This window comes from Bacteroides sp. AF32-8BH, from assembly GCF_003435205.1.
Taxonomy (GTDB): Bacteria; Bacteroidota; Bacteroidia; order Bacteroidales; family Bacteroidaceae; genus Bacteroides; species Bacteroides ovatus.
The window spans coordinates 57,672-115,342 of the sequence record NZ_QVLZ01000010.1 but is presented as its reverse complement, the minus strand read 5'-3'; the positions used below and the strand labels follow the sequence as shown (position 1 = coordinate 115,342).

The following is a 57,671-nucleotide window of genomic DNA, read 5'->3' as shown; positions in this document are numbered from 1 at the left end:
CATTCCGTAAAGAACGGGCTGGCACTGGTGCAAGAGCCGGGATTGGTGGGAGTGCATGATGGAGTACGCCCGTTTGTATCAGTAGAAGTGATTCGCCGTTGTTATGAGTTGGCAGAGGTGCAAAAAGCAGTGATTCCTGTGGTGGATGTAGTAGAGACGCTTCGCCATTTGACAGATGCCGGAAGTGAAACAGTCAGCCGGATTGATTATAAACTGGTGCAAACGCCGCAAGTGTTTGATGTAGAGTTGCTGCAACAAGCCTATGCCCAGGAATTTACCCCCTTCTTTACAGATGATGCTTCCGTTGTGGAAGCGATGGGAATGCCCGTTTATCTGGCAGAAGGCAACCGTGAAAATATAAAAATAACAACTCCTTTCGATTTAAAAGTAGGGAGTGCTCTTTTATAAATGTTCGATTTAGCCACACGCGACATAAAATTTATCTCCGGTGTAGGCCCTCAAAAAGCCGCTGTATTAAATAAGGAGTTGGAAATCTATTCCTTGCACGATTTAATTTATTATTTCCCTTATAAATATATTGACCGGAGCCGCATCTATTACATTCATGAAATAGATGGCAATATGCCGTATATCCAGTTGAAAGGAGAAATCCTCGGTTTCGAGACCATTGGTGAAGGACGGCAGCGCCGTTTGACAGCGCATTTTTCGGATGGTACAGGAGTCGTGGATTTGGTGTGGTTTCAAGGTATAAAGTGCATCTTGGGAAAGTATAAACTTCACGAGGAATATATTATTTTCGGCAAACCTACTGTTTTCAACGGACGTATCAATGTGGCGCATCCTGATGTAGACAAACCGGATGATTTGAAACTTTCCTCGGTGGGGCTGCAACCTTATTATAGTACGACGGAGAAGATGAAACGCAGTTTCCTCAACTCTCACGCGATTGAGAAGATGATGGCAACGGTGATTCAGCAGATACAGGAGCCTCTACCTGAAACACTTTCTCCCAAGTTGCTGACGGAGCATCATTTGATGCCTTTGACGGAAGCGCTCCGGAATATCCACTTCCCAACCAATCCTGACGTCCTCCGTCGGGCACAATACCGTCTTAAATTTGAAGAACTGTTTTATGTTCAGTTAAACATTCTCCGATATGCCAAAGACAGGCAGAAAAGGTATCGTGGATACATCTTTGAAAAAGTGGGAGATGTGTTCAATACATTTTATGCAAAGAATCTTCCTTTCCAACTGACGGGTGCGCAGAAACGGGTGTTGAAAGAGATACGGAACGATGTCGGCAGTGGCAGACAGATGAATCGCCTTTTGCAGGGAGATGTAGGAAGCGGAAAAACACTGGTTGCCTTGATGAGTATGTTGCTGGCATTGGATAATGGCTATCAGGCTTGTATGATGGCACCTACCGAAATCCTGGCAAACCAGCACTACGAAACCATTAAGGAACTGCTTTTTGGCATGGATATTCGTGTTGAGCTACTGACAGGTTCTATTAAAGGAAAAAGGAGAGAAGCGATTCTGGCCGGATTGCTGACAGGAGATGTGCAGATATTAATAGGAACACATGCCGTTATTGAAGATACTGTCAATTTCTCTTCTTTAGGCTTCGTTGTGATTGACGAACAACATCGTTTTGGCGTGGCTCAACGTGCCCGTCTTTGGAGTAAGAATGTTCAACCTCCGCATGTACTTGTAATGACTGCCACTCCCATTCCCCGTACGTTGGCGATGACTTTGTACGGTGACTTGGACGTGTCTGTTATCGATGAACTTCCACCCGGAAGAAAACCGATTACTACCATCCATCAATTCGACAATCGCCGGGAAAGCATGTATCGTTCGGTACGTAAGCAGATCGACGAAGGACGCCAGGTTTATATTGTCTATCCGCTGATTAAAGAGAGCGAAAAAATTGATTTGAAGAATCTTGAAGAAGGGTATCAGCATATTCTGGAAGAGTTTCCGAAGTGTACGGTTTGTAAAGTGCATGGTAAAATGAAACCAGCCGAGAAAGATGAGCAAATGCAGCTTTTTGTCTCGGGGAAAGCGCAGATCATGGTAGCTACCACCGTCATTGAAGTGGGAGTGAACGTTCCGAATGCTTCGGTTATGATTATTGAAAATGCAGAACGTTTCGGGTTATCACAGTTACATCAGTTGCGCGGTCGGGTAGGGCGTGGAGCAGAACAGTCTTATTGTATTCTGGTGACGAATTACAAGTTGACGGAGGATACCCGGAAACGATTGGAAATCATGGTGCGCACCAATGATGGTTTTGAAATAGCGGAGGCCGATTTGAAACTGCGTGGTCCCGGTGATCTTGAAGGTACACAGCAAAGCGGTATCGCTTTCGATTTGAAGATCGCGGATATTGTCCGCGACGGTCAACTGTTGCAATACGTTCGTGCTATAGCTGAAAGTATTGTAGAACAAGACCCTGCAGCACAAAGTCCGGAGAACGAAATCTTATGGCGACAGCTTAAAGCCTTACGGAAAACGAATGTTAACTGGGCTGCCATAAGCTGAAAAACGGTTAAACATGCAGTTTATTTGCGTAAATGTGTTGCAAAACATATTTCGGCTCTATTCTCCCTATTTATAGGAGTTTAACGACCTGATTCCTCTTCCTTTTCGTTCTAAGCTTCTGAAAAATAGTTAATAACTTCCTTGCCATTTCGTAGGAAAACACTATCTTTGGAAGAATTTTTTTAGTAAATGTATTGTTTAACCATTTGCAAAGTCGAGTATTATGCTTGAAAAAACGCTGGTCATTTTAAAACCGTGTACCCTTCAACGGGGATTGGTTGGTGAGATTACTCATCGCTTTGAGCGTAAAGGATTACGGTTGGCTGGCATGAAGATGATGCAACTGACTGATGAATTGTTGAGCGAACATTATGCCCACCTTAGCGGCAAATCCTTCTTTCAGCGTGTGAAAGATTCGATGATGACAGCTCCTGTCATTGTTTGTTGTTTCGAAGGTGTGGATGCTATTCAAACAGTCCGTACGTTGGCGGGACCAACTAATGGACGTCTGGCTGCCCCGGGTACCATTCGTGGGGATTACAGCATGAGCTTTCAGGAAAATATAGTTCATGCTTCTGATTCTCCGGAGACTGCGGCTATTGAATTAAAGAGATTTTTTAAACCGGAAGAAATATTCGATTACAAGCAGGCGACATTTAACTACCTGTATGCAAATGACGAATATTAAATAGAATTGATAAAAAAGGAATGAATTTCAATTGCATTATTAAAACAGGATTGGTCGCTGTTGCGGCTATGGTCAGCTTGAGCTCTTTCTCACAAGACCTGATTGCCCGCCAGGCACCGATAGACAAAAAATTAAAATCAGTAGATTCTTTGGCATTGCAGAAGCAAATCCGTGCCGAACAATCCGAATATCCCGCTTTAAGTCTTTATCCGAATTGGAATAATCAATATGCGCATTCTTATGGAAATGCGATTATTCCGGAAACATATACAATTGACCTGACGGGTTTTCGTATGCCGACTCCGAGTACAAAAATAACTTCGCCTTTTGGCCCGCGTTGGAGAAGAATGCATAATGGCCTTGATTTAAAAGTTAATATCGGTGATACGATTGTTTCTGCTTTTGATGGTAAGGTACGTATTGTGAAATATGAACGCAGAGGGTACGGTAAATATGTAGTCATTCGTCACGATAATGGATTGGAAACTATATATGGACACTTGTCTAAGCAGTTGGTTGAAGAAAATCAGTTGGTAAAAGCTGGTGAACCGATCGGGTTGGGTGGTAACACCGGACGTTCTACAGGTTCGCATCTTCATTTCGAAACCCGCTTCCTGGGAATTGCAATTAATCCGATTTATATGTTTGACTTTCCAAAACAGGATATCGTTGCCGATACTTATACGTTCCGCAAAACAAAAGGTGTGAAACGTGCAGGCTCTCATGATACCCAAGTGGCTGACGGTACTATCCGTTATCATAAGGTGAAGAGTGGCGATACATTGTCCCGCATTGCTAAATTGCGTGGCGTATCAGTCAGCACGCTTTGCAAACTGAACCGTATCAAACCGACCACTACTTTGCGTATCGGACAGGTTTTGCGTTGTTCATAAAAAATATAGCTTATAAAACAGTAATACAATATCTTTAGGAGAGGGCACTTTAATATAATTTAGAGTGCCCTCTTTCTGTTTTTACTTAATTATTGTTACCTTTGCGCACTATTTGGAAGAAGATGAAAGATACCAAGCAACAATTTGAACATGTCATCGCTTTGTGCCGTGACTTATTTTCCAAGAAGCTGCACGATTACGGGCCTGCATGGCGTATCCTGCGTCCGGCTTCGGTGACTGACCAGATTTTTATTAAAGCCAATCGGATTCGTAGTATTGAAACCAAAGGAGTGACCTTGATTGATGAGGGAATCCGTGCTGAATTTATTGCGATTGTCAATTATGGCATTGTCGGGCTCATCCAGTTGGAACTGGGTTATGCCGAGTCTGCCGACATCAGCAATGAAGAAGCGATGGCTTTATACGATAAGTATGCAAAAGAGGCATTAGACCTGATGCTTGCCAAAAACCATGATTATGATGAAGCCTGGCGGAGCATGCGTGTCAGCTCTTACACAGACTTGATCTTGATGAAGATTTACCGTACCAAGCAGATTGAGAGCCTGGCCGGCAACACATTGGTGTCAGAGGGAATTGATGCCAATTATATGGATATGATTAATTACTCTGTTTTCGGACTGATTAAGATAGAATTTGAAGGATAAGAACTTACATATCATTCAGGAGGTAGTGGCGAATACGTGTCGCTTTCTTTTGGCGGCATCGTTCATCTTTTCCGGATTTGTAAAGGCAGTTGATCCACTGGGGTTCCAGTATAAGATCCAGGATTATCTGACCGCATTCGGAATGGCTTCCTGGTTCCCTTCATTCTTCCCTTTATTGGGAGGCATCATCTTGTCAGCCGTTGAGTTTTTTATCGGTATCTCCTTATTTTTTGCTACCAGAAGAACATTGGCTACTTCGTTGGCTTTGATGCTGATGATTTTCATGACACCACTGACCTTGTATCTTGCCATCTTTGATCCGGTTTCGGACTGTGGCTGTTTTGGAGATGCATGGGGGTTGACGAACTGGGAGACATTCGGTAAGAATATAGTTCTGCTGTTTGCAGCAATGATGGCTTTCCGTCACAGAAGAATGCTGGTTCGTTTTATCAGTGTGAAAATGGAGTGGCTAGCTTCTCTCTACACGTTGTTCTTTGTATTTACTTTGTCGTTCTATTGTCTGGACCGTCTGCCTGTTTTAGACTTTCGTCCTTACAAGATCGGAAAGAATATTCTGGAAGGAATGACAATGCCCGAAGGAGCGAAACCGAGTGTATATGAAAGCATCTTTATTCTGGAAAAGAACGGAGAGAAGAAAGAATTTACGTTGGATAACTATCCGGATAGTACCTGGACATTTGTCGACACACGGACAATCCTGAAGGAAAAAGGATATGAACCGGCTATTCACGATTTCTCTATGATTGATCTGAATACGGGCGAGGATATAACAGACGATGTATTGACGGATATAGGATACACCTTCCTGTTGGTTGCCCATCGGATTGAAGAGGCGGATGATAGTAACATTGATTTGATTAATGAGATATATGACTATTCGGTGGAGCATGGCTATAAGTTTTATTGCCTCACTTCTTCACCGGAAGAACAGATCGAATTGTGGAAGGACAAGACGGGAGCCGAATATCCTTTCTGTCAGATGGATGATATTACATTAAAGACGATGGTTCGTTCCAATCCGGGATTGATACTGATTAAGAACGGAACAATTTTGAATAAATGGAGCGATGAGGATATACCGGATGAATATGTGCTGACGGACAAACTGGAAAATCTGTCGTTAGGAAAGCAGAAGGTGAGCAGTGACACTCATACGGTAGGATATGTATTCTTATGGTTTGTTATTCCATTGTTGTTAGTGCTTGGGGTGGATGTTTTGGTCGTTCGCCGCAGAGAACGGAAAAACGCGAAGCGGAAGCAACAAGAGGAAGAGATGAAAAGCAAAGAATTAAAAACGGAGAATCCGAAAATAGAAGAACAAGAATAAAAAAAATAAATGATAACGAGCGGCCTCTGTAACGAACGCTAATTCCGATCGTTCAATTGTCAATCGTGAAATCGTAAATTTATTAACCCTTTAAAATAAAAAACAAAATGAGAAAGAACATTGTTGCAGGAAACTGGAAAATGAACAAAACCCTTCAAGAGGGTATCGCTTTGGCTAAAGAATTGAACGAAGCATTGGCTAACGAAAAGCCTAACTGTGATGTAATCATCTGTACTCCGTTTATCCACCTGGCTTCTGTTACTCCGTTGGTAGACGCTGCAAAGATCGGTGTAGGTGCTGAAAACTGTGCAGACAAAGCTTCAGGTGCATATACAGGTGAAGTTTCAGCTGAAATGGTTGCTTCTACAGGTGCAAAATATGTAATTCTGGGACACTCTGAACGTCGTGCATACTACGGTGAAACAGTTGCTATCCTGGAAGAAAAAGTAAAATTGGCTTTGGCTAACGGTCTGACTCCGATTTTCTGTATCGGTGAAGTGTTGGAAGAACGCGAAGCTAACAAGCAGAACGAAGTGGTAGCTGCACAGATGGAATCTGTATTCTCTCTGTCTGCTGAAGACTTCTCTAAGATTGTATTGGCTTACGAACCGGTTTGGGCTATCGGTACAGGTAAAACTGCTTCTCCTGAACAAGCACAGGAAATCCATGCTTTCATCCGTTCTATCGTAGCTAACAAGTATGGTAAAGAAATCGCAGACAATACTTCTATCCTTTACGGTGGTAGTTGCAAACCTTCTAACGCTAAAGAACTGTTCGCTAACCCGGACGTTGATGGTGGTTTGATTGGTGGTGCTGCTTTGAAAGTATCTGATTTCAAAGGTATCATTGATGCCTTCAATTAAATGATAGTTGATAAATGATAGTTGATAAATGATAGTTGATAGTTGCTATGTAGTATAGCCTGCTATCGACTATCGTTTATCTTTTCAACTATCATTTTCCGACTGTCATTCTCTAACTGTCATTTATCATTTATCAACAATCAACTGTTTAATAATGAAAGTTTTACTTACCCTATTGTTTGTTTTGACAGCTACTTTTGCGCAAGCGCAAAGTATTATCAAGAGTTTGGAACGTAACATTCCGGGGCAAGGAAAGGTGACTATCCATCAAGATCCCCGCATCGAGGCTCTGATAGGTATGGAACGTCCTGCAACAGGTGAACAGAAAGTAATAAAGACTTCCGGATTCAGAATCCAGGCGTATGCCGGTAACAATACTCGTCAGGCGAAGAATGATGCTTATCATGTAGCATCGCGTGTGAAAGAGTATTTTCCTGAATTGACGGTATATACTTCGTTCAATCCGCCTCGTTGGCTTTGTCGTGTAGGTGATTTCCGTAGCATTGAAGAAGCGGACGCAATGATGCGTCGGTTGAAAGCTACCGGTGTGTTTAAAGAGGTTTCTATTGTAAGAGACCAGATCAATATTCCTTTATAATTGTATCATGTTAGAAAAAGAAGAAATTGTTTCTCCGAATCTGGAGGAGTTGAAGAGTCATTATCGTAGTATTATAACTTTGTTGGGTGAAGATGCCGAAAGGGAAGGGTTATTGAAAACTCCGGAACGGGTGGCTAAGGCGATGTTAAGCTTGACGAAAGGGTATCACATGGACCCTCACGAAGTGCTTCGCTCCGCTAAATTCCAGGAAGAATATAGCCAGATGGTGATTGTGAAAGATATCGATTTCTTCTCTCTTTGTGAACATCACATGTTGCCGTTCTACGGAAAGGCGCACGTGGCTTATATTCCTAATGGCTATATCACAGGGTTGAGTAAGATTGCCCGTGTAGTCGATATATTCTCTCATCGTCTGCAAGTGCAGGAACGCATGACACTGCAAATCAAAGAGTGCATTCAGGAAACGCTGAATCCACTGGGAGTAATGGTGGTGGTGGAAGCCAAACACATGTGTATGCAGATGCGTGGTGTAGAAAAACAAAACTCTATTACTACTACTTCTGACTTTACCGGAGCTTTCAATCAGGCAAAGACTCGTGAAGAGTTTATGAATCTGATTCAACACGGAAGAGTATAATCCGTTTTCTGCTTACTAAACAAATAAGCTTATCGTAAAACGACGCGATCTCCCAACCGCTTTGCCATGATGCTTTGTACGGTTCTCAACTCATTATAGCGTTGCATAAGTGAGTCGCATTTCTCATTATCATGGGCAAGAGCAGGATCTTGGAGGGCATAAAGCATGTGCTTCAATTCCTCTGTTACGATTGCATACTTGAAGTTAATCATTAACATCGGAACCATTTCATAGAGCCGCTCTTCATCCGTCACAATCTTTTGGGACTTGGAGTGATATTTACTAAGCTGATAACGCACATTAATCAAGTCTACACTCAATTTACTGATTACCGGATCAGGATGTGCCAGGAAATAACGTTCGGCAATGAAGTTGGAATCGTGCATGTGTGCAGCAGCTTCCGATAACATTTGGCGGTGCAGCGGATTATGGAAGGCTAACTCATCCTCTTTCAGATCATTAACCACATATTCTATGACGGTTACCGGAATTTCGTTTCCTTCTTCATCGGTCAGGTTACACATGATTTTCTCTCCATAACGAACTACCGCCTGTAATATCAGTCGCTCGAATTTGTAGAATTCCTGCCCTTCCTTTCCTTCCTGCGGAATAAAGGAAGCATAACTGTCTTCCTGCAGAGCAGGAGGAACATCTGTATATCCGCCATCCACTTCAGGAGGTAACGGAATATCTCCATTAGGTATTGGAACATCTTCAGGAGGTGTGCTGCCCTGTGACATCATAGCCGTTCTTTCAGCCATCCGGCGTTCCCGTTCCGTTTGTTCAGCTCGCTTCTCTGCTTGAGTTTCCCGTCTTTTGGCAACTTCTGATACTAGCAGCTTATCTTCTACATGAAGTAGCTGCGCGCATTCTTTGATATAGACGTCTCTGACAATTGCTTCAGGGATGACAGAAATACTTTGCACCAGATTACCAATCAGTTCCGCACGCTTGATGGGATCTTTTCCTGCATCCTCCAGTAGCAAGTTCGTTTTGAAGCGGATAAAGTCCGTTTCATGTTCCGAGATAAAAGTCTGAAATTCCGTTGAGTTGTGCTTGCGGGCAAAAGAGTCCGGGTCGTCCCCATCGGGAAGAAGACAGACTTTGATATTCATACCTTCCTCCAATAACATGTCAATTCCCCGGATAGAAGCCTTGATACCTGCTGCGTCGCCGTCGTAAAGCACAGTCATGTTGTTGGTGAACCGGTGAATCATACGGATTTGTCCCGGTGTAAGGGCTGTTCCCGAGGAAGCAACCACATTCTCTATGCCGGATTGATGCATGGAGATTACGTCCGTGTAGCCTTCAACCAAAAAGCAACGGTCTTGTTTTACAATAGCCTGTTTGGCAAAATATATACCGTATAACTCGTTACTTTTGTGGTAAATTTCCGATTCGGGCGAATTGACGTATTTGACTTTAACCCCTTTCGTTGCACTGGCAAGTACACGTCCGCCAAAAGCCACCACTTTGCCGGAAAGCGTATGTACAGGGAAAATAACACGTCCCCAAAAACGATCCCGTAACCGGTGGTCGTCCGTTTCGTAGCAAAGTCCTGTTTTTACCAAGTACTCTTTCTTATATCCTTTTTGGATTGCTTCTTTGGCGAATGCATCGTGGGCTTCAGTGCAGTAACCTAATTGGAATTTCTCAATGATGTCGTCGCGAAAGCCACGGTTGCGGAAATAGGCCATACCGATGCTACGCCCGTCTACATGATTTTTTAGTATGTTCTGGAAATAGTCGCGTGCAAAGTTATTAACGATAAACAGACTTTCGCGTTCGCTTTGCACAAACTTCTCTTCATCGCTTAATTCCCGCTCCTTGATTTCAATATTATATTTCTTGGCAAGGTACTTCAATGCTTCCGGATAAGACATCTGCTCGTGTTCCATAATGAAATGCACGGCATTTCCACCTTTTCCACAAGCAAAACATTTGCATAATCCTTTGGCGGGAGAGACATAAAAAGAAGGGGTTTTATCACTGTGGAACGGACATAAACCGACATAATTGACACCACGTTTGCGCAGGGTGACAAAATCCGAAACGACATCCATAATTTGTGCCGCGTCCAATATCCGGTCTATGGTAATTTGATCTATCATTCTTTCTCCTGTGAATCCGTTTTTGCGGATACAAAGGTACACATAAAAAAATCCCCTGCAAAGAACTTTTTTGCAGGGGATCGTTAAATCTTGGCACCGGTATTGATTATTTAATCTTTTCCCGGATCTTCGTCAGATACTTTTTCATACCTTCCGCATCCTTGTTTTCGATGATTTCGAGAAGGTTTTTCAACTCTGTCCGGATATTAGTCACTTGTCCCGGAGTGCGTGGGTTGAACAGTATTTCCTGAAGCAGGTAATCATCTTCGCTTAGCAGCCCTTTGGCGATTGCCATGTGCTTTTTGAACGTAGTTCCCGGGGCTTCCTGATGTTTCATTACGGCAGCAAATACGAACGTCGATACGAACGGAATAGAAAGCGAGTAGGCTACTGTTTCGTCGTGCTCATCAAATGTATATTCGAAGATGTTCAACCGTAATGTCTGGTAGAGGTCTTTGAAGAATATTTTTCCCAGGTGGTCGCCTTCACTGATGATGATGGCATTTTCGCTGCTTAGATTGCTAAGACTTGCGAAAGTCGGGCCAAACATAGGGTGACTGGAAACGTAGCGGAAACCACTTTCTTCATAGAACTTCTTCAATCCTGTTTTTACAGAGGCAATGTCACTAATGATACAGTCTTTCGGTAATACAGGCAGTATTTTGCGAAAGGCATCCAACGTGTACTTCACTGTAACAGCATTAATAACCAGTTCCGGTTCAAATTCCTTAATCTCCTCCAATGTAGTGAAACGATACGTGTTATAGACGAAACGCAACTGGTGCGGGTTGACGTCGAACACGGCCGTCTCGTGTTGAAAGCTCAAAATATCAGTAAAGAAGGAGCCCATTTTACCAGCTCCAAGGATTAATATTCTCATAATGTTTATTATTTAGTAGTCAAGTAGTAAGTAGTAGATACTACTTGACTACTCTAACTACTTATTAATAATTTCCATCTGTTGACGAACTGATTCTTCGTGGATGGCTTCGAAAATCTTCTTCATAAACTCGCTGTCCATACCGCATTGTTCGCCCTGCGCGCCACGTTTTTCCAGAATCTCATTGTAACGTCCGGCTTGAAGGACTGTGATTCCGTGCTCTTTTTTGTAAGTACCGATTTCACGTGCCACACGCATTCTTTTTGCTAATTCCTGAATGATATTGTCGTCACATTCGTCAATCTGTTTACGGAGCTGTGCCAGACTTTCGGTAGACTGTGTTTCCGTACGGATTACCAACAGATTGAGGATATAGTCGAGTACGTCCGGAGTAACTTGTTGAGAAGCATCGCTCCATGCGCAATCCGGGTTGCAGTGGCTTTCTACAATCAGACCGTCGAAATTCAAGTCCATAGCCTGTTGGCAAAGCGGTGCTACCAACTCACGTTTTCCACCGATATGGCTCGGATCACAGAAAATCGGAAGATTAGGGATACGGCGGCGTAGTTCGATAGGAATATGCCATTGGGGAAGATTTCGATAGATCTTTTTGTCATAACTGCTGAAACCTCGGTGGATAGCACCCAGACGCTTCAAACCAGCGTTGTTGATACGTTCCAGTGCTCCGATCCATAATTCGAGATCCGGGTTCACCGGGTTCTTAACCAATACAGGGATATCAACCCCTTTCAGTGCGTCAGCGATTTCCTGTACGGCGAAAGGATTGGCAGTGGTGCGTGCACCTACCCAAAGAATATCGATTCCCGCTTTCAGACATTCGTAAACGTGTTTGGCTGTTGCTACCTCTGTAGAAACATACATTCCAGTTTCTTTCTTCACCTCTTTCAACCAGGCAAGACCTTCTACACCGATACCTTCGAAACCTCCCGGTTTGGTACGCGGCTTCCAGATTCCGGCACGATATATTTTTTGTCCTTTAGCAGCCAGTTGTTTGGCTGTATCCATTACTTGTTCTTCTGTTTCTGCGCTACACGGGCCGGCAATGACAATCGGTCTTTTAGCTTCAACGCCCGGTAATAAAATTGATTCGAGTTCCATATTCTTATTTGTTTTTATTCTTTTAATAACTTGTTTTCATTGAAATTGTTCTGTCTCATTCTACTGTCGTTCTCTCTTTGGGAGAGGTTAGATTCTTTTAATTCTTTCCAGAGCTTCTGCCAGCTTATTGTCCTTGCAACAAAGTGAGATACGAATATACCTTGCTCCGTTACTGCCGAAGATAAATCCCGGAGTGATAAACACTCTTGCTTCATGCAGCACCTTTTCTGTCAGTTCCTCTACATCTTTGCAGGAAGCGGGAATCTTTCCCCAAAGGAACATTCCTACTTGTTTTTCGTCGTAGGTGCATCCCAATGTTTTCATAATCTCACCGGCGAGGTGACGACGGTTGCGGTAATTCTCGTTATTGCCTTCATACCAGTCCGCTTCGGCCTCAAGAGCAGTTGCTGCAGCCAGTTGCATAGCACGGAACATACCGCTGTCGATATTACTTTTCACTTTCAATATCCATTGTACGAATTCCGCGTTTGACGCCAGCATGCCGATACGCCAGCCGGGCATATTGTGGCTCTTGCTCATAGAATTGAACTCGATGCAACAGTCTTTGGCTCCCGGTACACTTAGGATACTGATAGGCTTTTCGTTCAGAATGAAGCTGTATGGATTATCATTCACAATTACGATATTCTTGCGACGGGCAAAGTCAACGAGACGTTCATAGATTTCCGGAGTTGCATTGGCTCCCGTCGGCATGTTGGGATAGTTGGTCCACATCAGTTTTACACGGCTAAGATCCATTTTTTCCAGTGCCTCGAAGTCAGGCATCCAGCCATCCTCTTCTTTCAGGTCGTAGTTGATAACTTCCGCTCCGAGTATTTTACTCAAAGAAGTATAGGTAGGGTATCCCGGATTCGGGACTAGCACCTGCTCACCCGGATTGACGAATGCCAGCGTAACATGGAGAATTCCTTCTTTAGAGCCGATTAAAGGCTGTATCTCCGTATTCGGATTCAGTTCCACTCCATACCAGCGTTGATACCAGGCAGCGAAGCCTTTGCGCAGTTCAGGGATACCTACATACGGTTGGTAACCGTGTCCGTTGGGATCATGAGCATTGTTGCACAATGTTTCGATGGTTTCCCTTGAGGGAGGCATATCGGGGCTTCCGATACCGAGGCTGATAACATCCTTTCCCTCTGCATTCATCTGTGCTACCTCTTTTAGCTTCTTTGAGAAGTAGTATTCGCTTACACTTGCCAATCTGTCGGCAGGAGCGATTTTATACGTTTGACTTTCCTTCTGCATATTCGCCTAATAATTTAAGTTCTTTGGTTAATGGAGTGATTGCAGCAATAGACTGCTTGTATCTTAGATAATCGTTGAAAGCTACATCTACGTAAAACTGGTATTCCCATTCCCGTCCGATGATAGGCAACGATTGAATTTTTGTCAGATTGATATTATAGAACGATAGAATGGATAAAACCTGTGACAGGCTGCCTTCCGTGTGTGGAAGAGTGAATACGATACTTGCCTTGTTGGTTGCATTGGCATGATGTTGGCGGAGTTCGTCTACTTGCCAGGGATCGGCAACAACCAGAAAACGGGTGAAGTTGTGCTTGTTCGTTTCAATACCTTCCTGAAGGACTTTCATGCCGTAACGTTCAGCTGCTGCTTTGGAGCAGATGGCAGCGTGTCCTTTCAGATTTTCATTCTTGATGATTTCTGCGCTGCGGGCCGTGTCTTCACCTTCCACCACTTTCAACTGCGGATGTTGATTCAGAAATTCGCGACACTGCATCAGGGCGATAGGGTGGGAGTTGACTTCTGTCAGATCTTCCCAGTTCTCATCGGGGAGACAGACAAAACTGTGCGAGATGCGCAGTTTGTATTCACCGATAATCTGTGTGCCGCTTTGTCTCAACAATTCATTGTTGTGCAACAAACTTCCCGCAATCGTATTCTCGATGGCTAGCATTCCGATAACCTGGCTGTCTTTCCGTATCGAAGTAAACACATCTTCGAAGTTGGCACAACAGATTAACTCTATTTCTTCTCCCTCGAAGTACTTGTGTGCGGCGATATCATGATATGAGCCGAGTGTTCCTTGAATTGCTATCTTTTTCATTGTTCTAAATATATTATATAAAAAAATCCCGCGTCCATATTGGAGCGGGATTCATATGATTGATTTCTCTATTCAGTCCTTAAGCATCACTGTCACTTGATACATACAAACTCCCGCTCTACTTTGTTGCTAAAGTAAAAGTAAAAAAAGAAGTAATATGCATAAGTAAATGATTTCATTAGAATCTATCTTTTTTGCTTTGGTTTTTAATTCTGGGGCAAAAGTAATAATTTTCTGTTAGATGCAAACAAAAAACGATACTTTTTTTGTTTTCTTGCCTAAAATAGATGAAAAGGATACTTAAAAGATGCCGGGAAGTGCTTCAGGCTTTGGTCCCAGGTTCTTGAATTCTCCGTTCAGACCAGCTTCCTCTTTCGGATTCAATTCCAGAGATTTCTTCATGTCCTCTACCGAACCGTCCTTATCACCATTCAGTAATTTAGCACGTCCGCGTTCTTTGTAGGCTTCCGCAAAGTTCGGATTCAGCTCGATGGCTTCATCAAACAGGCCGATAGCTTCCGTCAGTTTTTTCTGGTTGATATAAAGTTGCCCTAAATAAAGGTATGCCTGTTCGTTGAACGGGTTTATTTCCGTCACCAGTTTGTAGTCCTCTTCTGCCTCTTCGTCCTTGCCGTCTGCTTCTTTCACTTTTCCGCGCAGGAGCATGGCTGTCTCTTCTTCCGGATTCTGGGCGAGCACAGCATCTATATCTTCCATCATATCTTTATACTGTTTCAGGTTCATCAATGCTTCCGCACGTAATAGGCGAGCTTCAATGAAATCATCTTTCAAAGTGATTGCTTTGGTGAGATGGGCAATAGTCATCAGGTCGTCATCCTGTCCCTTGCGGGCCTTCCCTAACAGATAATGAGCCACGGCATTTCCTTCTTCGATGGCAATCGCTTTATTGGCAGCTTCTTCCATTGCCTGATAATCTTCTTGGATGAAGCATACATTGGCCAGTGTCAGGAAAGTACTTGTGACATCAGGTTCCATAGCAGCCATCTTTTCCAATAATTCGCGGGCCTTTGCCGTTTCCCCCATCTGGATATAGAGTTGGCTAAGATAGCCCATTGTTTCAAACTCTTCCTTGATGGCAAGAGCTTCAATAAAACATTTTACTGCATAATCCGGACGTCCCATGCGTTGCGCACGTAAACCGTCGTATTTGAAGATCTCGAAATTTTTCTGATCGTTTTTCTGTTTTTCACTTTCCGGAGTTTCCGACTTACCGGAGAAGAAAGATTTAAAAAAGTTCGGCATGGTGTGTTATTTTTGAGTTACCTTGCAAAGGTAGTAACTTATTTTGAAATATGTATCATTCCATCCTGCATCTTCCATTCACCTTCCTCCAATAAATATTGGATGACTTCGCTGATGCTCTCTTTCTCCGCTTCTATCTTATCGGCTATTTCTACCGGTGTCAGCGGTTTCTGGGTAAGTAATTCTGATATTTTCTTTTTCAGTTCCTCGAAATCGAAAGAATTCTCGGTCAGGGCACCAGTTGCACGGTGACTAAGACAAACATCGCATTGTCCGCAGTTGTGCTCGTTCTTCTCTCCGAAGTAACGGAGCAGCATCCGGCTCCGGCACACATTCTCCGAAGTGACATACTCTTCCATCGCTTTGATGCGGGCTTCATACCGGGCTTTGCGTTCTTCGTAGACGGAAGGAGGAATATGCACAAAACGAAGTTCCTGCCGTTCGCGGGTGTATATAATATAAGGTGTCTTTTTGTGCGGGATGTAATCCACGATGCGACGTTTGGTAAGCGTGACCAGTATATTGTAAATTTGTTCACGGGTCAGTCCGGTACGTATGGACAGGGTTGCTTCGCTGATATAGGCATAGTCGGTGAATACTCCGGTGTAAGAGCGGAGAATCGTCTGTATCAGTACTTCGGCTTCCGTTCCCATTTCCCGCAATTTGTATAGTTCGTCCCGGCGAATCGTGAAAAGAATACGGGAGGCATTATCCTGTTCGTCCGTATATTCCAGATAACCGGCTTGAGTCAGTATTTTCAGTGCACTGTCCACCGGAACCGGGAAGTATTTGAACTTCCGGCAAAACTCTTCCAGATTAAATTCGCGGACACATTGGAAACCGTCGCCCATTGCCATCTGATAGTAATACTGCAGATGTTCGTAGACATTGAGAATATACTCTTTGTCGGGAAAAGTATCCACAACGCGCCTGTGCAGCGTCGTTCTGTCCGTTTTGGTGTATAAGATCACAGCATACGCTTTTTCACCGTCTCTTCCTGCACGACCGGCCTCCTGGAAGTAAGCTTCGAGAGAGTCGGGGAGATCGAGATGCAATACGATGCGCACGTCGGGTTTATCAATCCCCATTCCAAAGGCGTTTGTCGCTACCATTACACGAACTTCTCCGCTTTGCCAGCGTTTTTGCCGGAGGTCTTTTACGGCATTATCCAGTCCGGCGTGATAGAAGTCGGCGGTAATATCTTCGTTTACCAGTAACTCGGTGATTTCTTTGGTGCGTCGTCTGTTGCGGACATAGATAATGGCACTGCCGGGTATCTTTCGTAAGATATGCAACAGCTCTTGAGTTTTGTTATCCGTTTGCCGGACGATATATGCCAGGTTTTTCCGTTCGAAACTCATGCGGAAAACATTCTCTTCACGGAACTCCAAACGGGCTTGAATATCCTTCACTACTTCCGGAGTGGCGGTGGCTGTAAGTGCCAGTACCGGAATTCCCGGTAGCAATGTCCGTATTTCGGCAATTTTCAGGTAAGCAGGGCGGAAGTCATATCCCCATTGTGAGATACAGTGACTTTCGTCGACCGTAATCATGGAGACTTTCATTAATCGCAGTTTGGTACGGAATATGTCCGTGTCCAGACGTTCCGGAGAAATATAGAGGAATTTATAATTACCGAAGATGCAATTTTCAAGAGCAGTGAGAATCTCCTGCCGTGTCATGCCTGAATAGACGGCAAGCGCCTTGATGCCGCGTTTACGCAGGTTTTGCACCTGATCTTTCATCAGGGCGATGAGAGGAGTAATGACAATGCAAATCCCTTCCTGGGCGAGAGCAGGCACTTGAAAAGTGATGGACTTACCGCCTCCGGTCGGCATAAGTCCCAGTGTATCTTTGCCTTCGCCGATACTGGTGATGATCTCCTCCTGCAAGTCGCGGAAGGAGTCATATCCCCAATATTGTTTTAATATCTCCTGATACTTATTCAATCGGCTTTATATCCTCGATTTGAAGTTGTACTTCACCACGCTTGTGCGTGTTTTCTTCAATGGTGTAACAGATGTCGAACGAGCGTTTCGTTTTGATATAACGTACGTGTGAGCTCTGTCCGAACGCGATACCGTTCATTACATTATTCGATTTATTATCGACCAGTTCGAGTTTGATATGTTCCTGATCGCGTCCCACCACTTTACTTGTTCCGTAATCATAAACATGGTGAGTGCAGAAAATAGGTTTCGTGTTATCAGGACCGAAAGGATTAAACTTTTTCAGGTCGTTGAAGAACTTTGACGAAATATCCCTGAAATCAATTTCAGCATCAATTTCGATCACAGCACTGGTTTGTTCCGGCAAGATATGCTGTGAAACGTATTCTTCGAACCGTTTGGTAAAGGCATTCACGTTTTCCACTTTCATCGACAGTCCGGCGGCGTATGTATGTCCCCCGAAGTTTTCCAGCAGGTCGCGGCAATGCTCGATTGCTTTATATACATCGAAGCCGGAAACTGAACGTGCGGAACCTGTTGCCATATCATCCGTCCGGGTCAGTACCACGGCAGGGCGGTAGTACACTTCTGTCAGACGGGAAGCTACGATGCCGATCACGCCTTTGTGCCATTCTTCGTTGTAGAGCACGATGGAGCGGCGATCCGCTAATCCTTCCAGATTGGCAACGATGTTGTTTGCCTCTTCCGTCATACTCTTGTCGAGGTCTTTCCGGGTTTCGTTGTACTGGTTGATTTGTCCGGCTTTCTCAAGTGCTACCGAGAAATCTTTTTCCGTCAGCAGGTCTACGGCTTCTTTTCCGTTCTGGATACGACCCGACGCATTGATGCGCGGTCCGATTTTAAACACAATATCGCTGACGGTGATTTCCTTTTCAGAAAGTCCGCATACGTCGATAATGGCCTTCATGCCGATGCTTGGATTACTGTTCAGTTGCTTCAGACCGTGGTAGGCGAGGATACGGTTTTCACCCATAATCGGAACGATGTCCGATGCAATACTCACAGCTACAATATCCAGCAAAGGAATCAGGTGGTGGAACTCGATACCGTTACTGATAGCGAATGCCTGCATAAACTTGAAACCGACTCCACAACCGGAAAGGTGAGTGTACGGATACGTATTGTCCAGGCGTTTGGCATTCAGAATAGCTACGGCAGGCGGAAGCACATCATCCGGTACATGATGATCGCAGATGATGAAATCAATCCCTTTCTCTTTGGCATAAGTGATTTCTTCTACTGCTTTAATTCCACAATCGAGTACAATAATCAGTCCTACACCGGTTTCTGCGGCATAGTCCACTCCTTTTTTAGAAATGCCATACCCTTCATTGTATCGGTCGGGTATGTAATAATCAAGGTTCGAATAGAACTGTTGAATAAACTTGTAGACCAATGCTACGGCAGTAGTACCGTCTACGTCATAATCTCCATAAATTAGAATACGTTCTTTCTTTCCCATCGCCCTGTTCAGACGTTCCACTGCAATATCCATATCCTTCATCAGGAACGGATCATGCAGGTCGGGCAATTGCGGGCGGAAAAACTTCTTGGCATCTGCTGCCTTTGTAATTCCCCGCTGCACCAAAAGTTGTCCAAGTATCGGGCTAATCCCTAGTTCCTGGGCCAATGTCTGGCTTGTCTCTGCCTGTTCGGGTGTAATGGGTCGATAATTCCATTTGTGATTCATTTTATATATTGTTTTTTCTTTTTCTGTTCTCAAGGGTTGAAAAGGCACTTCTTTCCAACAAGGGGTAAAAGTACGAAAAAAAGCGGAAGTGTATAGTAGATAAGACGAAAATATTTCAAGGCTGTAGAAAACAGAGGTTTGATAAAGGTAGCTTTTTTACTTGTGAAAGATATGGGATGCTGACAAGCAAGTGTGAAACTCTATTCTAACTAACTTGTCCTGTGGTCAGTTCTTTTTTTAGAAAGTCGTACACGTAACCGGCACTTTGGTAATAAAGTCCCGTAGTCGGATCACTCAAACGCTCAAAGGTGTCGGAATTGTAGTAGACTTCCATTGCTTGCGTCATATTATACTGCCATTCCTCCATGAGTATCCGTATGATTTCACTACTTAAATCTTCAATCATACATTCTATTTGTGTATTCGTCAGCTTCATAGTTTCTTTAGGTATGAAAGGGCATGTTCAGTGCCGAAGTAATATTGTATGGTCAACCCTTTGGCATATTTTAGTTCTTCAATCAATCTGCTCATTGAAATGTCTCCCATGCTGTAACGACGTAACTGATAGGTTACTCCGTCGTCGGCAATAGGACCAATGACTATATCGTAAGTGTGTGCAGGATGTGTATGGCTACGGTCGCGGTTGAGTAAAACGAACTGTGCCCATTCTTCACAGTAATCATCGAATATTTTTATTTGCAGATCTGAAGTCTTTATTATTTGATCTTTCAGTTCGAAGATGGTCACACATGGCTCTCCGGATTGTAATTGATCGGTTTTTTGTTTGGCTAAGGCATGTGCCTGTTCATAACCGGGAGAAAGATAAAATCCTTGGCCAAAGTCTTTGAAGGGCTTTGAACGAGATAGGTCCGGCTTGTCTATTTCCATATTTGAACCATGGTATAGCTTCATTACAGTTGTCCTCCATTTCTACGGCATACCATTGATAAAGCTTCAATAGAATCTTCGAAAGATTGTGTGTGCATTACTTCATAGTGTTTTTGTAAAAAAACAAGGCCTTTAAAACGATTCAAATAGTTGAATGCCTGTTTTTGCTTGATTTGATAAGTCGCTGCGAACTCTGCGATTAAAGCTACAGTAAAATTCAATTTGTTTTTCTCTATGCGAGACATCATGGTTCTCCTTTCTTCATTTGTATTACCTTCCGAAAACAAAGATAGGAAAAACTCTGCAATATCAAAAATAAGAAGCTATTAAAAGTTGACTTAAAGCTCTGTTGCTCACTCTGAATTAGATGCAGTCAGAAGATATGGATTATCTGGATAGTAAAAAAGGGAGGTAGAGAAAATGGAGCGAGCGGAAAGTTACAGGGATTTTTGGATGAATGGCGATTATTAACTAGCTTTAGCGGCCTAAATGATTCATTTCTCTATCTATGATAAAAAGAAACTTGTTAATTGCTATCTTGATTTTATGTTCTATCGGAACATTGAAAGGGCAAACCGCATCCGATTCTTTGGCAATCGTATCTGCCCAATGGAAGGTGGAAAGTCCTCAAAAAGGACTCATTTATAAGTATGCTTCTATCCCCCGATTGTATCAGGGACCCCAGTCTGTTAGTCTGATAGAAGTTGATCCCGGTGCGGGCTTGAAAGTTGATGTTGCCGTTTCGGATAAAATGAAAGAAACAAGTAAGATTGCTTCTGAATATAACGCCATTGCAGCCATTAATGGCTCCTATTTTGACATGAAACGGGGAAACTCGGTCTGTTTCCTGAAGACGGATCACCAAGTTATTGATACAACGCTGCAGAGTGAGTTTAAACAGCGTGTCACAGGAGCCATTAGTGTGCGCAAAAGGGGAATGAAATTAATTCCTTGGAACAAACAGATAGAAAAGAATTATAAAGGCAAAGCAGGTACGATACTAGCTTCCGGTCCGTTAATGTTGAAAGACGGACAGGTTTGTGATTGGAACTCGTGTGAACCGAATTTTATCCGGACGAAGCACCCTCGTAGTGCTGTTGCTACTACTAAGGATGGAAAAGTCCTGTTGATAACGGTAGACGGGCGTTTTCCTGAACAAGCAGGAGGAGTGAATATTCCGGAATTGGCACATCTGATCCGGGTTTTAGGAGGTGAGGATGCATTAAATTTGGATGGAGGTGGATCTACTACTCTTTGGTTGTCCGGTGCATCGGATAATGGAGTCGTTAATTATCCTTGTGACAATGGGCGGTTTGACCATGCCGGAGAACGGAAAGTTCCTAATATTCTTTATATAACGCATCAATAACGTTTCCATTATTCTTCATTGTATTTAAGGTCTTTCAGTGCATAGATTAAGACTTTTCAGTGCAGAAACTAGTGACTTTTTATGCAGTCGGGTGGTCGTCCTGTTGTAACGGGACAATGGGCACTTTATAAAAAGACGAATGTCACCTTATAGGGTGACATTTATCATTCTATAAGGTGACTAGCTATCCTCAAAAGGATGAAAATTACTAAAGATACAAAATTAATTAGTGAAAAGCAATAGTAGGGTAAGAAATTTATCTGTATTGCAAACAGGCTTAGAATTCAAATCCGAATCTAGCTCCTACTCCATGTAACTCCCATGTATCATTCCAACTGTTATGATAATAATGCCCTCCATAGCTGTAACTATAATCTGTTGTGGCGTCATAATCTTGGAAGTTATACATCAAAGCTAAATTCAAGGCCTTTTTCCCTTTTAAAGAAAAACGTACTCCTACTCCTATTGAAGCATACGCTCCTTCTATGTCTCCTACAGCATATCCGGCTTTTACGTCGGCGAACGGAGTCACTTTTTTGTTGATGAAGTTAGCTCTGAAGTTAGCATAGATGGGGGCTGCATAAAGATCTGCATCGGTATAGTAGTTGAAAGCAACGCCACCACCTACAAAGAAATAATTGTTGAATTGATAACCATGTGTGGTTGATAATTCAATTTTAGAGGCATTGTAGTCGCTCACATCGCCAATATATGCAAAGTCTACGAAACCCTTATAGCCTTTTAATGTATTTCTTGCGGCTTTGCGGTCGTTGGTATCCTTACGATAACCTCTTGTGTACCGCTCTTCTTTTGTGATTTTAGTCACATCACTCATCTGACAGATGATGAGGCTGCCATCACCTGTTTTGATTTTTAAAGAGACATTGGGCACTTGTTCAATGATTACTCCTTTAATAATGCTGCCATTCTTTAAATACACTACTTCTGTGTAATTCTGTGCTGCGACATACGTACTGATACTTAATAATAAGGTCAGTACTAATAGTAGTTTTCTCATACTTGTATTTTTATTGTTTATAGTTTCTTGAGTGCGCTATAGATAGAGCCTGCCCAATAGTTGCGCAATCCGAAACCACGTGCCTTGCCGTCGGTAATCCATTCTTCAATGATTTCCTTTGTTTCGGTATTGAAGAATACGACTTCATACGTACCTCTATTGTTTGATTTGTCCAGGAACTGTGCGATAAACACCATACCTACTCCGGGTGTTTTCTGGATAGGCAATGCGTTGATGGCTGCTTTGATTTGCTCTTTACTAAGAGTATATTCTCTTTTAGCAGTCATTAGCTCGGTCAGGTCGATGTTTTCGTTCACCTGATTAACGGCATCCAGTGAAATCTCTGTCACTTCTTTTTTCAATTGTTTTCCTACGTTATACTTCTTAGCTTCTGTGATGAACAGTTCATTGATACGTCTGAAAGCATCTTTGAATTGTGCCGGTGATTCATCTGCACCGAAAATTTTTACTTGGGAGTAGTCTACCCCATAGAACTTAATAGACTGAATGTCTTTCAATGCACTCTTGCCTTGTCCGAAACAGAACAGGCTCGTGCTCAAGAATAAGAATAGAATAAGTTTTTTCATATACGTTAATGTTAAAGTGATATAGTTGGTTACTAACTTCCAAAAGTAGAAAATAATTATCGTAAATCAATGAATTTTATCGTTTTTCGACTCATTGGAGGCATTTGTATCTTGGCTATGTACTCTGCCGATTCAAAATTGATGCTTGGCGCCACTCTGACTTTCGAACGGAACAGATCTTTAATCTCTTTGGCAAAGGCTTCGCTACGGTTCTCGCTTCCGATACGAATCAGAATCTCATCCGTTCCCAATTCATTGGTATAAACTTCAATGATATAGTTTTTTACCGAAGGTATATTATCCAGAATGTCGAATAATGCAGGCGGATACAACGTCGTTCCTTTGTATTTAATCATTTGTCCTTTCCGGCCGAGGATGGAGCTTAGGCGGATGGTATTTCTCCCGCAACCACAGGGATCGGTGTGGTGGTAACAAATATCACCTGTTTTGAAACGGAGCAACGGCATACCTTTGACTCCGAGCGTCGTGATCGTCACTTCCCCTGCTTCTCCCTCTTCCACAGGACGATTGTTATCATCCAGAAACTCTACAATGATAAGTTCCGGTTGCAAATGCCCTCCGTGGAATTCATTACACTCGGTAAAGGACGACTGCATTTCGGTGGAGGCATAAGTGGAATACAACTGCAAGGCAGGCCATTTATCGTGTATTTTCTGTCCGAGCGTATTCAACTGGAATTCCTGATTGCGCAATGCTTCTCCGATACAGATGCACTTCTGCATGGAACAGGTATTATGGCTGATATGATTCTTTTCGGCAAACTCTATCAGTTTGATAAGGAAAGAGGGGACTACCATTCCACAAGTCGGATGTATCCGTCGAATTGTGTCCCATTGCAGTTCCGGGATGCCGTTGCCTACACGGATCACTCCCATACCCAGTTCGCGGGCTCCCATATAATATGCCAAGCCTGCCATGAAACGGCGGTCGATGGTAGTCATCAATTGAAGAATATCTTGCTTGGTGCATCCGGTGGTGGTGAAAGATAAGTATTCGTTGTAAGAAAGACGGTCCAGGTCTTCAGAGGTGAGAACGAAAGTGACCGGATCTCCCAATGTGCCCGAAGTCGTCACATAGTCGATAATTTTCTCTTTGTCTACGCAGATGAAATCATCGTTATGGAGTTGCAGGTCCGTCTTGGTAGTGACGGGGATCTGTTGCAAGTCTTCAATCGTCTTTATTTGATTGATATCAATGTGATGTTCGGCAAACATCTGTTGATAGAACTTGGAATGTGCTTGCAGGTAGGCTAACGCTTTGGCTAACTGTTCTTCCTGATAGCTTTTGATATCTTCCGGTGAGCGGAACTGAATTTCAGGATTCTTTTCCATCTTTGGATTGTTTTTGAATTTTCTGTTGGATACGTTCTTTCTCTTGCAACTTGGGAATAGGTCTCTTCAATGCCTGTTGCCAGTATGCAATAGCTTGTTGAGGTTGCTGCATGCCCTCGTAGTAATCTCCTATTACTTCATATACATAGTATAGGGAAGGATTGGAGGCTTGGTATGTTTTTAAAACAGATTCTTCTATCTTTTCCTTTTTTCTGATTTTCTTCAATAAAAGCGGAGTCAGTTTCTTATACGTGAGAAGATGCTGGAACTCCGGTGTGTCGATGAATTTATCTTCCGGAATGGTCAGGTCGGAACTGTATATTTCGTGTTGCCAATCAATCGTGTCCTTGAATATCTTATTCAGGTCATAGGCTACGTATTTCCCACATTGCCAAGGAGAGGTCGATACCCACATCAGCCGTTTCTCCGGTTGGAAGATGACGGAATGATGGGCAATAAACTGATTGATGGCCATTTCGTTGGCCAGTCCCAGGTCTGTGTTTTGCAGGCCTTTGTGGTCACGCAGGATAGAGGCGGCTTTGGAGACATTGATCGGAAGATTCTCATTAATGAGTTCCGTTAATCGTGCAAAACGGTATGGGCTGTCGGAAGTGCGGATATTTTCCATGTTTCGTTCGTCCTTGCTGAATTCTTCCGATTGGTAATGGTTGGTGCAGATGAGCCGATTGGCTTCTTTTCCGGTGAAAAGCACAGTTTTCTCCGGAGATTTCTCGATAATCGCGGTCTTGCCGTCTTTGGCAGAACCTATCAATATGGATTCGGAGACGAATGTTTCCCGTTTTTGGGCGATGGCAAAGGCTTCATCAATAGTGGCTGCATATTGCAGAATCTCTCTGGTCAGGATGGAAATGGGGGTAGCGGAACCTGTCGGGACAGCAGATTTGGCAGCATTAATTGTCACGGTAAGACCTGTCTCGTTCATGCCGGATAACACTCCTATCATACCCGGCCATCCCACGGAAGCAAACCTGTATCCTTGCTCCGGTACATAAAAAGCCACCTGCTTGTTCTCTGCGAAGGCATCTCCTACGTAGAAATCGAAGTTACGTCCGATCAGCAGGGATGAATCTGCACTTTGTGTTCCCCAAGTGGCGAACGAACTGCATCCCACTAACATATAATCTTGCATGGCATGTCCCAGGTCGTGTGCCGAATGGTAATTCAACTGGCGTTCGTAAGGAGTGCCGATGAAGTCGTATTCATGCGTACATGATAGCGAGATTCCGTAGATCTCGTCGCGGTATTCTTCGAGGACGTTCTCACCCAGATTACGGTTGAATAATACAATGAAGAACCGGAGGAATTTCAGATAACTGTCTGAAGGAACAATCTCACGAATCTGATCCACGAACACTTTCTCTTGATAGTGGAGCAGGTCGGAAGACAGTTGCCCGATAGCTTCTCCTCTCTGGAAAGCATCCCCTTTCACAAATAATTCCCATAAGCCGCTGTCGCTGTGCCGGAGAAAGTTATCTCCATAATACCGGAGGTGGAGACTGTCTATATCAATCACTTTGTCTGTGGTCATGCTTTGCTCATGTTTGGGCGTTTGCATATCCGCAGAAAAGTAGAGATAGCTGATTCCGGCTATCAATAGAACGATGAGCGACAGGAAAAGGAAGCCCGTGTATTGGAGTGTCTTTTTGACTATTCTATGCATTTCCTACTTTTTTAGCCAGATATTCTTGTCCTACAAACTCCGCACAAGTCAGCATGGCAGTTAGTGTTACCCCTAATGCACCATGCACATTCAGGTTTTGCCCGGTGAAAAAGAGATTTCCCAAGCGGCTTCTTGTAGATACGAAACCAATTTGCGGACATTTATAATCTTTGATGATCCCATACGCGGAACCATCCACTGTTCCTGTATAGTCCCGATAGCTTAATGGAGTAGTGTCATACATCTCTTCTATGTTTTCTGAAAGGTCAATGCCATGTCCTCGGATGAAGCGGAGAATCTGTTCTGCTTTCTCCTTTTTGAAGGATTGGTAGTCTTCTCCCCGATGTTCGGGAGTCGTGTCCTTCCAGGCAGACAGTTCATCTATATACATAGGTGTCAGGATGGAAATGACACTGGCATATTGACTGTCCTCGGAAGACGCTTGCATGGAAATCATACAGTTGGTGGTCCGTCCCGGATAGAGCAGTTTGTCATACCACACTTTATTGTTCGCATGCAGATACAGGTTGCGGTTCTGATAAGGAGTGCTTTTTTTCTTCATTACCAGGTAGAGCGTAAAAATGCCGTAGGTATTTTCCAACGAACGGATGCGGGAAATATAGGCATTCTTGATGCTACGGTTTTTATCCAGTATCTCCAATGTCCGTTGGGGATGCATATTGGAGATGACGAAGTCGCTTTCCAGTCGCTCTTCTCCATTGATGATAACCCCTTGTACCTTTTCGTTTTCAACGATGATGCGGGTGGCTTCACTGTTATTGAGCACGGTCCCTCCGTTTGCCCGGATTACATTGATTAGCTCCAGACTGACTTGCATACTTCCGTCTACAAAACGGTAGGCGCCTTCAATATAGGAGTGATTAATCATGGCATGCTGGTAGAAAGTGGAGACATCTTTCAAACCTCCGTAGAGTAAAGCTGAACCTGCCAGTACATTTCGTAAGGCGGGGTCCGGAGTGATATCCGCAATCAGATGGGCGGCAGAGGTACAAAAGTATTTCATACCCTCCAAAGCGAGTGTGCCTTGTTTCAGGTGGTCTACGCTAATCAGGTTTCCGACAGCCTGAAGCTGTTCGGCATAGCATTTCAAGTTTTCTTTCTCATGCGGGAAGGAACGGCAGATGGTTTCAATAAACTGCGGGTATCCCATTGCATAATCGTATGTTTTTCCTTTATAGTAGATCGTATCAAAAGCAGCATCGTCCAAGCGTTTTATTTTCAGCTTGTCCATGATACCGAAATAGCGGAAATACTGGTTCATCACTTGACCCTCATCCAGGCTTCCTACATAATGAATACCCGTATCCAACAGATGCCCTTTTCGTTGGTAAGTCTGGAAGCATCCGCCGAATTGCGCATTTTTTTCTACTACGCATACGTTGAATCCCTCTTTGCTAAGAATCGCTCCGCATTCCAGTCCGCCAAGGCCGCTGCCGATAATGATGATGTCATATTTGCTCATACTAGTTCGGTTTTCTAAATATGTAAATGGTGTTTGATGTATATTTGTCATTAGGAATGATTTCGACAGCCATTCCACAGGCGACTGCTATTTCCCGTAATTGGGTTTCAGTGGTGAAATACAGCTCTCCGGTTGTCCGGTTGAAGTTGAAGATACGGGTGGATAGTAATTCCGTGAACCGGGTTAACCGGTGCTTGGAAGCGTTGGCTGAATTTCCGTCGCGTATGATAATCATTCCTTGTGAACGCAAGCGACCGGCACATTTCAACAATAGGGTTTGTTGATGTTCGTAGCTCATATAGTGAAGCATGTCGTTCAGGATAAAGACATCACTTTCCGGCAGGGGATATTCCAATGCATTGCCATGCTTGAACTGGAGATGCTCGTTGCGTAACCATCCGTGCTGCGCCAGCGCTATCTTGTCTTCATCGTAATCAATACCCAGGATTTCCCGGTCCTCGGAAAGCAGAGACAGCATATAGCATAACGGGCCGAAGCCGCAACCGATGTCTGTGATTTGCCCTTGGACGGGAATCAACCGGTTGAATAGCCGGTAATTCTTTTCCATCTTTACTTTAATACGGATATACCATTCTACGACGGGACCTTTATAGATATAGTTCTGGATAAGAGCTTCGTAGAACGCCGGATTGTCCGTCGTGTTCTGTTCACGGCAGATACGGGCATAAACCTCTTTCATGTAAGCGGATATGCGTTTGGTACGCTCCTGATAAGTACTTCCGAAAGACAGATCGTCTAGTGGTATACGGGGAAGTATTTCTGTATAGATGATTCCTTTCCGGATATTGAAAGGCTGTGCTTTGGCAATGATTTTGTTATTACCGTAAAGCAGGATCGGCAGAATATCCAGTTTCAATGCTTCTGCCAGATAGAATGCTCCTTTGTGGAAACGTTTCATCTTTCCGTTATAGGTACGTGTGCCTTCCGGGAAAATGGCGATGGAGTAGCCCTCCTTCACTTTTTTCCGCATCCGTTCCATATATTGCTCGTATCCTTCGCCTATATAATAGAAGTCGACATAACGAATGATGGCTCCGAAGAAAGGAGAGTGCCATACCCAATGGTTGGTTACCATCAGGATTTTAGATGAAAGAGACAGCAATACCAGAATGTCGATGAACGACTGGTGGTTGGCAATGATAATTGCCGGATGCCGGAAGCGTTCGTTGGCTTTGTTGATATGTTCTTTTTTGACGGCGGTGGCCAGTAGCAAAATTCCTTTGCAGGTGATTTGTATCAGGCGGCACACCAAACGCTGCTTGCTGCTTTTGCGCACAGGCACCGGATAAAGCAGGATAATCAATATACGGAGGACGATGCAGCCGATAAAGAAAAGCAGGAAGAGCAACACGGTACGTATCAATCCGATAAGCGTATAAGGCGGTAATCCTTTGGAAGCGGGGCCTGCGATGAAGAACCGGAAAATGAGTGGCTGAATGGTATAAGCCACCAGTACCACTGCTATCATACCCAGAATGGAAATCAGGGAAATGGATTGCAAAGCCGGGTGTTTGGCAAACACAAGTGCTCCCATACCGACCACTGTGGTGAAGGCGGAGAAGAAGATGGCTGTTTTATGGGAATTCAACACCTTCTGACCTGTACGGTATTTGTTTTGTAGCCCGTCCATAATGAAGATACTGAAGTCATCTCCAATGCCAAAGATAAAGGTGGACAGGATGATGTTGATAATATTGAACTCAATCCCCAGAATTCCCATCAATCCCAAGATGATTACCCAGCTGATTAGCATTGGGAGAAAGCTCATCAGGGTAAGTTCGATACGTCCGTAGGAGAACCATAGTGCAAAGAATATGAGGAAAGAAGAGATGTACAGAATCAGGTAAAAGTCGTCATTGATGGCCGATACCCATTTGTTGGCAAAATAGGAACGGTCGAAGATGACTACATTCGGGTCTTTATTAAAGTTCTGGTACACAGCTTCCTTATTCGGTTCGCTGATCCGTATCTGGCTGATAAGCATGGTGATGGAATCGGCAGAGGTTTGCCATTCATTCAATAGCTTGCCGGATAAATCGTCTTCTTGCGCGGTGTAATGATATTCACCGAAAGGCTGGTTCATCCATTGATAAAAAGGTTCGAAGCTTCCCGGGCGGAAACGATATTCGGCGGCAACTGTTTCCAACTGTTCACGGACTTGTTGCTGTTTTTCATCCGTCCAGTAATCTTTCCATTTCTTCAGGCGTTTTTGCTGCTCTTGCGGAGAGATCAGAAACTGTGAGGCGGAGGCATACTCTTTGATGAGTCCCTGCTCTTTCAGTGCCGATAACTTCTGATTGGTCGTTGCATAAATTTCGGTAGCCTGATTCATGTCTTTGCCCACACTGACAAAAAGCACGGTCTTTTCGTCGTTGTCGAAGAGTTGCAGTAATTTTTCTTCCGATTGTTGGAGATGGCGGGGCTCATAGTTGAGACTCATCATATCGTTGTTGAAGCCTACCTTTTGCGAAGTAAACAAACAGATCACTGTAATGAGGAGGATGCCGCCTACCAGCCATTTATTCTTTTCGTAAGAATAAGCATTTATTTTCTCGATGATGCGTAGTATGCGTCCCTGTTTGACGTCTGCCTGTCCTTTCAGAAAATGAGGCAGGTAAATGAGACAGAAGAGGGTGGTGCCCACCAATGCCAGAGAGGCAAACAATCCGAAGTCGCGTAACAGATCGGAACTGGTGAATATCAATCCCAGAAATGCGCCGATAGTGGTGAAACTACCTACCGTAAGCGGATAGGCTATCTCTTTAATAAGTTGTTGAACGGTGGAAACATGGTTCTGGTGTGCCAGCATGTGAATGGAATAGCTTAGTGCAATACCCATCACTGCCGAACCAGCTCCCACTGCAATGGCGGAGATACTTCCTTTGATAAAGAAAATGAGAAACAGGGCAAATAATCCTCCGAACAGTACTGGAGTAATAATCAACGGTATCGATCTCTTTCGTTTAAAAACGAGTGAGATGAATACAATGATGATAAGCAGTGCCAGAGAGGAGGTCAGGATGGTATCTTTCTTAATCTGACGGGCGTTGTAGACTCCCACGGAGGGACCGCCGAAGTATTCAGCTCGAATGGTAGGAGATTCTCCCTGTACGTGCTTGAGCTCTTCTTCGAGTATCTTTATCAGTTCGTCGTTCTTTCCGGTGCTGCCTGTACTGAATACCGGGGTAATGAACATAAGTAAGGTGGAACCGTCTTTGGAGAAGATATGTTCGTCATAAATCTCGTAGTTGGCTTCCAACTGGAAATCTTGCAAATGTTTCAGGGTTTCGCTTCCCAGTCCGAGCGGGTCCCGGAGAATATAGCTTCTTAATGCAATTCCGGCAGGAGAGAGGAGATTGGTATAATTCTTTTGCATGACAGCCTGTATCCCTTTATCCGTCAGTAAGGAATCGAAGCGTTGATAGTCCGTATCTGTCAGGAAAAGCGGAAGATGTTCATAAACGAAGTCTGTGGCTCCTTGGATGAGGCTTTGGTCTACCTGTGCGAGAATTCCTTTAATCAGTTTTCCTCCGGCTTTTTCAGTCAGGGTTTGTTGCAGTTGTCCGGCTGCTTCTATCAGGGAGTCGGGTTCTACGCGGTGGCAGGTATCTGCCGAGGATAACATAATGATAATCTTATCCTTAATCTTGAGATTGTCGAATACTTTGATTGTGTTCTGGGAATCTTTAGTGTCGGGGAAAAATTGTGTGATGTTCTCTTCGAACCTTACTTGCAGGGCAAAGAATCCCATTAACAGGACACAACTGATGAGTGACAAATAGAACAGAATCTTGTGCCTCTCGAAATAATCATATAGTCCGATAAAAAACTGGGTCATATCTTTTTTTTCCTACACGCCGTGAGCAGAATGAACGCGATGGTTCCTGCCAGTATGCTGCAACCGACTGCAAAGATAACACTTCCTATTAAATATTGCTCTATGACTGATTTTACATTTTCAAAAGAAAGTTCGTTTAAATGCAGATTGACAGGATCTCCCAGCACTTTGCAACCGGTTACGTAACTGCCGTACAGCAAAAATGGAATCATCGGAGGGATACTGATATTGGCTGCTACAATAGCTATGACTTTATTCAGTCTGAACAAATGTGCCAGAAATAACGTGATTAGCATTTGATATCCCCATACCGGAACGATCCCCATGAATACGCCGAGTGTGATGGCAGCCGTGATCCGCAGATTAGATTCGGGGGAGTGGGTGACATGATCCGAGAAAAACTGCTTGCAGTTCTTCCAGGTCAGTTTACGGAAGAAGTTCCGGGGGATGATCCAAAGGAAAGTGACGAGCACCAGTACTGTGTTCAGGATACTGATACGGGTGAAATCGCGGAACGGTCGGAAATGAGAAACTCGCTCTTCCTGTGGCGGATAATAAACATGTACCGGAATGTTTTTAACGGTAATGCCTCCCCAGGCAGCAAAGACAAGTGCTTCCAACTCAAATTCGTATTTGGCGGTGTAATACCACTTGTCCACATTCATTCGTTGGATGGGGTACAGGCGGTAGCCGGATTGAGTATCTTGCAGTTTGATACCTGTTTCGAGGGTAAACCAGAAGTTGGAAAACTTATTGGCAAATGTATTCTTTCCCGGCATATTGTCCGAGGCGAGGTTACGGGCACCTACCAATAATGTGTCCGGTTCCTTTTCTATGGCTTCGATCAATGCAGGGATATCCGAAGCGAAATGCTGTCCGTCAGAATCAATGGTGATAGCATACCGGAATCCTTGCTTTTTGGCAAAGGATAGTCCATGTCTCAAAGCTACTCCTTTTCCTTGATTGACAGGGTGGGTGATGGTATGTAAGTTAGATTCCCGGCTAAGTATTTCGGCAGTTTCATCTGTAGAACCGTCGTTGACAACAAGGATATCGGGGGCGTAGAAACGTACACTTTCTATGACGTCCGCCAGTGTCTTTCCATTGTTGTAACTTGGGATGATAACGATGATCCCTAATTGTTTCAACTTCTCGTGCCAATAGGCTGTACTTATTTGTTCCTTCATACTGTCGGGGTAAGTGCAGCTTTTAGTTTGATGAAACATTCGTTCTTTACGGTATTTTCCTCTACAGTGCTCTCTTTCACAGTACTCTTTTTTACAGCTTCCTTCTTTATAGTCCCTTCCGCTTGCAACTGAAGTGTACCTTCTTCTGTCTCTTTAAAAGTCAGTGCCACCGAAATATGCGGTGTTTCTATAGGATTGATAGCCGAAAGAAACTTGCAGGAAGACACTTGTGTTACTTGCAATTTTTGCTGGCGAATGTCTTCTACACATTCCTTGATAAGTTGTAACAGGCAAACTCCCGGAACTACCGGATGTCCGGGGAAATGTCCCTGATAAACAGGATGCCCGGGATTCAACTTTACCTGGATAGTCCAGATCGTTGAGTCCGATGATTCGGAGGAAAGGATGGTATAGAAGTTATCAAGTAGCATATATTAAATCTCTTTAGATAGTTTGTCCAGACGGATCGTTAACCGAATCCACGGATGTTTGATTTTTATTTGTGCGGGATCGCCCGGAGTATTGCCAATGATGTAGACCACTGACTTTCCAAAGCCTTTTCCACTGGTTCTTTTTTCAGTAGCACTGTCTTTAGTCGTTTTCACACGAATATCTTTCCCACTTAAGAACAGACGTCTGAAATCCATCTCCAGAAGTTTCAGCACCTTTTCCTTTTTCATGGGTTCAATGCAACTGTTGACAGTAAACTGATCGTTGCGAAGAGAAAAATCGAAAAGGCTTAGTCCGAAGTAGGTAGACGCTACGATCCGGATTTCGTTATCAGGCATACGGCGTACTATTAGCATACCGCTCATGTGATGTTTCATGAAATCCAGTTGGATATTGTATTTTTGCGAGCTTTCTCCTTGTGTTAGTTCGATAGCGGGGAGCACAGTACTTCCTTCCCCGCTCATCCGTGGAGAGCAGGAAGTCTGGATCTGTATCCATAAGAACAGCAGAACCATCAGACTAACGAATCGCAAACTTCGTCTCATTCTTCAGGGAGTTGAACTTTTTATTATAGAATTCGTATTCTGTATAGTTTGTGGCTGTTTCGGACAGACGGAGTTTGTGTACCGACATATCTTTCTTGTCCAGATAGATTTCTATACCGGCAATATAGGCTTGTACCGCTTTGTTGGTCGGTTTTATTTTAACCAGATAGTATCGTGCGTCTTCAAAATACTCCAGCAGGTAGTTGGACGACATTTTAGACAGGTCGCCTATCATACACGCGGTCAGCATATCCTGCATCTGTGCCATCATTTTGTTCGAACTAAGATTCATGATGCTTTTCTTGCCATCCGAAACGATTTTGAGCTTACTGCCATTTATCACGATGAGATAATCCATCGGGCGGAAATATTCCATGCAGATTTTATGGGTCTTCTGGTAGTAGAACTTCCCTTTGGAAGTAACCTTCTCATCGAATACATCGAGATATTTCACTTGGGTGAAATCGCTTTCGATGGACTCTACGGTTTGCGCCTCCTTTGCCAGGCGGCTTTCAAACTCTGTCTTTTGCGCCATCTTTTTCATGCCCTGGGCATGGGTAGAGGCTATTGACAAGAAGAAAAGCGATAAATATATTAATAAAGTTCTCATACCTTTTTTTATTTTATGCCAATAGTTTGTCCGGACGGACAACGGTATATCCTTGTTCTTTCAGCAAATCCAAGATTTGTTTCACTAGCTGGTCGCTGTCCGGCATCCGGTCGTGCAACAGAATAATGGCTCCCGGTTCAAGACGTTTCCGAATCCTGGCAAGGACTTTATCCGGTGCTTGTTGTGTATCCAGTGTACGGATGCTCCATCCTATAGGGGTATATCCTAACTGTCGAACGGCTTTCGCAATCGTTGGATTAGTGACACCGAACGGCGGACGAAACAAACTAACCGGCTGCGAAGTTACTCGTTCTAGTTCACACTGACAAGTTTGCAAGTCTTTTTTCATCTTGGAGAGCCCGTATAGCGGGAATAAACCGGAATGGGTATGCGAATGATTTCCAATCAGATGACCTTCTGCCACCATTTTTTGCAAGATTGCTTCATTCCCTTTTACCTTATGACCGATACAGAAGAAACAGGCGGTTACCTGATATTCTTTTAGTACCTGAAGAACTTTGGGAGTCTGTAGGGAGTCGGGGCCGTCATCAAAAGTCAGGGCGACAATCTTTTCCGCAGTATGCTTTTTGCAAAATGACCGGAGGTAAATTCCCGATTGAATGCTATAAGAGGCATAAACGAGAAAAGACAGGAGCAAGAGCAAGCAAAGAAGGAGGCAAACGATTATCATACGCTTTTCCGGATTAGAATCAATGAATGATTGATGGAGTGGTGATGATTGTAAATCAATATATGGGTCGAGGTAGTGCAGTTGACCGATTCGTTCACTGCTTTCCATACCGCATACGATGTTGCGGTAGGATATTCACCACATTCATTCTTAAAACTAAGATGAACACTTTCCGGGAAAAGGTTTGTTTCAAGCTCTTCATAAATAGAGTTGCCATTGTCGACAGTTTGCTCGTGAGAGTCATCTTGATTGTGTGGCTTCTTGTTTTTCCCGGTAACCAACCACTGAATATCCTGACATTCTAAACCATTTCGTTGCAAAAAACGGATGATTCGGGAGCTGATTTCTTCTGTAGTCTGTTTCCTGATGAAAGTTTCGATTCCCTGTATTTCAGCCAACGGATGCTCTCCGGCTTCCCGACTTAACAGAAAGAATTGAGCACCTTCTCCGGCTGCTATCCCTTTCAGCATTCCCAGCCGTTGCTGAATCGTGTAACAGGTTTCTGTCATTTCATCGATGGCTCCCACAAGTATATTCTCGCTTCCTTCTTCTATTTTCATCATAGCGTCCAATAAAGCACTTTCAAAACTAAGTCCACGGTGGACATAAGTCATGTTGTAGGCATGTATTTGATGAATCAGAGCTATTTGTGCACCGATTGTATTGAATGTCGACTGGATAAAAGGAGTAGGATTCAGCATCCGCTCTTCATTATCCAATAGGTTGTTCAGGAATTTTTCCGTATCTGTCAAGCAGCCCAATCCTGTTGCTGTGATGATTCCTTGTATCTTTTCAGGAGATAGTTCACCCATACATTCCAATCCGCAAGCCACCCCCATTTTTACGATACGGCTCATGCGTCTGCGCAAGGTCGCATTGGTGATAATATCCTTATAATCGGGTTCGCAAGCCTGAAGATAAGGGCGATTATTTCCTGGTGAATGATCCTTTGGCGGATGAATGGAAGCGATGCGTTGAATATAAACTGGCTGCATAGGCTTAAATACTTAAAGGTGCGTTTATGCTGGAAAATTCGTTGCGGAAAAGAGGAGCGATGAATCGTTTCCTCCGAAACCGAAAGAGTTGGATAACACATGTCGGATGGGGATTCCTTCTTGAAAAGAGGTTTCCGGTATCAGTCCTGTTTCCGGCATCGCATCCGTAAAGTTCAGGTTGGGATAAATCAGCCCTTTATCTATTGAAAGAACGGAGTAAACAGCTTCAATTCCTTCGGAAGCTCCTAAGGTATGTCCGATAAAAGCTTTTACCGAACTAAATGGCGGAACGTGTTCTCCAAAGATTCTTCGGAGCGCCATGCCTTCTGACGCATCATTGCCGGGAGTACCTGTTCCATGTACATTGATATAATCGATTTTTTCAAGGGAAATACCACTGGAAGCGATAGCTTCACTCATTGACAGAAAGGCACCGTCCCCTTCAGGAGAACTTCCTGTTTGATGATAAGCCTCATTCGTATTGGCGTAACCGCTAAGTTCGCAATAAGGAGTTCTTTGGAGTGAACTTTCCGATTGAAGCACTAAGTAACCGGCACCTTCTCCCAGATTTAATCCGGTACGTGAGCGGTCAAAGGGACGGCAATGTGTTTTGTCCAAAATCATCAGGGAGTTGAATCCATTGAGCGTAAACCGGCAAAGTGCATCCGTACCTCCCACGATAGCAGCATCCAGTAGCCCGTGTTTAATCATTCTTGCTCCCAGCATGATGGCATTGGCTGCTGACGAGCAGGCTGTACTGATGGTGGTTATAAAATCATTGATACCCAAATACGAAGCAATCAATTCTGTACTGGCTCCGCAGTCGTGTGAAATTACTTCCCGTAACCGTCCCTGTCCCGGGTTTTTCTTGAAAGATTCATAGAAGTGCTCGCTCAAATCCATGCCGCCAACGGAAGTGGCGGAAATAAAACCGATACGTAATGGTGGTGTGAGTCCCGCATCTTTCATTGCTTCTTTGGCTGCTATCATTCCCAACAAGGCCGTACGTGATACAGTGCGTTGCGGAGGTAAAGAGATCAGTTGCTTTAGTTCCTCATTGCTACGTTTCACTTCGGATACGGGCACATCGAGAGCAGTCGGAAAAAGAGTTACTTTTCCGATGCCATGCTTTCTTTGTCTCAACGCTTCTATATTTTCGGAAACTCCGATACCGATGCCCGAAACAACTCCCAATCCGGTGACGTATATCTTCATCGGTTAAGCTTTGCGATTAGCAATGATGTAGTCTGCCAGTGTACGTACCGAGTAGAAGATTTGTTTTCCTTCACTGGGGTTCTCTATCTTTATACCGTATTCGCGTTCCAGAATCAGGATGATTTCGAGTGCGTCAATGGAGTCAAGGCCAAGACCTTCGTCGCCAAACAGAGGGGCTTCATTGTCAATATCTTCCGGAGTGATTTCTTCAAGGTTCAACTCTTCGATTAGTTTCCCTTTCACTTCGTCCATCAGTTCTCTTTTGGTTTGATCTAAATTATCCATAAATCGTTGATATATTATTAAGTTGTTTAAATTCTGCTTGATAATGTCCGTCCAGTAGTTCGCACCAGCCTATGATACAGGTGCGTAACTTGCCTTTTGCCATCACAATCCTTGCATAATCCTCTAATGAGGCAGCATCGGATTGCCGACGGACAAAGAATGTATTCTCTCCCTGAATCTTGTGCCGGATACAGATTTCTCCCAATACTACATTGGGGAGAGTGTAGACAAACACGGCAGGACTGGCTGCTTTGTCCCCTTCTTTACTGATGATTGCCTGATGTTTGCAGTCCGTATCCAGAGAGGAAGAAGCATTGGCAAGAATGATTCCAATCTCTTCCGGACGGTGGTGTGTATTTTTCAGTAAATATTCGGCAGCTACATATCCCAGCTTACAGAGGTTGTCCATCTTATAGAACTTCATATTGTTTTCTCCCAGATGCTTGTATGCTTCCCGGATGAACGGTGCAAAGTCAGTTTCCGAAGAGCTGAATACAGTTGTTCCTTTACTTTCTACTGCTCCTGGCCTGATTGTGACCATGTTGCCCGATTCCACCACTGCTTTGCAAACTGACGGAGCACTCGCTTTGTCGGTTGCCTGCAAGTTTACTTTCTGTTTCAGGTGAGCATCGGGGAGGGATAATACCAGTGCGGCATTACAGCCTCCGAAACCGGAAGCGGTTTTGATGCAGCATTTCATCGGCATCGGCTGATGAGTGGTATAGACAGTGATAGGCATGGGAACACCGAGTGTTTCATACCCTAAAGTTCCGTAGTATCTTCCTTCTTTTAGTTGCTCTATGCAAAGTATGGTTTCGATAATGCCCGAAGCTCCTAATGTATGACCGAAATAGGGCTTGAGGCTATTCACCGGAACTGCAGCTAATCCCGCCAGATGTATGGCTTTGGATTCCATTTCATCATTGTAAACCGTAGCTGTTCCGTGTGCATTGATAAAGCTAATGTCTTCGGGGAGTGCTCCGGCTTCTTCCATTGCCTGATTAATGGCTAGAGCTAAACCGTCCCCTGTTCGGGAAGGACCGGATATATGGTTGGCGTCATTGCTGATTGCTCCTCCGGAGAGAATAATATGATTCGCGTTTCCTTGAGTTTCTAAAAGAACAGCTCCACAGGCTTCGCCCAGACTTAATCCATCCCGTTGTATATCGTATGGTCGGCAAAGGTGTGCGCTGACAGATCGAAACGATAGAAAGCCGCTGGTAATGAAATGAGAAAGAATATCCCCACCTGCCACAATCACTCGTTTGTAACGTCCTGATTCTATCCATCTCTTAGCGACGATTAGTGCCGAGACTCCTGATATACAGGCATTGGAGATGACCTCTACCTGATTTGTCGCTCCAAAGAAATCTCCGATTCGTTCCGCCATTTTCCAAAGAAAAACCGGACTGTCAGCAGGTAATTCACTCAATAAATCTATATTTCCTTTAGTGGTAGATAATAACAAGGTACAATCCGGCTCCCGCAAGTCGGCTCCCGATTGAGAAATAACCTCTTGGATAGCCAGTATGAATAATTGCTCCATTCGGGTATAATCCGTAATCTGCATCAGCTTCGCCCGTTTTTCCAATTCCACAGAATCAATCATTCCCGCCAATAGGGGATGATCGGAAATTAGGCCGGCTTCTTGCATACGGATTCCGCTTCGGTAGTTATGGATGGCCTCCAGGTTTTCCGGGATGCCGAAACCTAACGAACTAATCAGCGTATGGGCTGTGATGTATATATTTAAAGGATATTCCATTTCTTTTTCCATTCCAGATAAAACGGAGGATTCATAAGCTCCAATTCTTTATTCAGGTTCAGGAACACTTGTATGGTGCTTCCGGTGGCTACTATACTCTGGTCGGTAGCCCGGTAGATAATGTATTCAAATTTTATCTTGGCTGCTTCACAGGCAATATAGCGCGTTTCGACAATCGCTTCTTCACCAAAAGATAGTGATTGTTTGAACTGACAGGTTAAATCCACGATAGGAACCATGTATCCCTCCCGGTAAATACTCATATAATCCAAACCATACTGTTTGCCAAAAGCTTCTCTTCCATCTTCAAAATAGCGCACATACTCACCATGCCATACAATCTGCATGGAGTCTATTTCGCTGAACCGCACTCTGAAGGTAGTCCGGTTAGTCAAAGCTGCAACCTGTTGATTCGTTTTCCGTTTCATTCTTTTTTTATAAATATTTTCATCCTGCATTCAGCTATCAGCTTGTCTTCCACTTTCACTTGTGCAGAAATCAATGTAATGTCGAATACCTCCTGTACAACGGTAATCTCCGTAAATAGTTTCATCCCGTTCTTTGGCAAATCGTAGATTTTAAGTTTGTCTACCGAGCCGATAAACCCTAACGGTACTTTTTCACCCTGCCGGGTATAAAGAAATCCGATACGTGCTGCTGCTGATTGAGCGATGTGTTCAATAATTCCTGCCTCTTGCAGTTTTCCGGTTTCGTAGAAAATATTATCAGCAGTAACAGTCAGTCCGGAATAGGAATGATTCTCTTCGATACCAAAGAAACTGTCCACCATCACGATGGGCGGACGCTGTGGAATCAAATTGAGTATTCCTTCTCCTTGTATGATAACTTCCCTGTTGTTCATTTCAATCTGCATTGTACAATGCTGTGTCCCATTCCTAAATGGTCATCTATCTTTTCAACTTCCAATCCCGCTGCTTTGATGCACCGTTCCATATCATCCGAATGATACATTTTGCTGTTACCATTTGCCATGGCTGTGAAATAAAGACTGATTTGTGTCAGGCAATAAGCGGCTGTGTCAAACTTTTGCCGGTTCCAGAAAGTTTCCATGATATAGAGGCGACTCTCCCCACTCATAGAACGGGCTGCACGGGTCAGTATGCTGGTTACTTCTTCTTCCGAGAAACAATCAAGGAACTGGCTCATCCAGATAGCATCGAACCCTGTCGGGAAAGGTACTTCGGGATCGAGCAGATTGGCGCCATACCCGTGAATACGCATTGCTCCGGGTAGGTCTTTAGTTTGTTGACGCATCATCTCCAATTGTTGCGGAAGGTCCATAATAGTTACTTCCACTGCATCGTCATAGCTTACGCATTTGGTCGCCCATCGACCGGTATTACCTCCCACATCCAGTAAAGTCTTGGGATGACGGGCGAAAACAATTGCCAAAGCTTCGTCAAACGAGCAATCCGAGTAATAATGATCGAAACCGAACCAGCTCTTTTGTACCTGTGAGGGCAAGCTTGACAGCCCTTCATAGATAGTGCTCCATTCGCCGAATACTTTCAGCCCTCCGGGACGTCCGTTGGTGAGAGCCTCTTCGAGATGGAACATTCCCAGATAGTTGACATCGTGGTTGAAATCCATATTGACACGTACCATCCTGTCGTTGAGCAGGAACCATCCGGCTTTGGCAAGGCGGTAAAGGTTTTCGTGCCGCAATACGGTACCGATCGTTAATGAGGCTTCCAGCAAAACTTGTGTTGCATAAGAAGACAGGCCACAAGCCTTGCTGATTTCTTCTTGTGTCATGCCTGCACGTTCGTCGGCTAGTAACTGGAAAATACCGAATTTGAGCATAAGGCGTGATACCTGAAACACGATGGGCCCGAAAGCTATTTCTTGTGCCAAGCGTTGTGCCTCTACCGCGGTCAACGGTTCCTTATCATATTGATTCTGTTGCATCTTTATTTTGTTATATCTTTATTTCAATCCTTTGGAGGGCGAACCGTCACTCGTGGTTTTCCAGAATGAGTAATAGTTGAACCATTGTTCCGGATGGCGTTTCAGTATTTGGTCCAAAGCGGCCGTATATTGTTCGAGCAGAGCGATCTCTGCTTTCTTTTCTTTGGTTCGTATGACTGGTTCCGTCCTTATAAAATGAAAACGGTAGGTTCTGCCCGGCTCTCTCATGGCAAAGTAGAATACCACCGGAACTTTCATTCGCGAACCAAGCAAGAAAGGACCGGCAGGGAAAGGAGCTTTCTGTCCCAGGAGTGTTCCTGTCAGCAGTTTCTCTTTATTCAGATAACGGTCGCCCTGGAAGCATACATATTCTTTCTTGTTTAACGCCTCGGTAATACGGAAAACGTGTGTCAGGTTATCTTCGTTGACGGGGATAATCTTAAAATCCTTGTCCTGACCATTTTTCTCCAATATCTCTTTGATTCTACGATGTTCGGCATCATACATCACGATATTGATTTTCTTTCCGTAATCGTCGAAGAAAGGAACGCCTATTTCCCAGTTTCCCACATGGGCACCAATCATAATTACTCCCTGTTCGCTGTTCAGCAATTGCAGAAATTCCGGATACCGTTCGAACTCAAACCGGTATTGATCGACTTTTCCGTTACCAATAGCTACTTTGTCAATCAGGATTTGCCCTAACCGGTAATAGTTGCGCAGCAACATACCCAAAGAGCGTATTCGGTTGTATTTCAGAATGTGGCGGGCATAAAACCAGGTGCTTTTAGTGGCTTTCGGAGCAAACGGTACGAAGTACAATACTACCAGACTTAGAAATATATAAGCGGCAGTAATGCCCAGATACTTAATCAGGTAAATAAAGAATAAGTATCCGAATGTTCCTCCCCGGGTTTTGCCTTTCCACGTCGACATATTTACTTGGCTTCCTGCATACGGGTGATAACGAGATCGTAGAAGTCCTGGAAGGTTTTGATACCCGCAAAATCTTGTCCGGTTACGTTGAAACCGAAGTTCTTTTCTACCAGTACCACCATATCGACCAAGTCCAGGCTGTCCAGTTCAAGAGTTTCCATTAACGGTGCATCCGGCTGGATAACGTCGATGCCTACTTCAAACTCTTCTGCCAGAGTGGTTCTTATTTTCTCGATGATTTCTTCGTTTGTCATATATCTGTTTTCTTTAGTAAATTATGGATTGATTTTGCGTATGATTAGCGTGGAATTGGTTCCTCCGAATCCGAATGAGTTGGAAAGGAACGTATCAAATTCCAGGTTTACCCGTTGGGTAGGTATATTTAATTGTGCAGAGGCCTCGTCCGGTTCCTCGAAATTGAGGTTGGGAGCGATGAAACCGTTGTTCATCATGAGGGTGGAATAAATCACTTCACTGGCACCGGCCATCCACATTTCATGTCCTGTCATAGACTTTGTGGAGGTCACATACGGGTGATGCCCTTCAAATACTTCCGCAATGGCTTTCGCCTCGTTCAAGTCACCTACCGGAGTTGAGGTGGCGTGTGCATTGATATAACTGATCTGTTCGAGTGCAATCCCTGCATCTTTGATGGCCATTTGAAGAGAACGTTTCGGACCGTCCACATTAGGCACGGAGATGTGATCTCCATTGGATGAAAAACCGTAACCGATGACTTCGGCCAAGATGGGAGCTCCTCTTTTTACAGCCGATTCATAACTCTCTAATACCAGACTGGCGGCTCCTCCACTCGGAATCAGTCCGTCACGTCGTTTATCAAAAGGTTTCGAGGCTTTCTCGGGGGCTGCTTCCTGGGTGGAAAATGCGCTTAGTCCGTCGAAACTTCCTACTGCATAAGGATTGACTTCTTGTGCGCCACCGCAAAGAATACAATCCTGTAATCCCGATTTTATAAGCAGGTAACCCATACCAATAGCGTGAGAACCGCTTGCACAGGCTCCGGCAATAGTGAAGTTGACCCCTCTAAGTTTGAAAATAACCGATAGGTTCATTGTCACGGTGGAATTCATCGACTGGAAAATAGAACCGGAACCCACTAGTGCAGTGTTTTTCTTTTCACGAATGATGTCCACTGCGTTAATAACAGGAGCGGCGCTACTATCATTGCCATACAAGATACCCACTTCGTTGGATTCGAGAAAATTCTCGTCAATCCCTGCATTACGGAAAGCCTCTAATGTAGCGAGATAAGCATATTCTCCCTGCTCCGGCAGACAGAGACGTTTACGGCGGTCCAACAACTTCTTCAAGTCGGGACGTTGCAATATCCCCGTTAATGCAGAAAAATAGCCCAATTCTTTCCGTACCGGATCTATGCCAATTCCCGATTTTCCATGATATAGTGAGTCTTTTACTTCATCCAGATTCTTGCCGATGCAAGAGTAAATCCCCATTCCCGTGATAACAACTCTTTTCATTATTTTGTCTATTCTATGCTTTTATTTTAAGTATATAGTCCTCCGTTGATGGAAATCACTTCTCCTGTGATGTAGGATGAGGCTGGAGATGCCAGGAAACCGACCAGGTCGGCAACCTCTTCCGGAGTGCCGAAACGTCCCGCGGGAATATGTTTCTTCCATTCGTTCTCATCAATTCCTTCCGTCATATCCGTACGGATGAATCCCGGAGCTACTGCATTGACTGTTACTTTCTTCTTGGCAACTTCCTGTGCCAGTGCTTTGGTAGCAGCTATTACGCCACCTTTGGCTGCGGAGTAATTGGCTTGGCCGGGCATTCCCTGAATGCCCGACAATGACACGATATTTACGATACGTCCATAACGTTTGACCAGCATATTCTTCAATAAAGGCTGTGTCACGTTGAAGAATCCGTTCAGGCTGATATCGAGCACTTTGCTCCATTCTTCTCCTGTCATCCAGAGCATCAGGTTGTCTTTGCGGATACCTGCATTGTTTATCAGTACCTCGATATATTCGTCGGGGTGTTGGGAAGCCCAGTTGCCCAAAGCAAGGGTGATAGCGGCAGGGTCGGTCACATCGAACTTCATCAACTCGCCATTGCTTCCTTTTTCCTGTACTAACTGCAACGTTTTCTCCGCTTCTGCGTCGTTATTCTGATAATTTATCAGTATAAAGTAGCCCATTTCCGCCAGTTTACAACTGACAGCACGGCCGATACCTCGGCTTCCTCCGGTTACTAATGCATATTTCATTTTATTTATCTTCTTTTTTGAGATAGTCTATCATCATTTCTATCTCTTTATATTTAGGTGTGTCATTCGTAAATACAGGGAAGAAACTGCGTATTTCTTCATAAACCTGCCGGCTTTTGGAACTTAGGCGGTCTTGTATTTTCAGGTAGTCGATAGCTTGTGCTATTCCCATGAACTGGATAGCCATTACCTGATAAGAATTCTCAATGACTGTTTTTGCTAATAGAGCCGAGTTGGTTCCCATGCTGACAATATCCTGATTGTCGTTGTTATTAGGAATACTGTGTACATACATCGGATTCGATAATGTCTGACACTCCGCTGTAGTGGATGTTGCAGTGAATTGCGAAGCCTGTAAACCATAGTTCAATCCAAGCACTCCCAAATTTACAAACGGAGGCAGGATGCCATTGATACGGTCGTGGAACAGATAGTTAATCTGTCTTTCGGAAAGCATAGTCAGTTTGGTCACGGCAATTTTCAACTTGTCCATTTCGAAAGAAATGTAATCTCCGTGGAAGTTGCCGCCATGATAAATATTTTGTGTATCCGGATCGACAATCGGGTTGTCACAGGCGGAATTTATTTCGTTTATTAATACTTCTTCCGCATTCTCCAGTTCATCGTAAATAGGACCGAGTATTTGCGGAACACATCGCAAGGAATAATAGGGCTGTACTTTGTGTTCGAAGATTTTCTCTTTATGCACCTGGTTGTATAGCTCGTTCTCTCTTTGAAGCACGCATTTACTGCCTGCCACCCATTCTCTCATCATAGCAGCTATTTCTTGTTGACCTTTATGATGCTTGGCCTCGTTTAATGCCTGTGCCATAAAATCATCATAAGAGGCGGCAATCTCATTCATCATTACAGAGGCAGCCACCGACCAACGGAGTAGTTTTTTTGCATAAATCAGATTGACAATACCGATGCCTGTCATTACAGAAGTACCGTTTGTAACGGATAAACCTTCACGAATACGCATGGAAAAAGGTTTCAGGCCGTTTTCCTGAAGTACCGTAGCTGCGTTACACAATTTACCCTGATAAAAAACTTCCCCTTCCCCTATTAACGTCAGGGCGATATGGGCCAGTTGTACGAGATCGCCGCTGGCACCTACACTTCCGTGTTCGGGTATGAACGGATAAATTCCGCGGTTGATAAATTCACAGAGGAGAGAAACCAGTTCCAGATGCACTCCTGACTTCCCTTGTAGAAAAGTGTACAAACGGGCAATCATAGCTGCTTTTACATAAAGTTCGGGAAGCGGTTTGCCGGCACCGGTGGAATGGCTTCGGATGATATTATACTGAAGGTCGATCAATGACTGATCTTCTATTCTGTATTGTGCCATTGGGCCGAACCCCGTATTGATACCATAAATAATCTTATCGCTGGAAAAGGATTGCAGAAAATCGAAGCTTTCCTCTACTTTTCGAATACATTCTTCAGAGAGTTCCAGCTTCTCATTATCAAACAATACTTTATGAAGGGTATCTAAATTTATACTTTTGTCAGCTATCATTTTCTGTACTAGATATTTTATGCCTTAATAATAAGGTGCAAAAATAGGCAATTTCTGTTATATAGCGGACATGAATCAGGATAAAACTTTTTCTAAGGAATTGGTTTTGCTTGTTTTGTTTCTTATTCGTGGGAGATTTGTTCCCCGGTACCGCTCGATGCTTTCATTGGTGCCGGAGGGTGTCTTCATCGGTGGGGGGGAATCAATCTATGCTTTTTGCAAATCCCGTCCTTCATACTTGCAGATCGCTTCTATCCATTCTTTGGTCAGTGGCATGGACTCATGTCTTTCAAGATCGAAAGTAACCATGATGGATTTGCAAACGCATTTCACTTCATTGGTTTTCGTGTCAATGACTTGTTGAACCAGATGAAAGCTTTTGGTACCTATCTTAGAGACGGCGGTTTGTACAGCGATGTGGTCGGATGCGAAAATTTGCTTAACGAAATTCGCTTCAATATGAACAACGACAATGCCAATCTTTTCCCAATCTACTCCCGGGCATACTGAACCGAAGTATTCAGTCTTTCCCAAGTCGTAAAAGGAGAAGTAAACCGTGTTGTTGACGTGACCAAATTTGTCTACATCATTGAATCGCAATTGGATAGGTAATGTGTGATGAAATACGATTTCTTCCATTGTTTTCTCTTAAACGTTTTAAATTCGACACAAAAATAGCACTTTTGCTTTCTTGCTTGAAATTGGGGCAAAGATAGATATTTCTGATGATTCTGTTCTCGGAGACGGGGGAGAAATTAGTTAATAATCGTTTAAACTGGAGTTTTGGAACGTTTATTCTGACTTCTGATATGTGGAAACAATCAGAAGGATGGAAAGGAACTTTTAAATACGGATTATTCTTAACTTATTATCTTGTGGAATATGTCCACATTTCTGTGGAATTTTTGCACAGGATTGTACTTGAAACTTAATCTGGTTATTAATGCTTTTTTTCTTTATTGCAAATTGTTTATGTATTTGAAAATGAGTGATGTAATCTCTTTGATTAAACTTGGCAAGTCTCGTTGTTTCAGTCTTTTGTTATGCTTTTGGCACATAAATTGCCTAATATTGATGGTAATCTATCCTAATAACTATTCTAATTTTAGAACAATAATGGAAGTAATAATGAAAAACAAATGGCTATTATGCATTCTTTTAATGCTGTTTCTGCCTTTCGGATTATTCGCGCAGGTTGCTCCTCCTCTTGAAAAACAGAAGACAGAAACACAGGAAGCCCCGGAAAATAACAATGAAGTTACGACAAACAGCGATACTAATACCGACGGGGATGCTGGAAAGACAATCAAAGGAGTGATTAACGACGAACAGGGAGAGACAATCATTGGTGCTTCCGTCATTATCAAAGGTGAAGATACCGGAACTACCAGTGATATGGATGGTAGGTTTACTCTCGAAGCTCCGGAAGGAGCGATTTTAGTGATCTCTTATATCGGCTATCATACGCAGGAAGTGAAAGTCAGAAAGAGATCTCTTCTTCGTGTTGTGTTGAAAGAAGACAATCAGTTATTGGATGAAGTGGTAGTGGTAGGATACGGAACCGTCAAAAAGAGTGACCTTACGGGTGCTGTGTCCGGTGTATCCAACAGACAATACAAAAATCAACCTGTACAACGGGTTGAAAATATACTCCAGGGTCGTACTCCCGGTGTAGAAGTCACTGCTACGAGTGGTATGCCCGGAGCAAGTATGAAGGTGCGCGTTCGTGGAACTACCTCTATTAATAAAAGCAGTGATCCTTTATATGTGATTGACGGTATCATCTCTTCCAGTGGCTTGGACGGTATTAACCCTTCTGATATCCAGTCGATGGAAATACTGAAAGACGCTTCCTCCACTGCCATTTACGGTTCCCGTGGTTCGAATGGCGTTATCCTGATAACCACCAAACAGGGTAGTGAGGGAAAAGCACAGGTAACGTTCGATGCATCGGTAGGGCTTTCGACTGTCAGAAAACAGTATGACCTGCTGAACGCTTACGAATATGCAACTGCACTGAATGACATTCGCGGATCGTCTACTATCTCTGCCGAAGATCTTGAGGCTTATAAAAATGGAACGAAAGGAATTAACTGGACTGATCTTCTGACTCGTACAGGTATCACCCAGGATTATCGGCTTGCCATATCCGGAGGAAATGAAAAAGTGAAATACCTTATTTCGGGAAATGTGCTCGATCAGGAAGCCATCACCATCATGTCCGATTATAAACGCTATGGAATTCGGGCAAACATCGACTCGGAAGTGAAACCCTGGTTGACAATCTCTGCAAAATTAAACGCATCCAGTCTTCACAAACACAATGAAGGTGGGGCGAACTGGTTGCATGTCACTAACTTTTCGCCTACCATGGAGCTGAAAGATCCCGAAACCGGCGTGTACAATACAGACCCGTATAATATGATCGGTTCCAGCCCTTACGGTGAAATGATAGTGAACAATAGCGATAGCTATAGCTATAATTTAAACGCCAACCTGACATTGCTGTTTAAGATCATGAAAGGACTGACGCTTTCCGTTCAGGGAGGTTATGACTACGATAATAGTCCTTCTTATTCTTTCCGGTCGAAACTGGATTCACCGGGTGCTGTCAATAGCGCAAGCAATACCAACGCATTGCATAACTATTGGCAGAATACTAACAATCTGACCTGGCAAAAGCAATTCGGAGATCATAGCTTCACCGCCATGGGTGTATGGGAAATAAGTCGTTCGTGGGACTCACAACTAAAGGGAACCGGTTCCAATCTGAACAATGAAAGTGTTGGGTACTGGAATCTTGGCAATGCTGCTATCAGAGATGCGAGCAATTCATATACGGAATTTTCTTTGGCTTCCGGCATCGTGCGTGCTAATTACGATTATAAGAAACGATATTTTATTACTGCTGCATTAAGAGCTGACGGTTCTTCTAAATTTCAGGGAGACAACAAATGGGGATATTTCCCTTCCGCAGCTGTGGCTTGGGATATTGCACAAGAATCTTTCATGAGCAACCAGCACGTGCTCGATCAGCTGAAGCTGCGTGCCAGCTTTGGTGTCACCGGAAATCAGGATATTGCTGCTTACAGCACATTAGGTATGTTGTCGGGGGCATCTTACGGCTGGGGAACTTCCACTTCCTCTACGGGATATTGGGGATATCAGTTTGCTACACCCGGCATTACCTGGGAAAAAACTTACCAATATGATTTGGGATTGGATATGAGTATCGGAGGCTTTAATATTACAGTGGACTGGTTCAAGAAACAAACGAAAGATCTGCTTTTTCAGAAACAGGTGCCTAAATATAACGGAGGTGGTACTTATTGGGTGAATCAAGGAAAACTGAACAATACCGGAGTCGAATTATCCCTTACCACTTTCCCTGTAAAGGAGGCTGTGACGTGGGAAACCAGCCTGAATGCTTCTTATGTGAAGAATGAAGTAGCAGATCTCGCAGGCGATGACTTTGTACTCACTGCTAACTATAGCGATTTGGGAGGTCCTATGCAGATTATGAAGCCCGGTTATCCTATGGGATCTTTCTATGTCTATCAATGGAAAGGATTCGATGATAAAGGCGCCAATCTTTATCAGAAAGCAGATGGTAGTCTGACAACGAATCCGACTTCCGATGATTTGGTTGTGAAAGGACAGGCAAGTCCCAAATGGACAGTAGGTTGGAACAATACTGTTACTTGGAAAAACTGGACGCTGAATGTCTTTTTTAATGCTGCCACCGGATATGACCGGTTGAATATCAGCCGTTTTATGGCGGCATCCATGACTGGCGTCTCTCGTTTCGTAACCTTGCGTGATGCCTACTTCAAAGGATGGGATCATGTTGCCAACAAAGCGGACGCTCTTTATCCGAGCCTTACCAATACCGACAACAAGAGTTATGCTAATTCGGATTTCTGGCTTGAAGATGCTTCTTTTATCAAGTTGAAGAATATCAGCCTCTCGTACCGCATTCCTCGCCGTGTACTGAAGTTTGCAAGTGTACAACTGTCCGTCAGTGCACAGGATCTCTTTACAATCACCCGCTACAAAGGAATGGATCCTGAAGTGTACACCAGTTATGACGGACTGGATTACGGTGCTTATCCGATTCCTCGGACAATCACCTTTGGAGCCAAATTCAGATTTTAAAACCGTGTATTAAGACAATAACCGTATGAAAACAGCATATACCTTTATAATGAAAGCCTTGCCTGTACTTCTGACAGCTTTGTGTTGGACTTCGTGTAGTGATTTTCTGGAAGAAGATCCGAAAGGACAGTTACCTTCGGATACCTATTTCAGTAATAAAGAAGACTTGGACGCTTCGCTGACGGCTCTCTATTCCGTGATCGCAAGTTCACAGGCTAGTAATAATCTTTGTGGAACGAACTTCCTGGTGGGAGATGATATCTCCACTCATCCTTCCAGTAATAAACAACCTCTTCGTGAACACGATCAGTTTGATGTGAAAGACAATAACTCGTGGTTGTCCAGTATGTGGGAGCAGCGTTTCAAAGTTATCAAGGCTGCCAATTTTATCATAAATAATGCGGAGCGTACGCCGGAGGTATCAAAAGACGATATAAAAGTGGCTATTGCACAAGCACATTATTGGAGGGCCTACTCTTATTTTTATCTGGTGACTACTTGGGGACGGGTTCCCATCATGCTGAAAGAAGAAATAGATTATAATGCTCCGTTGAAGACGGAAGAGGAAGTGTACGAATTGATTCTGTCTGACCTGAAAATAGCAGAAACCGATTGCCCCGCACTGTACACGAAGGAACCGTATGGCAGAAATGGAATGAACATTGCTGTAAGTGAGGGAGCCGTAAAAGCAACGATGGCTTATGTCTATATGTGTATGGCAGGATGGCCACTTAATAAAGGAGTAGAATATTACAAGCTGGCTGCCGCCAAAGCCAAAGAAGTGATAGACGGTGCAGATGGTGGTAGCTACTATTATAAACTGCTGCCGGAATATAGCCAGGTATATTCATGGGAATACAATAATAAGAATACGGAACTTCTGTTGGGTATCTATTATAATAGGGATGCGACAGGACAATCCGCTCCCTTGACCGATTTCCTGCAAGATATGAAACAGGCCGGTTGGGGAGATACGAATGGAGAAATTAATTTCTGGATGAACTTCCCCGAAGGTCCTCGTAAAGATGCTACGTATTTCCCGAAAATCATGCTTAGCGACGGGAAACTATATGATTGGTGGTATGATACCGATCCTGCTTCCCGCGAGGTAGTGGCACCTGTATTTATGAAGACCGTGGAAGGTGCTGTACGCGGAACTGAATTTGATTATACAAATCCTGCCGTAGTCAATGCATCGGGGGAGAAAACATTCCAGTTATTACGTCTTTCGCAAGTATATTGCTGGTATGCCGAAGCAACAGGCCGTGCGGGAGAAATCAATGAACAGGCGGTTAAAGTGTTGAACGAAGTGCGCAACAGGGCAGACGGTGAAAAAACAAATAGATATACGACGGATATGTCTCCTGATGAACTGGCGGAAGCAGCCTACAATGAACATGGTTGGGAAATGGCCGGTTATTATTGGGGCGGTATTGCGAGCAGAGCCAGGGATATGTTCAGAATGTACCGGTATAAGGATCATTTTGAATTCCGTAAGAAAAATGAGCCTATTGAAGTGGTGTCCGGAGTTTTCAGGAAAGAAGCAGTAACGGTCACCGGAACTTGGGATGACAGTAAGATGTATGTTCCTTATCCCTATGAAGATGTGATTTTGAACCCGAATCTGGACAATAGTTGGAAGAATAGATAGCGTTAGGGGTTGATTTTTTGAATGATCTGTTTTTTATAGAACGATGTAGGTTATCTCTTAATTTACATCGTTCTTTCTTTTTTGTATGGTTTGTTGTGTCAATCTATATTTTTGAGGGACTTAAAAACGTCGGGATAGATTTCACTAAATGGAATAAAAGTGTTATTTTTGCGTCTTGTTCTTAACGGAAATTAATCAAGAAATGATAGAAGATATTAAAAAAGCCTGTCAGGTGATGAATGAAGGAGGAGTGATCCTTTATCCCACCGATACCGTATGGGGTATAGGCTGTGATGCGACTAATGAAGAGGCTGTACGCCGCGTGTATGAGATTAAGAAACGCGCTGACAGCAAGGCTATGCTGGTCTTGGTAGACTCTCCGGTTAAAGTAGATTTTTATGTACAGGATGTGCCTGATGTTGCATGGGATTTGATTGAAGTTGCCGACAAGCCGTTGACGATTATTTATTCCGGAGCACGTAACTTAGCATCGAATTTGCTGGCGGAGGATGGCAGTGTAGGGATTCGGGTGACGAATGAAGACTTTTCCAGACGACTCTGTCAGCAGTTCCGTAAAGCAATCGTTTCTACTTCGGCTAATGTCAGCGGGCAGCCGGGTGCGGCTAATTTTAGTGAAATCAGTGATGAAATCAAATTGGCGGTAGATTATATCGTTGGCTTTCGCCAGGACGATATGAGCCGGCCGAGACCCTCAAGTATTATTAAGTTGGAAAAAGGTGGAGTGATAAAGATAATTCGCGAATAAATGAAGGGAGAAAAACTTAGTTTATTACAGCGTTGCATCAAATGGCGGGAAGCGAATATAAAGGAGAAGCAATTTATTCTGATATTAAGTTTCCTGGTCGGAATTTTCACAGCGTTTGCCGCATTAATATTGAAATTCTTTATCCATCAGATACAGAATTTCCTAACTGATAATTTTAATGCAACGGAAGCTAACTACCTGTATTTGGTATATCCGGTAGTCGGGATTTTTCTTGCAGGTTGGTTTGTTCGTAACATTGTTAAGGATGACATCAGTCATGGAGTCACCAAAATTCTATATGCTATTTCCCGTAGACAGGGACGTATCAAGCGACATAATATCTGGTCCTCTACCATTGCCAGTGCGATCACCATCGGGTTTGGTGGATCGGTTGGAGCAGAGGCGCCGATTGTACTGACAGGTTCGGCAATCGGTTCCAATTTAGGGAGTGTATTCAAGATGGAGCACCGCACGCTGATGTTGCTCGTCGGCTGTGGCGCGGCAGGTGCGATTGCCGGCATTTTTAAAGCTCCGATTGCGGGATTGGTATTTACATTGGAAGTCTTGATGATCGACCTGACCATGTCCTCTTTACTTCCCCTGCTGATTTCTGCCGTGACAGCGGCAACCGTTTCATATATAATCACCGGTACGGAGGCTATGTTTAAGTTTCATCTGGATCAGGCATTCGAACTGGAGCGTATTCCTTTTGTTATTTTACTGGGAATTTTTTGCGGACTGATTTCATTGTACTTTACGCGTGCCATGAATTCGGTGGAAGGTGTCTTTGGTAAACTCAACAACCCTTATAAGAAACTGGCTTTCGGTGGTGTGATGTTGAGTATATTGATCTTCCTTTTCCCGCCTCTTTATGGTGAAGGATATGATACCATTAATCTTTTGCTGAATGGAACGTCTGCGGCAGAGTGGGATACGGTCATGAACAATTCTATGTTTTATGGCTATGGCAATTTGCTGCTGGTTTATCTGATGCTGATTATTCTGCTGAAGGTCTTTGCTTCCAGTGCAACGAATGGTGGCGGTGGTTGTGGTGGTATCTTTGCGCCTTCGCTTTATTTGGGATGTATCGCCGGGTTTGTCTTTTCTCATTTTAGCAATGACTTTGCTTTCTCCGCTTATTTGCCGGAAAAGAATTTTGCATTGATGGGGATGGCGGGAGTGATGAGTGGCGTTATGCATGCTCCGTTGACAGGGGTGTTCCTGATCGCCGAATTGACAGGGGGATATGACTTATTTCTTCCGTTGATGATTGTATCTGTAAGTTCATATCTGACCATTATAGCTTTCGAACCTCATAGTATCTATTCGATGCGTTTAGCTAAGAAGGGACAGTTGCTTACACACCATAAGGATAAAGCCGTGTTGACGTTGATGAAGATGGAGAATGTGGTGGAGAAAGATTTCGTTGTCGTACATCCGGAAATGGATTTGGGCGAATTAGTGAAAGCAATTGCTGCTTCCCATCGAAATGTCTTCCCGGTGACAGATAAGAAAACGGGTGGATTGTTGGGAATTGTACTTCTCGACGACATTCGTAACATCATGTTCCGGCAAGAACTTTATCACCGTTTCACTGTTAATAAATTAATGACATCTGCCCCTGCCAAGATATTCGATACGGATGGAATGGAACAGGTGATGCAGACGTTTGATGATACGAAAGCCTGGAATCTTCCGGTAGTGGATGAAGAAGGGCGATATCAGGGATTTGTTTCTAAATCGAAGATATTTAATTCATACCGGCAAGTATTGGTACATTTCTCTGAAGACTAACCGACAATCGGCAAGATGCCGGAGCCGGGTTTATGCAGATAACAGGTTGCTATGCAGATTATAAGACGATTATGAAAAAAGAAGATTTAAGAATAGTATATATGGGGACTCCCGATTTTGCGGTAGAGGCCCTGCGTCAATTAGTAGAAGGCGGTTATAATGTAGTGGGTGTGATTACAATGCCCGATAAGCCTGCCGGACGCGGACATAAGATTCAGTATTCTCCTGTAAAGCAATATGCACTTGAACAAAATTTACCGTTACTTCAACCGGAAAGGTTAAAAGATGAGGTTTTTGTAGAAGCATTGCGTGAATGGAAGGCGGACTTGCAGATTGTAGTTGCTTTTCGTATGTTGCCGGAAGTGGTATGGAATATGCCACGACTGGGTACGTTCAATCTTCATGCTTCTTTGCTTCCTCAATACCGTGGAGCTGCCCCCATTAATTGGGCGGTTATCAATGGTGATACGGAAACAGGAATTACTACTTTCTTTTTGAAACACGAGATAGACACCGGAGAAGTCATTCAGCAAGTACGTGTACCTATTGCAGATACGGATAATGTGGAAGTGGTACATGATAAGTTGATGGTACTGGGAGGAAAACTGGTTCTTGAAACGGTAGACGCTATATTGAATGGAACGGTAAAACCGATTCCTCAAGAAGAAATGGCGGTTGTCGGTGAACTTCGTCCTGCTCCGAAGATCTTTAAAGAAACCTGTCGGATTGACTGGAATCAGCCGGTGAAGAAGATATATGATTTTATCCGTGGATTATCACCTTATCCTGCTGCTTGGAGTGAACTGATTACTTCTGAAGAAGGAGCAGCAGTGGTCGTGAAGATATTTGAAAGCGAGAAGATTTATGAATCACATCAATTAGCTACAGGAACAATTGTGACCGATGGAAAGAAATTTATGAAAGTAGCTGTACCGGATGGATTTGTATCTATTCTTTCTTTACAGCTTCCCGGTAAAAAACGTCTGAAAATAGATGAATTGCTTCGTGGATATCACCTGGAAGATGGTTGTCTGATGAAGTAATTAATCGGATGAGCAGATTAAAACGAGCAAGCCATTAGATTATAAATAGAATAAAACGTCCCGAATAAGTGACGGCTAGAACCTAAAATAAAAGAATTATGAAACCGATTATCGCTCCTTCCATTCTTTCTGCCGATTTTGGATATTTGGCAAAGGATATTGAAATGGTAAACCGCAGTGAAGCGGAGTGGGTACATATTGATATTATGGACGGAGTATTTGTTCCGAACATTTCATTTGGCTTTCCGGTACTGAAATATGTGGCGAAGTTAAGCCAGAAACCGCTGGATGTGCATTTGATGATTGTGAATCCGGAAAAGTTTATTCCGGAGGTAAAAGCGTTGGGCGCCCATACGATGAATGTGCATTATGAAGCTTGCCCGCATTTGCATCGGGTGATTCAACAAATCAGAGAAGCTGGGATGCAGCCTGCTGTAACTATCAATCCAGCCACTCCTGTAGCTCTTTTACAAGATATTATCCGGGATGTATATATGGTGCTTATCATGAGCGTGAATCCGGGATTTGGCGGACAGAAGTTTATCGAACATTCAGTAGAAAAAGTTCGTGAGCTGCGTGCCCTGATTGAACGGACAGGTTCGAAAGCGCTCATTGAAGTAGACGGTGGGGTGAATCTGGAAACAGGTGCCCGCTTGGTTGAGGCGGGAGCCGATGCGTTAGTGGCTGGTAATGCTGTCTTTGCGGCACCCGATCCGGAGGCGATGATTCGTCAGTTGCACGAACTGTAACTCATCTGTTGAGTACTTTTTACATCCATCGATATCCCTATATACGCCTGATTATCCCTTGGATAACAGGCGTTTTTTGTGGAGATCATTTTTTTGACCGTTCATGGGAACCTTTTTGGAGTGTTCTAGCCTTTGGACTTTGTATTGCTTTATTGTTTGTTCTTTATTTCCTGAAACGCCATTCATTGCGATGGTGCTTTGGATTAGCAGTCTCTATCCTTTGTTTTATAGGAGGATGGCTTGGAATAACTTGGCAATTACAACACGCTGTCTACTCTTTTCCGGAAGAAGAAACAGTGTATCGGGTTTTAATAACGGATGCACCTCAAGCGAAAGAACATACCTACCTCTGCCAGACATTATTAAAGGAACGTCGTGATACTGCCGGCACATATCCGATAGAACGTGCTGTAATTCTTTATCTACAGCGAGATTCGGTCGTTACCCGGTTGAAAAGTGGAGATGAACTGCTGATTTCTGCCCGTATTTCTCCCCCTCTCAACAATCGGAACTTTGATGAATTTGATTATGCCCGCTTCCTGATGTGGAAAGGAATCAGTGGAACAGGATATGTTGCATCCGGGAAATGGACAAAACAGGACGGGATGAATAACCTTGATCTCAAAAGTATAGCCAGCTCTTGCCGAAGAAGGATGATTTCACTTTATCAGAAACTGGGATTTTCCGGTGATGAACTGGCTGTACTTTCAGCACTGACCATAGGAGACAAAACGGAATTAAGTGATTCGGTTCGTGAGAGTTATTCGGTGGCCGGTGCAAGTCATATTCTAGCTCTATCCGGTTTGCATATCGGGCTTTTATATACACTGCTCTTTTTCATACTGAAACCTATTGCCCGAAGAGGAAATATAGGTAGAGCTATACGTTCTGTTCTTCTTCTTATCCTATTATGGGCTTTTGCCTTTTTCACAGGACTTTCTCCTTCGGTAGTACGCTCGGTCAGTATGTTTTCAATTTTAGCAATGGCAGATATGGTTGGTCGCCAACCGCTATCTCTAAATACATTGGCGGCAGCTGCATGGTTGATGCTATTCTGTAATCCGGCATGGTTGTTTGATGTTGGTTTCCAGCTCTCTTTCCTTGCTGTTGCTTCCATCCTATTGATTCAAAAACCAATCTATCACCTGATTACGGTGAAAGGTAGAATAGGAAAATATATTTGGGGACTGATGAGTGTGTCTGTTGCTGCACAAATAGGAACGGCTCCGCTTGTTATGTTTTATTTTTCCCGGTTCTCTGTACATTTTCTATTGACGAACTTGGTTGTTATTCCTTTCATTACGATTATCCTGTATGCTGCTGTCATTATGCTTCTTCTGACTCCTCTTTCGTGGCTTCAGATCGTAGTGGCCGAAGGTGTTAAGAAACTATTGGAAGGACTTAATTTCTTCGTCCGATGGGTGGAACAGCTTCCTTACGCTTCTATAGATGGAATCTGGCTTTATCAGTCAGAAATATTGGGTATCTATATCGTTGGCTTTTTGTTAACCTATTATTTCATGAACCGTCGATACCGGAATTTATTGATTTGTCTTTTTTCTATCTTATTACTGGGGACTTATCATTCAACATTATATTGGCTAGATCG

At 43.7% G+C, this 57,671-nt stretch carries 52 protein-coding genes (2 of these 52 cut by a window edge); 17 read left to right on the top strand and 35 right to left on the bottom strand.

Annotation, left to right across the window (positions count from 1 at the left end; all coding sequences use genetic code 11):
* From DWZ47_RS09010 to folE, 9 genes are all read left to right on the top strand, one after another.
* Positions 1-408, top strand: partial view of a 2-C-methyl-D-erythritol 4-phosphate cytidylyltransferase gene (locus tag DWZ47_RS09010; RefSeq protein ID WP_004297252.1) — the 3' portion only. Its footprint begins 252 nt before the window's first position; 408 of the gene's 660 nt are visible here — the last part of the coding sequence; the start codon falls outside the window, past its left edge; its stop codon occupies positions 406-408.
* The gene (recG, locus tag DWZ47_RS09005) at positions 409-2,505 is read left to right on the top strand and encodes an ATP-dependent DNA helicase RecG (protein ID WP_117512871.1); all 2,097 of its coding nucleotides are present in this window, start codon (positions 409-411) and stop codon (positions 2,503-2,505) included.
* Between the two features lie 223 nt (positions 2,506-2,728).
* Complete coding sequence (ndk, locus tag DWZ47_RS09000) at positions 2,729-3,193, top strand: nucleoside-diphosphate kinase (protein ID WP_004305483.1); 465 nt, start codon at positions 2,729-2,731, stop codon at positions 3,191-3,193.
* A 20-nt stretch (positions 3,194-3,213) separates the two neighbouring features.
* Positions 3,214-4,086, top strand: coding sequence for a peptidoglycan DD-metalloendopeptidase family protein (locus DWZ47_RS08995; protein ID WP_004297256.1), 873 nt, complete (start codon positions 3,214-3,216; stop codon positions 4,084-4,086).
* A gap of 122 nt (positions 4,087-4,208) precedes the next feature.
* Positions 4,209-4,751, top strand: a complete 543-nt coding sequence (locus tag DWZ47_RS08990) for a DUF1599 domain-containing protein (protein ID WP_004297257.1) — start codon at positions 4,209-4,211, stop codon at positions 4,749-4,751.
* Positions 4,741-6,099, top strand: a complete 1,359-nt coding sequence (locus DWZ47_RS08985; protein WP_117512869.1) for a BT_3928 family protein — start codon at positions 4,741-4,743, stop codon at positions 6,097-6,099. The genes DWZ47_RS08990 and DWZ47_RS08985 overlap by 11 nt, the downstream gene beginning before the upstream one ends.
* Positions 6,100-6,206: 107 nt before the next feature.
* Positions 6,207-6,962 (top strand): triose-phosphate isomerase, encoded by a 756-nt coding sequence (gene tpiA, locus DWZ47_RS08980; protein ID WP_004297259.1) that lies wholly within the window; start codon positions 6,207-6,209, stop codon positions 6,960-6,962.
* Between the two features lie 154 nt (positions 6,963-7,116).
* The gene (locus DWZ47_RS08975) at positions 7,117-7,560 is read left to right on the top strand and encodes an SPOR domain-containing protein (protein ID WP_004297260.1); all 444 of its coding nucleotides are present in this window, start codon (positions 7,117-7,119) and stop codon (positions 7,558-7,560) included.
* Between the two features lie 7 nt (positions 7,561-7,567).
* Positions 7,568-8,158, top strand: a complete 591-nt coding sequence (gene folE, locus DWZ47_RS08970) for a GTP cyclohydrolase I FolE (protein ID WP_004297261.1) — start codon at positions 7,568-7,570, stop codon at positions 8,156-8,158.
* Between the two features lie 29 nt (positions 8,159-8,187).
* On the opposite strand, the gene dnaG is transcribed toward folE, so the two are convergent.
* From dnaG to DWZ47_RS08915, 11 genes are all read right to left on the bottom strand, one after another.
* Positions 8,188-10,269, bottom strand: a complete 2,082-nt coding sequence (dnaG, locus tag DWZ47_RS08965; RefSeq protein ID WP_004305478.1) for a DNA primase — start codon at positions 10,267-10,269, stop codon at positions 8,188-8,190.
* 106 nt (positions 10,270-10,375) lie between these two features.
* Positions 10,376-11,149: a prephenate dehydrogenase gene (locus DWZ47_RS08960; protein ID WP_004297263.1), complete on the bottom strand. Its 774-nt coding sequence runs from the start codon at positions 11,147-11,149 to the stop codon at positions 10,376-10,378.
* A gap of 57 nt (positions 11,150-11,206) precedes the next feature.
* Entirely contained in the window at positions 11,207-12,268 is a 1,062-nt protein-coding gene (locus DWZ47_RS08955; RefSeq protein ID WP_004297264.1) for a bifunctional 3-deoxy-7-phosphoheptulonate synthase/chorismate mutase type II, read from the bottom strand.
* An 87-nt stretch (positions 12,269-12,355) separates the two neighbouring features.
* On the bottom strand, positions 12,356-13,534 hold the full coding sequence (locus DWZ47_RS08950; protein ID WP_004305477.1) for a pyridoxal phosphate-dependent aminotransferase: 1,179 nt from the start codon (positions 13,532-13,534) through the stop codon (positions 12,356-12,358).
* A complete protein-coding gene (locus tag DWZ47_RS08945; protein ID WP_004297266.1) occupies positions 13,509-14,357 on the bottom strand; it encodes a prephenate dehydratase in 849 nt (282 codons plus the stop codon). Before DWZ47_RS08945 ends, DWZ47_RS08950 begins: the two co-directional genes overlap by 26 nt.
* 300 nt (positions 14,358-14,657) lie before the next feature.
* On the bottom strand, positions 14,658-15,620 hold the full coding sequence (locus tag DWZ47_RS08940) for a tetratricopeptide repeat protein (RefSeq protein WP_004297267.1): 963 nt from the start codon (positions 15,618-15,620) through the stop codon (positions 14,658-14,660).
* 38 nt (positions 15,621-15,658) lie between these two features.
* Positions 15,659-17,569 (bottom strand): ATP-dependent DNA helicase RecQ, encoded by a 1,911-nt coding sequence (locus DWZ47_RS08935; protein ID WP_008650491.1) that lies wholly within the window; start codon positions 17,567-17,569, stop codon positions 15,659-15,661.
* Positions 17,562-19,280 (bottom strand): single-stranded-DNA-specific exonuclease RecJ, encoded by a 1,719-nt coding sequence (gene recJ, locus DWZ47_RS08930; RefSeq protein WP_008650492.1) that lies wholly within the window; start codon positions 19,278-19,280, stop codon positions 17,562-17,564. Before recJ ends, DWZ47_RS08935 begins: the two co-directional genes overlap by 8 nt.
* A 205-nt stretch (positions 19,281-19,485) precedes the next feature.
* Complete coding sequence (locus tag DWZ47_RS08925; protein WP_008650493.1) at positions 19,486-19,716, bottom strand: hypothetical protein; 231 nt, start codon at positions 19,714-19,716, stop codon at positions 19,486-19,488.
* Positions 19,713-20,192, bottom strand: coding sequence for a DUF3990 domain-containing protein (locus DWZ47_RS08920; RefSeq protein ID WP_117512867.1), 480 nt, complete (start codon positions 20,190-20,192; stop codon positions 19,713-19,715). The genes DWZ47_RS08925 and DWZ47_RS08920 overlap by 4 nt, the downstream gene beginning before the upstream one ends.
* Complete coding sequence (locus tag DWZ47_RS08915; protein WP_004305471.1) at positions 20,192-20,413, bottom strand: DUF3791 domain-containing protein; 222 nt, start codon at positions 20,411-20,413, stop codon at positions 20,192-20,194. Before DWZ47_RS08915 ends, DWZ47_RS08920 begins: the two co-directional genes overlap by 1 nt.
* Positions 20,414-20,676: 263 nt before the next feature.
* Here DWZ47_RS08915 and DWZ47_RS08910 point away from each other — a divergent pair, with 263 nt between their 5' ends.
* Positions 20,677-21,537 carry a phosphodiester glycosidase family protein gene (locus tag DWZ47_RS08910; protein ID WP_117512865.1) on the top strand — a complete coding sequence of 287 codons (861 nt, stop codon included), beginning with the start codon at positions 20,677-20,679 and terminating at the stop codon, positions 21,535-21,537.
* Positions 21,538-21,814: 277 nt separating this feature from the next.
* Here DWZ47_RS08910 and DWZ47_RS08905 read toward each other — a convergent pair whose 3' ends face one another.
* The 24 genes from DWZ47_RS08905 to DWZ47_RS08790 form a co-directional block, all read right to left on the bottom strand.
* Positions 21,815-22,555: a hypothetical protein gene (locus DWZ47_RS08905; protein WP_008650498.1), complete on the bottom strand. Its 741-nt coding sequence runs from the start codon at positions 22,553-22,555 to the stop codon at positions 21,815-21,817.
* Positions 22,556-22,572: 17 nt separating this feature from the next.
* Positions 22,573-23,142 (bottom strand): hypothetical protein, encoded by a 570-nt coding sequence (locus DWZ47_RS08900; RefSeq protein ID WP_004311052.1) that lies wholly within the window; start codon positions 23,140-23,142, stop codon positions 22,573-22,575.
* A gap of 56 nt (positions 23,143-23,198) precedes the next feature.
* Entirely contained in the window at positions 23,199-24,494 is a 1,296-nt protein-coding gene (locus tag DWZ47_RS08895) for a phenylacetate--CoA ligase family protein (protein ID WP_008650500.1), read from the bottom strand.
* Positions 24,478-26,175 carry a C45 family autoproteolytic acyltransferase/hydolase gene (locus tag DWZ47_RS08890; RefSeq protein ID WP_008650502.1) on the bottom strand — a complete coding sequence of 566 codons (1,698 nt, stop codon included), beginning with the start codon at positions 26,173-26,175 and terminating at the stop codon, positions 24,478-24,480. The genes DWZ47_RS08895 and DWZ47_RS08890 overlap by 17 nt, the downstream gene beginning before the upstream one ends.
* On the bottom strand, positions 26,168-27,658 hold the full coding sequence (locus DWZ47_RS08885) for a phytoene desaturase family protein (RefSeq protein ID WP_032852873.1): 1,491 nt from the start codon (positions 27,656-27,658) through the stop codon (positions 26,168-26,170). The genes DWZ47_RS08890 and DWZ47_RS08885 overlap by 8 nt, the downstream gene beginning before the upstream one ends.
* Before the next feature lies 1 nt (position 27,659).
* Positions 27,660-31,517, bottom strand: coding sequence for a trifunctional MMPL family transporter/lysophospholipid acyltransferase/class I SAM-dependent methyltransferase (locus DWZ47_RS08880; protein WP_004311048.1), 3,858 nt, complete (start codon positions 31,515-31,517; stop codon positions 27,660-27,662).
* Positions 31,514-32,704, bottom strand: coding sequence for a DUF2062 domain-containing protein (locus DWZ47_RS08875; RefSeq protein WP_008776725.1), 1,191 nt, complete (start codon positions 32,702-32,704; stop codon positions 31,514-31,516). The genes DWZ47_RS08880 and DWZ47_RS08875 overlap by 4 nt, the downstream gene beginning before the upstream one ends.
* On the bottom strand, positions 32,701-33,135 hold the full coding sequence (locus tag DWZ47_RS08870; protein ID WP_004311046.1) for a 3-hydroxylacyl-ACP dehydratase: 435 nt from the start codon (positions 33,133-33,135) through the stop codon (positions 32,701-32,703). Before DWZ47_RS08870 ends, DWZ47_RS08875 begins: the two co-directional genes overlap by 4 nt.
* 3 nt (positions 33,136-33,138) lie before the next feature.
* Positions 33,139-33,699 carry a hypothetical protein gene (locus tag DWZ47_RS08865; RefSeq protein ID WP_004305461.1) on the bottom strand — a complete coding sequence of 187 codons (561 nt, stop codon included), beginning with the start codon at positions 33,697-33,699 and terminating at the stop codon, positions 33,139-33,141.
* Positions 33,674-34,309, bottom strand: a complete 636-nt coding sequence (locus tag DWZ47_RS08860) for a LolA family protein (protein WP_004305460.1) — start codon at positions 34,307-34,309, stop codon at positions 33,674-33,676. Before DWZ47_RS08860 ends, DWZ47_RS08865 begins: the two co-directional genes overlap by 26 nt.
* Positions 34,310-34,322: 13 nt before the next feature.
* Positions 34,323-35,000: a polysaccharide deacetylase family protein gene (locus DWZ47_RS08855; RefSeq protein WP_004324729.1), complete on the bottom strand. Its 678-nt coding sequence runs from the start codon at positions 34,998-35,000 to the stop codon at positions 34,323-34,325.
* Positions 34,997-35,995: a beta-ketoacyl synthase chain length factor gene (locus tag DWZ47_RS08850; RefSeq protein WP_008776727.1), complete on the bottom strand. Its 999-nt coding sequence runs from the start codon at positions 35,993-35,995 to the stop codon at positions 34,997-34,999. The genes DWZ47_RS08855 and DWZ47_RS08850 overlap by 4 nt, the downstream gene beginning before the upstream one ends.
* A gap of 24 nt (positions 35,996-36,019) precedes the next feature.
* Positions 36,020-37,210 carry a beta-ketoacyl-[acyl-carrier-protein] synthase family protein gene (locus tag DWZ47_RS08845; protein WP_004311043.1) on the bottom strand — a complete coding sequence of 397 codons (1,191 nt, stop codon included), beginning with the start codon at positions 37,208-37,210 and terminating at the stop codon, positions 36,020-36,022.
* Positions 37,211-37,213: 3 nt separating this feature from the next.
* Positions 37,214-37,495, bottom strand: a complete 282-nt coding sequence (locus DWZ47_RS08840; protein WP_004297289.1) for a phosphopantetheine-binding protein — start codon at positions 37,493-37,495, stop codon at positions 37,214-37,216.
* Entirely contained in the window at positions 37,488-39,260 is a 1,773-nt protein-coding gene (locus DWZ47_RS08835; protein WP_004311041.1) for a beta-ketoacyl-[acyl-carrier-protein] synthase family protein, read from the bottom strand. The genes DWZ47_RS08840 and DWZ47_RS08835 overlap by 8 nt, the downstream gene beginning before the upstream one ends.
* Complete coding sequence (locus DWZ47_RS08830) at positions 39,245-39,688, bottom strand: acyl-CoA thioesterase (protein ID WP_004324733.1); 444 nt, start codon at positions 39,686-39,688, stop codon at positions 39,245-39,247. The genes DWZ47_RS08835 and DWZ47_RS08830 overlap by 16 nt, the downstream gene beginning before the upstream one ends.
* A complete protein-coding gene (locus tag DWZ47_RS08825) occupies positions 39,685-40,122 on the bottom strand; it encodes a hydroxymyristoyl-ACP dehydratase (protein ID WP_117512925.1) in 438 nt (145 codons plus the stop codon). Before DWZ47_RS08825 ends, DWZ47_RS08830 begins: the two co-directional genes overlap by 4 nt.
* Positions 40,119-41,189: a class I SAM-dependent methyltransferase gene (locus DWZ47_RS08820; RefSeq protein WP_004311039.1), complete on the bottom strand. Its 1,071-nt coding sequence runs from the start codon at positions 41,187-41,189 to the stop codon at positions 40,119-40,121. The genes DWZ47_RS08825 and DWZ47_RS08820 overlap by 4 nt, the downstream gene beginning before the upstream one ends.
* 18 nt (positions 41,190-41,207) lie before the next feature.
* Positions 41,208-42,125 (bottom strand): acyltransferase, encoded by a 918-nt coding sequence (locus DWZ47_RS08815; RefSeq protein ID WP_004305451.1) that lies wholly within the window; start codon positions 42,123-42,125, stop codon positions 41,208-41,210.
* A gap of 2 nt (positions 42,126-42,127) precedes the next feature.
* Positions 42,128-42,379, bottom strand: a complete 252-nt coding sequence (locus DWZ47_RS08810; RefSeq protein WP_004297295.1) for an acyl carrier protein — start codon at positions 42,377-42,379, stop codon at positions 42,128-42,130.
* A 21-nt stretch (positions 42,380-42,400) separates the two neighbouring features.
* A complete protein-coding gene (locus DWZ47_RS08805) occupies positions 42,401-43,624 on the bottom strand; it encodes a beta-ketoacyl-[acyl-carrier-protein] synthase family protein (protein WP_004297296.1) in 1,224 nt (407 codons plus the stop codon).
* A gap of 26 nt (positions 43,625-43,650) precedes the next feature.
* A complete protein-coding gene (gene fabG / locus DWZ47_RS08800; RefSeq protein WP_004297297.1) occupies positions 43,651-44,379 on the bottom strand; it encodes a 3-oxoacyl-ACP reductase FabG in 729 nt (242 codons plus the stop codon).
* A gap of 1 nt (position 44,380) precedes the next feature.
* Positions 44,381-45,904 (bottom strand): histidine ammonia-lyase, encoded by a 1,524-nt coding sequence (hutH, locus tag DWZ47_RS08795; RefSeq protein ID WP_117512863.1) that lies wholly within the window; start codon positions 45,902-45,904, stop codon positions 44,381-44,383.
* Between the two features lie 207 nt (positions 45,905-46,111).
* On the bottom strand, positions 46,112-46,543 hold the full coding sequence (locus DWZ47_RS08790) for an acyl-CoA thioesterase (RefSeq protein ID WP_004324741.1): 432 nt from the start codon (positions 46,541-46,543) through the stop codon (positions 46,112-46,114).
* 489 nt (positions 46,544-47,032) lie between these two features.
* Here DWZ47_RS08790 and DWZ47_RS08780 point away from each other — a divergent pair, with 489 nt between their 5' ends.
* The 7 genes from DWZ47_RS08780 to DWZ47_RS08750 all read left to right on the top strand — a co-directional run.
* Complete coding sequence (locus tag DWZ47_RS08780; RefSeq protein WP_233525025.1) at positions 47,033-50,059, top strand: SusC/RagA family TonB-linked outer membrane protein; 3,027 nt, start codon at positions 47,033-47,035, stop codon at positions 50,057-50,059.
* A 25-nt stretch (positions 50,060-50,084) separates the two neighbouring features.
* Positions 50,085-51,710, top strand: a complete 1,626-nt coding sequence (locus DWZ47_RS08775; protein ID WP_004297303.1) for a RagB/SusD family nutrient uptake outer membrane protein — start codon at positions 50,085-50,087, stop codon at positions 51,708-51,710.
* 202 nt (positions 51,711-51,912) lie between these two features.
* Positions 51,913-52,476 carry an L-threonylcarbamoyladenylate synthase gene (locus tag DWZ47_RS08770; RefSeq protein WP_032848669.1) on the top strand — a complete coding sequence of 188 codons (564 nt, stop codon included), beginning with the start codon at positions 51,913-51,915 and terminating at the stop codon, positions 52,474-52,476.
* Positions 52,477-54,270 carry a chloride channel protein gene (locus DWZ47_RS08765; RefSeq protein WP_004324749.1) on the top strand — a complete coding sequence of 598 codons (1,794 nt, stop codon included), beginning with the start codon at positions 52,477-52,479 and terminating at the stop codon, positions 54,268-54,270.
* Between the two features lie 71 nt (positions 54,271-54,341).
* Positions 54,342-55,313 (top strand): methionyl-tRNA formyltransferase, encoded by a 972-nt coding sequence (gene fmt, locus DWZ47_RS08760; protein ID WP_008650541.1) that lies wholly within the window; start codon positions 54,342-54,344, stop codon positions 55,311-55,313.
* A 98-nt stretch (positions 55,314-55,411) separates the two neighbouring features.
* Positions 55,412-56,062 carry a ribulose-phosphate 3-epimerase gene (rpe, locus tag DWZ47_RS08755; RefSeq protein ID WP_004297307.1) on the top strand — a complete coding sequence of 217 codons (651 nt, stop codon included), beginning with the start codon at positions 55,412-55,414 and terminating at the stop codon, positions 56,060-56,062.
* 8 nt (positions 56,063-56,070) lie between these two features.
* Positions 56,071-57,671, top strand: the 5' portion of a protein-coding gene (locus tag DWZ47_RS08750; RefSeq protein WP_117512859.1) for a ComEC/Rec2 family competence protein. It continues 493 nt past the right edge of the window; the window shows 1,601 of its 2,094 coding nt (coding positions 1-1,601); its start codon is at positions 56,071-56,073; its stop codon lies off the right edge, out of view.

What these genes read in the sequence shown, in the direction of transcription:
- recG (WP_117512871.1), top strand. Translation starts at nt 409, where the DNA reads ATGTTCGATTTAGCCACACGCGACATAAAATTTATCTCCGGTGTAGGC.
- ndk (WP_004305483.1), top strand. Translation starts at nt 2,729, where the DNA reads ATGCTTGAAAAAACGCTGGTCATTTTAAAACCGTGTACCCTTCAACGG.
- DWZ47_RS08995 (WP_004297256.1), top strand. Translation starts at nt 3,214, where the DNA reads ATGAATTTCAATTGCATTATTAAAACAGGATTGGTCGCTGTTGCGGCT.
- DWZ47_RS08990 (WP_004297257.1), top strand. Translation starts at nt 4,209, where the DNA reads ATGAAAGATACCAAGCAACAATTTGAACATGTCATCGCTTTGTGCCGT.
- tpiA (WP_004297259.1), top strand. Translation starts at nt 6,207, where the DNA reads ATGAGAAAGAACATTGTTGCAGGAAACTGGAAAATGAACAAAACCCTT.
- DWZ47_RS08975 (WP_004297260.1), top strand. Translation starts at nt 7,117, where the DNA reads ATGAAAGTTTTACTTACCCTATTGTTTGTTTTGACAGCTACTTTTGCG.
- folE (WP_004297261.1), top strand. Translation starts at nt 7,568, where the DNA reads ATGTTAGAAAAAGAAGAAATTGTTTCTCCGAATCTGGAGGAGTTGAAG.
- dnaG (WP_004305478.1), bottom strand. Translation starts at nt 10,269, where the DNA reads ATGATAGATCAAATTACCATAGACCGGATATTGGACGCGGCACAAATT.
- DWZ47_RS08960 (WP_004297263.1), bottom strand. Translation starts at nt 11,149, where the DNA reads ATGAGAATATTAATCCTTGGAGCTGGTAAAATGGGCTCCTTCTTTACT.
- DWZ47_RS08955 (WP_004297264.1), bottom strand. Translation starts at nt 12,268, where the DNA reads ATGGAACTCGAATCAATTTTATTACCGGGCGTTGAAGCTAAAAGACCG.
- DWZ47_RS08950 (WP_004305477.1), bottom strand. Translation starts at nt 13,534, where the DNA reads ATGCAGAAGGAAAGTCAAACGTATAAAATCGCTCCTGCCGACAGATTG.
- DWZ47_RS08945 (WP_004297266.1), bottom strand. Translation starts at nt 14,357, where the DNA reads ATGAAAAAGATAGCAATTCAAGGAACACTCGGCTCATATCATGATATC.
- DWZ47_RS08940 (WP_004297267.1), bottom strand. Translation starts at nt 15,620, where the DNA reads ATGCCGAACTTTTTTAAATCTTTCTTCTCCGGTAAGTCGGAAACTCCG.
- recJ (WP_008650492.1), bottom strand. Translation starts at nt 19,280, where the DNA reads ATGAATCACAAATGGAATTATCGACCCATTACACCCGAACAGGCAGAG.
- DWZ47_RS08925 (WP_008650493.1), bottom strand. Translation starts at nt 19,716, where the DNA reads ATGAAGCTGACGAATACACAAATAGAATGTATGATTGAAGATTTAAGT.
- DWZ47_RS08920 (WP_117512867.1), bottom strand. Translation starts at nt 20,192, where the DNA reads ATGAAGCTATACCATGGTTCAAATATGGAAATAGACAAGCCGGACCTA.
- DWZ47_RS08915 (WP_004305471.1), bottom strand. Translation starts at nt 20,413, where the DNA reads ATGTCTCGCATAGAGAAAAACAAATTGAATTTTACTGTAGCTTTAATC.
- DWZ47_RS08910 (WP_117512865.1), top strand. Translation starts at nt 20,677, where the DNA reads ATGATAAAAAGAAACTTGTTAATTGCTATCTTGATTTTATGTTCTATC.
- DWZ47_RS08905 (WP_008650498.1), bottom strand. Translation starts at nt 22,555, where the DNA reads ATGAGAAAACTACTATTAGTACTGACCTTATTATTAAGTATCAGTACG.
- DWZ47_RS08900 (WP_004311052.1), bottom strand. Translation starts at nt 23,142, where the DNA reads ATGAAAAAACTTATTCTATTCTTATTCTTGAGCACGAGCCTGTTCTGT.
- DWZ47_RS08895 (WP_008650500.1), bottom strand. Translation starts at nt 24,494, where the DNA reads ATGGAAAAGAATCCTGAAATTCAGTTCCGCTCACCGGAAGATATCAAA.
- DWZ47_RS08890 (WP_008650502.1), bottom strand. Translation starts at nt 26,175, where the DNA reads ATGCATAGAATAGTCAAAAAGACACTCCAATACACGGGCTTCCTTTTC.
- DWZ47_RS08885 (WP_032852873.1), bottom strand. Translation starts at nt 27,658, where the DNA reads ATGAGCAAATATGACATCATCATTATCGGCAGCGGCCTTGGCGGACTG.
- DWZ47_RS08880 (WP_004311048.1), bottom strand. Translation starts at nt 31,517, where the DNA reads ATGACCCAGTTTTTTATCGGACTATATGATTATTTCGAGAGGCACAAG.
- DWZ47_RS08875 (WP_008776725.1), bottom strand. Translation starts at nt 32,704, where the DNA reads ATGAAGGAACAAATAAGTACAGCCTATTGGCACGAGAAGTTGAAACAA.
- DWZ47_RS08870 (WP_004311046.1), bottom strand. Translation starts at nt 33,135, where the DNA reads ATGCTACTTGATAACTTCTATACCATCCTTTCCTCCGAATCATCGGAC.
- DWZ47_RS08865 (WP_004305461.1), bottom strand. Translation starts at nt 33,699, where the DNA reads ATGAGACGAAGTTTGCGATTCGTTAGTCTGATGGTTCTGCTGTTCTTA.
- DWZ47_RS08860 (WP_004305460.1), bottom strand. Translation starts at nt 34,309, where the DNA reads ATGAGAACTTTATTAATATATTTATCGCTTTTCTTCTTGTCAATAGCC.
- DWZ47_RS08855 (WP_004324729.1), bottom strand. Translation starts at nt 35,000, where the DNA reads ATGATAATCGTTTGCCTCCTTCTTTGCTTGCTCTTGCTCCTGTCTTTT.
- DWZ47_RS08850 (WP_008776727.1), bottom strand. Translation starts at nt 35,995, where the DNA reads ATGCAGCCAGTTTATATTCAACGCATCGCTTCCATTCATCCGCCAAAG.
- DWZ47_RS08845 (WP_004311043.1), bottom strand. Translation starts at nt 37,210, where the DNA reads ATGAAGATATACGTCACCGGATTGGGAGTTGTTTCGGGCATCGGTATC.
- DWZ47_RS08840 (WP_004297289.1), bottom strand. Translation starts at nt 37,495, where the DNA reads ATGGATAATTTAGATCAAACCAAAAGAGAACTGATGGACGAAGTGAAA.
- DWZ47_RS08835 (WP_004311041.1), bottom strand. Translation starts at nt 39,260, where the DNA reads ATGGAATATCCTTTAAATATATACATCACAGCCCATACGCTGATTAGT.
- DWZ47_RS08830 (WP_004324733.1), bottom strand. Translation starts at nt 39,688, where the DNA reads ATGAAACGGAAAACGAATCAACAGGTTGCAGCTTTGACTAACCGGACT.
- DWZ47_RS08825 (WP_117512925.1), bottom strand. Translation starts at nt 40,122, where the DNA reads ATGAACAACAGGGAAGTTATCATACAAGGAGAAGGAATACTCAATTTG.
- DWZ47_RS08820 (WP_004311039.1), bottom strand. Translation starts at nt 41,189, where the DNA reads ATGCAACAGAATCAATATGATAAGGAACCGTTGACCGCGGTAGAGGCA.
- DWZ47_RS08815 (WP_004305451.1), bottom strand. Translation starts at nt 42,125, where the DNA reads ATGTCGACGTGGAAAGGCAAAACCCGGGGAGGAACATTCGGATACTTA.
- DWZ47_RS08810 (WP_004297295.1), bottom strand. Translation starts at nt 42,379, where the DNA reads ATGACAAACGAAGAAATCATCGAGAAAATAAGAACCACTCTGGCAGAA.
- DWZ47_RS08805 (WP_004297296.1), bottom strand. Translation starts at nt 43,624, where the DNA reads ATGAAAAGAGTTGTTATCACGGGAATGGGGATTTACTCTTGCATCGGC.
- fabG (WP_004297297.1), bottom strand. Translation starts at nt 44,379, where the DNA reads ATGAAATATGCATTAGTAACCGGAGGAAGCCGAGGTATCGGCCGTGCT.
- hutH (WP_117512863.1), bottom strand. Translation starts at nt 45,904, where the DNA reads ATGATAGCTGACAAAAGTATAAATTTAGATACCCTTCATAAAGTATTG.
- DWZ47_RS08790 (WP_004324741.1), bottom strand. Translation starts at nt 46,543, where the DNA reads ATGGAAGAAATCGTATTTCATCACACATTACCTATCCAATTGCGATTC.
- DWZ47_RS08780 (WP_233525025.1), top strand. Translation starts at nt 47,033, where the DNA reads ATGAAAAACAAATGGCTATTATGCATTCTTTTAATGCTGTTTCTGCCT.
- DWZ47_RS08775 (WP_004297303.1), top strand. Translation starts at nt 50,085, where the DNA reads ATGAAAACAGCATATACCTTTATAATGAAAGCCTTGCCTGTACTTCTG.
- DWZ47_RS08770 (WP_032848669.1), top strand. Translation starts at nt 51,913, where the DNA reads ATGATAGAAGATATTAAAAAAGCCTGTCAGGTGATGAATGAAGGAGGA.
- DWZ47_RS08765 (WP_004324749.1), top strand. Translation starts at nt 52,477, where the DNA reads ATGAAGGGAGAAAAACTTAGTTTATTACAGCGTTGCATCAAATGGCGG.
- fmt (WP_008650541.1), top strand. Translation starts at nt 54,342, where the DNA reads ATGAAAAAAGAAGATTTAAGAATAGTATATATGGGGACTCCCGATTTT.
- rpe (WP_004297307.1), top strand. Translation starts at nt 55,412, where the DNA reads ATGAAACCGATTATCGCTCCTTCCATTCTTTCTGCCGATTTTGGATAT.